General features: G+C 51.3%; 61 protein-coding genes, 1 tRNA gene and 1 pseudogene (2 of these 63 cut by a window edge). 41 read left to right on the top strand and 22 right to left on the bottom strand.

Translation table 11 applies throughout. From position 1 onward, the window contains the following. A protein-coding gene (locus LDB27_RS12530; protein ID WP_000948308.1) for an ATP-binding cassette domain-containing protein crosses the window boundary here: on the top strand, window positions 1-520 show its 3' portion. It extends 278 nt beyond the left edge of the window; only the last 520 of its 798 coding nucleotides appear in the window; its start codon lies off the left edge, out of view; the stop codon is at window positions 518-520. Next, the gene (locus LDB27_RS12525; protein ID WP_000947463.1) at window positions 514-1,104 is read left to right on the top strand and encodes an ATP-binding cassette domain-containing protein; all 591 of its coding nucleotides are present in this window, start codon (window positions 514-516) and stop codon (window positions 1,102-1,104) included. The genes LDB27_RS12530 and LDB27_RS12525 overlap by 7 nt, the downstream gene beginning before the upstream one ends. 81 nt (window positions 1,105-1,185) lie before the next feature. Here LDB27_RS12525 and LDB27_RS12520 read toward each other — a convergent pair whose 3' ends face one another. Then, window positions 1,186-2,319, bottom strand: coding sequence for a mechanosensitive ion channel family protein (locus LDB27_RS12520; RefSeq protein WP_000456062.1), 1,134 nt, complete (start codon window positions 2,317-2,319; stop codon window positions 1,186-1,188). Between the two features lie 193 nt (window positions 2,320-2,512). On the opposite strand from LDB27_RS12520, the gene LDB27_RS12515 reads away from it, so the two are divergent. The 6 genes from LDB27_RS12515 (at window position 2,513) to LDB27_RS12490 (ending at window position 6,235) form a co-directional block, all read left to right on the top strand. After that, window positions 2,513-2,839, top strand: a complete 327-nt coding sequence (locus LDB27_RS12515; RefSeq protein WP_001183767.1) for a four-helix bundle copper-binding protein — start codon at window positions 2,513-2,515, stop codon at window positions 2,837-2,839. Between the two features lie 8 nt (window positions 2,840-2,847). After that, window positions 2,848-2,924: transfer RNA gene (locus LDB27_RS12510), tRNA-Arg, on the top strand. 111 nt (window positions 2,925-3,035) lie between these two features. After that, window positions 3,036-3,683 carry a metal-binding protein ZinT gene (gene zinT, locus LDB27_RS12505; RefSeq protein ID WP_001537483.1) on the top strand — a complete coding sequence of 216 codons (648 nt, stop codon included), beginning with the start codon at window positions 3,036-3,038 and terminating at the stop codon, window positions 3,681-3,683. A gap of 108 nt (window positions 3,684-3,791) precedes the next feature. Beyond that, on the top strand, window positions 3,792-4,580 hold the full coding sequence (gene aadA, locus LDB27_RS12500) for a cryptic aminoglycoside nucleotidyltransferase ANT(3'')/ANT(9) (protein WP_000175805.1): 789 nt from the start codon (window positions 3,792-3,794) through the stop codon (window positions 4,578-4,580). A 144-nt stretch (window positions 4,581-4,724) separates the two neighbouring features. Next, window positions 4,725-5,318 carry a helix-turn-helix domain-containing protein gene (locus LDB27_RS12495; protein WP_001562706.1) on the top strand — a complete coding sequence of 198 codons (594 nt, stop codon included), beginning with the start codon at window positions 4,725-4,727 and terminating at the stop codon, window positions 5,316-5,318. A 68-nt stretch (window positions 5,319-5,386) separates the two neighbouring features. Next, the gene (locus LDB27_RS12490; RefSeq protein WP_000190269.1) at window positions 5,387-6,235 is read left to right on the top strand and encodes a MerR family transcriptional regulator; all 849 of its coding nucleotides are present in this window, start codon (window positions 5,387-5,389) and stop codon (window positions 6,233-6,235) included. Between the two features lie 254 nt (window positions 6,236-6,489). Here the strand turns inward: LDB27_RS12490 and LDB27_RS12485 are convergent, their stop codons facing one another. Together LDB27_RS12485 and LDB27_RS12480 are read right to left on the bottom strand one after the other, a co-directional pair. Continuing rightward, on the bottom strand, window positions 6,490-6,738 hold the full coding sequence (locus LDB27_RS12485) for a biofilm/acid-resistance regulator YmgB/AriR (RefSeq protein WP_000208086.1): 249 nt from the start codon (window positions 6,736-6,738) through the stop codon (window positions 6,490-6,492). A gap of 78 nt (window positions 6,739-6,816) precedes the next feature. Then, window positions 6,817-6,971, bottom strand: a pseudogene (locus tag LDB27_RS12480) (hypothetical protein). An 82-nt stretch (window positions 6,972-7,053) separates the two neighbouring features. Between LDB27_RS12480 and LDB27_RS12475 the strand changes: the two are divergent. From LDB27_RS12475 to LDB27_RS12450, 6 genes are all read left to right on the top strand, one after another. Then, window positions 7,054-7,599, top strand: a complete 546-nt coding sequence (locus LDB27_RS12475; RefSeq protein ID WP_000617984.1) for a chorismate mutase — start codon at window positions 7,054-7,056, stop codon at window positions 7,597-7,599. A 196-nt stretch (window positions 7,600-7,795) separates the two neighbouring features. Then, window positions 7,796-8,434 (top strand): leucine efflux protein LeuE, encoded by a 639-nt coding sequence (leuE, locus tag LDB27_RS12470; protein WP_000457186.1) that lies wholly within the window; start codon window positions 7,796-7,798, stop codon window positions 8,432-8,434. Window positions 8,435-8,606: 172 nt separating this feature from the next. After that, on the top strand, window positions 8,607-8,969 hold the full coding sequence (gene yeaR, locus LDB27_RS12465) for a DUF1971 domain-containing protein YeaR (protein WP_001248993.1): 363 nt from the start codon (window positions 8,607-8,609) through the stop codon (window positions 8,967-8,969). A gap of 2 nt (window positions 8,970-8,971) precedes the next feature. Next, a complete protein-coding gene (locus LDB27_RS12460) occupies window positions 8,972-9,154 on the top strand; it encodes a DUF1869 domain-containing protein (protein ID WP_000513733.1) in 183 nt (60 codons plus the stop codon). A gap of 229 nt (window positions 9,155-9,383) precedes the next feature. Further along, window positions 9,384-10,025 carry a hypothetical protein gene (locus LDB27_RS12455; protein WP_000762774.1) on the top strand — a complete coding sequence of 214 codons (642 nt, stop codon included), beginning with the start codon at window positions 9,384-9,386 and terminating at the stop codon, window positions 10,023-10,025. A gap of 313 nt (window positions 10,026-10,338) precedes the next feature. Beyond that, the gene (locus LDB27_RS12450; RefSeq protein WP_000512149.1) at window positions 10,339-10,587 is read left to right on the top strand and encodes a GlsB/YeaQ/YmgE family stress response membrane protein; all 249 of its coding nucleotides are present in this window, start codon (window positions 10,339-10,341) and stop codon (window positions 10,585-10,587) included. 138 nt (window positions 10,588-10,725) lie between these two features. Here LDB27_RS12450 and LDB27_RS12445 read toward each other — a convergent pair whose 3' ends face one another. After that, window positions 10,726-10,824, bottom strand: a complete 99-nt coding sequence (locus tag LDB27_RS12445; protein WP_001589065.1) for a YoaK family small membrane protein — start codon at window positions 10,822-10,824, stop codon at window positions 10,726-10,728. 195 nt (window positions 10,825-11,019) lie between these two features. On the opposite strand from LDB27_RS12445, the gene LDB27_RS12440 reads away from it, so the two are divergent. Beyond that, entirely contained in the window at window positions 11,020-11,271 is a 252-nt protein-coding gene (locus LDB27_RS12440; protein ID WP_000673492.1) for a DUF333 domain-containing protein, read from the top strand. Window positions 11,272-11,339: 68 nt separating this feature from the next. Then, window positions 11,340-11,651, top strand: a complete 312-nt coding sequence (locus LDB27_RS12435) for a hypothetical protein (RefSeq protein ID WP_000487132.1) — start codon at window positions 11,340-11,342, stop codon at window positions 11,649-11,651. Here the strand turns inward: LDB27_RS12435 and LDB27_RS12430 are convergent. Then, a complete protein-coding gene (locus LDB27_RS12430; protein WP_001222528.1) occupies window positions 11,637-11,984 on the bottom strand; it encodes a DUF488 domain-containing protein in 348 nt (115 codons plus the stop codon). The two genes, LDB27_RS12435 and LDB27_RS12430, sit on opposite strands and share 15 nt — an antisense overlap. A 118-nt stretch (window positions 11,985-12,102) precedes the next feature. After that, window positions 12,103-13,287 (bottom strand): CynX/NimT family MFS transporter, encoded by a 1,185-nt coding sequence (locus LDB27_RS12425; RefSeq protein WP_000205357.1) that lies wholly within the window; start codon window positions 13,285-13,287, stop codon window positions 12,103-12,105. A 100-nt stretch (window positions 13,288-13,387) separates the two neighbouring features. Between LDB27_RS12425 and LDB27_RS12420 the strand changes: the two genes are divergently transcribed. Further along, window positions 13,388-14,182, top strand: coding sequence for an AraC family transcriptional regulator (locus tag LDB27_RS12420; RefSeq protein WP_000579793.1), 795 nt, complete (start codon window positions 13,388-13,390; stop codon window positions 14,180-14,182). On the opposite strand, the gene LDB27_RS12415 is transcribed toward LDB27_RS12420, so the two are convergent. After that, window positions 14,162-14,608, bottom strand: a complete 447-nt coding sequence (locus tag LDB27_RS12415) for a DUF441 domain-containing protein (RefSeq protein ID WP_000460698.1) — start codon at window positions 14,606-14,608, stop codon at window positions 14,162-14,164. The genes LDB27_RS12420 and LDB27_RS12415 overlap by 21 nt on opposite strands. 205 nt (window positions 14,609-14,813) lie before the next feature. On the opposite strand from LDB27_RS12415, the gene yoaI reads away from it, so the two are divergent. Further along, on the top strand, window positions 14,814-14,921 hold the full coding sequence (yoaI, locus tag LDB27_RS12410; RefSeq protein ID WP_000272232.1) for a small membrane protein YoaI: 108 nt from the start codon (window positions 14,814-14,816) through the stop codon (window positions 14,919-14,921). On the opposite strand, the gene LDB27_RS12405 is transcribed toward yoaI, so the two are convergent. Beyond that, window positions 14,918-15,436, bottom strand: a complete 519-nt coding sequence (locus LDB27_RS12405) for a YbaK/prolyl-tRNA synthetase associated domain-containing protein (RefSeq protein ID WP_162149666.1) — start codon at window positions 15,434-15,436, stop codon at window positions 14,918-14,920. The genes yoaI and LDB27_RS12405 overlap by 4 nt on opposite strands. A 49-nt stretch (window positions 15,437-15,485) precedes the next feature. Next, a complete protein-coding gene (dgcJ, locus tag LDB27_RS12400; protein ID WP_001048654.1) occupies window positions 15,486-16,979 on the bottom strand; it encodes a diguanylate cyclase DgcJ in 1,494 nt (497 codons plus the stop codon). Between the two features lie 293 nt (window positions 16,980-17,272). Between dgcJ and LDB27_RS12395 the strand changes: the two genes are divergently transcribed. Further along, window positions 17,273-17,479, top strand: coding sequence for a hypothetical protein (locus tag LDB27_RS12395; RefSeq protein WP_024132288.1), 207 nt, complete (start codon window positions 17,273-17,275; stop codon window positions 17,477-17,479). A 149-nt stretch (window positions 17,480-17,628) separates the two neighbouring features. Here the strand turns inward: LDB27_RS12395 and LDB27_RS12390 are convergent, their stop codons facing one another. Both LDB27_RS12390 and yeaG read right to left on the bottom strand, forming a co-directional pair. After that, window positions 17,629-18,915, bottom strand: coding sequence for a YeaH/YhbH family protein (locus LDB27_RS12390; RefSeq protein ID WP_000219714.1), 1,287 nt, complete (start codon window positions 18,913-18,915; stop codon window positions 17,629-17,631). A gap of 122 nt (window positions 18,916-19,037) precedes the next feature. Next, a complete protein-coding gene (gene yeaG / locus LDB27_RS12385) occupies window positions 19,038-20,972 on the bottom strand; it encodes a protein kinase YeaG (protein ID WP_001518010.1) in 1,935 nt (644 codons plus the stop codon). Between the two features lie 426 nt (window positions 20,973-21,398). Here yeaG and LDB27_RS12380 point away from each other — a divergent pair, with 426 nt between their 5' ends. The 3 genes from LDB27_RS12380 (at window position 21,399) to LDB27_RS12370 (ending at window position 24,585) form a co-directional block, all read left to right on the top strand. Further along, entirely contained in the window at window positions 21,399-22,145 is a 747-nt protein-coding gene (locus LDB27_RS12380) for a MipA/OmpV family protein (RefSeq protein WP_000163762.1), read from the top strand. A 289-nt stretch (window positions 22,146-22,434) separates the two neighbouring features. Further along, window positions 22,435-23,631 (top strand): anaerobic sulfatase maturase, encoded by a 1,197-nt coding sequence (locus tag LDB27_RS12375; protein WP_000029250.1) that lies wholly within the window; start codon window positions 22,435-22,437, stop codon window positions 23,629-23,631. A 96-nt stretch (window positions 23,632-23,727) separates the two neighbouring features. Continuing rightward, a complete protein-coding gene (locus tag LDB27_RS12370) occupies window positions 23,728-24,585 on the top strand; it encodes an aldo/keto reductase (RefSeq protein WP_000843754.1) in 858 nt (285 codons plus the stop codon). Between the two features lie 98 nt (window positions 24,586-24,683). Here the strand turns inward: LDB27_RS12370 and LDB27_RS12365 are convergent, their stop codons facing one another. Beyond that, window positions 24,684-25,568, bottom strand: coding sequence for a D-hexose-6-phosphate mutarotase (locus tag LDB27_RS12365; protein WP_000608663.1), 885 nt, complete (start codon window positions 25,566-25,568; stop codon window positions 24,684-24,686). Between the two features lie 328 nt (window positions 25,569-25,896). After that, window positions 25,897-26,892, bottom strand: coding sequence for a glyceraldehyde-3-phosphate dehydrogenase (gene gapA / locus LDB27_RS12360; RefSeq protein WP_000153505.1), 996 nt, complete (start codon window positions 26,890-26,892; stop codon window positions 25,897-25,899). Between the two features lie 341 nt (window positions 26,893-27,233). Here gapA and msrB point away from each other — a divergent pair, with 341 nt between their 5' ends. Beyond that, entirely contained in the window at window positions 27,234-27,647 is a 414-nt protein-coding gene (gene msrB / locus LDB27_RS12355) for a peptide-methionine (R)-S-oxide reductase MsrB (RefSeq protein ID WP_001519539.1), read from the top strand. A gap of 41 nt (window positions 27,648-27,688) precedes the next feature. Next, window positions 27,689-27,967, top strand: coding sequence for a YeaC family protein (locus tag LDB27_RS12350; RefSeq protein WP_001046864.1), 279 nt, complete (start codon window positions 27,689-27,691; stop codon window positions 27,965-27,967). Between the two features lie 350 nt (window positions 27,968-28,317). Here the strand turns inward: LDB27_RS12350 and pncA are convergent, their stop codons facing one another. The 3 genes from pncA to sppA all read right to left on the bottom strand — a co-directional run bounded on the left by pncA (window position 28,318) and on the right by sppA (window position 31,969). Next, a complete protein-coding gene (gene pncA, locus LDB27_RS12345; RefSeq protein WP_000184705.1) occupies window positions 28,318-28,974 on the bottom strand; it encodes a bifunctional nicotinamidase/pyrazinamidase in 657 nt (218 codons plus the stop codon). A gap of 26 nt (window positions 28,975-29,000) precedes the next feature. After that, window positions 29,001-30,017: an asparaginase gene (gene ansA, locus LDB27_RS12340; protein WP_001170134.1), complete on the bottom strand. Its 1,017-nt coding sequence runs from the start codon at window positions 30,015-30,017 to the stop codon at window positions 29,001-29,003. Between the two features lie 95 nt (window positions 30,018-30,112). Continuing rightward, window positions 30,113-31,969, bottom strand: coding sequence for a signal peptide peptidase SppA (sppA, locus tag LDB27_RS12335; protein WP_046380617.1), 1,857 nt, complete (start codon window positions 31,967-31,969; stop codon window positions 30,113-30,115). Window positions 31,970-32,142: 173 nt separating this feature from the next. Between sppA and LDB27_RS12330 the strand changes: the two genes are divergently transcribed. From LDB27_RS12330 to topB, 3 genes are all read left to right on the top strand, one after another. After that, on the top strand, window positions 32,143-32,694 hold the full coding sequence (locus tag LDB27_RS12330) for an NAD(P)H nitroreductase (protein WP_000339316.1): 552 nt from the start codon (window positions 32,143-32,145) through the stop codon (window positions 32,692-32,694). 117 nt (window positions 32,695-32,811) lie between these two features. Further along, on the top strand, window positions 32,812-33,855 hold the full coding sequence (selD, locus tag LDB27_RS12325) for a selenide, water dikinase SelD (protein ID WP_001294900.1): 1,044 nt from the start codon (window positions 32,812-32,814) through the stop codon (window positions 33,853-33,855). A gap of 4 nt (window positions 33,856-33,859) precedes the next feature. Further along, on the top strand, window positions 33,860-35,809 hold the full coding sequence (topB, locus tag LDB27_RS12320) for a DNA topoisomerase III (protein WP_001235862.1): 1,950 nt from the start codon (window positions 33,860-33,862) through the stop codon (window positions 35,807-35,809). 29 nt (window positions 35,810-35,838) lie between these two features. Here the strand turns inward: topB and gdhA are convergent, their stop codons facing one another. Next, window positions 35,839-37,182: an NADP-specific glutamate dehydrogenase gene (gdhA, locus tag LDB27_RS12315; RefSeq protein ID WP_000372865.1), complete on the bottom strand. Its 1,344-nt coding sequence runs from the start codon at window positions 37,180-37,182 to the stop codon at window positions 35,839-35,841. A gap of 238 nt (window positions 37,183-37,420) precedes the next feature. On the opposite strand from gdhA, the gene LDB27_RS12310 reads away from it, so the two are divergent. After that, window positions 37,421-37,696: a YnjH family protein gene (locus LDB27_RS12310; RefSeq protein WP_000336847.1), complete on the top strand. Its 276-nt coding sequence runs from the start codon at window positions 37,421-37,423 to the stop codon at window positions 37,694-37,696. On the opposite strand, the gene LDB27_RS12305 is transcribed toward LDB27_RS12310, so the two are convergent. Together LDB27_RS12305 and xthA are read right to left on the bottom strand one after the other, a co-directional pair. After that, on the bottom strand, window positions 37,656-38,072 hold the full coding sequence (locus tag LDB27_RS12305; RefSeq protein ID WP_000592137.1) for a pyrimidine (deoxy)nucleoside triphosphate diphosphatase: 417 nt from the start codon (window positions 38,070-38,072) through the stop codon (window positions 37,656-37,658). The genes LDB27_RS12310 and LDB27_RS12305 overlap by 41 nt on opposite strands. A 72-nt stretch (window positions 38,073-38,144) precedes the next feature. Then, window positions 38,145-38,951, bottom strand: coding sequence for an exodeoxyribonuclease III (gene xthA, locus LDB27_RS12300; protein WP_000673954.1), 807 nt, complete (start codon window positions 38,949-38,951; stop codon window positions 38,145-38,147). A 445-nt stretch (window positions 38,952-39,396) separates the two neighbouring features. Between xthA and LDB27_RS12295 the strand changes: the two genes are divergently transcribed. From LDB27_RS12295 to spy, 6 genes are all read left to right on the top strand, one after another. Continuing rightward, a complete protein-coding gene (locus tag LDB27_RS12295) occupies window positions 39,397-40,623 on the top strand; it encodes an aspartate aminotransferase family protein (RefSeq protein ID WP_000059491.1) in 1,227 nt (408 codons plus the stop codon). Next, window positions 40,614-41,648 carry an arginine N-succinyltransferase gene (astA, locus tag LDB27_RS12290; protein ID WP_001263885.1) on the top strand — a complete coding sequence of 345 codons (1,035 nt, stop codon included), beginning with the start codon at window positions 40,614-40,616 and terminating at the stop codon, window positions 41,646-41,648. The genes LDB27_RS12295 and astA overlap by 10 nt, the downstream gene beginning before the upstream one ends. Next, window positions 41,645-43,123, top strand: a complete 1,479-nt coding sequence (gene astD / locus LDB27_RS12285; RefSeq protein WP_000177264.1) for a succinylglutamate-semialdehyde dehydrogenase — start codon at window positions 41,645-41,647, stop codon at window positions 43,121-43,123. Before astA ends, astD begins: the two co-directional genes overlap by 4 nt. Continuing rightward, window positions 43,120-44,463: an N-succinylarginine dihydrolase gene (gene astB, locus LDB27_RS12280; RefSeq protein WP_000123944.1), complete on the top strand. Its 1,344-nt coding sequence runs from the start codon at window positions 43,120-43,122 to the stop codon at window positions 44,461-44,463. Before astD ends, astB begins: the two co-directional genes overlap by 4 nt. Continuing rightward, window positions 44,456-45,424: a succinylglutamate desuccinylase gene (gene astE, locus LDB27_RS12275; protein ID WP_000368453.1), complete on the top strand. Its 969-nt coding sequence runs from the start codon at window positions 44,456-44,458 to the stop codon at window positions 45,422-45,424. Before astB ends, astE begins: the two co-directional genes overlap by 8 nt. A gap of 335 nt (window positions 45,425-45,759) precedes the next feature. Then, window positions 45,760-46,245 carry an ATP-independent periplasmic protein-refolding chaperone Spy gene (gene spy, locus LDB27_RS12270; protein WP_001228998.1) on the top strand — a complete coding sequence of 162 codons (486 nt, stop codon included), beginning with the start codon at window positions 45,760-45,762 and terminating at the stop codon, window positions 46,243-46,245. A gap of 74 nt (window positions 46,246-46,319) precedes the next feature. Here the strand turns inward: spy and cho are convergent, their stop codons facing one another. Both cho and nadE read right to left on the bottom strand, forming a co-directional pair. Beyond that, window positions 46,320-47,201, bottom strand: a complete 882-nt coding sequence (cho, locus tag LDB27_RS12265; protein WP_001518228.1) for an excinuclease Cho — start codon at window positions 47,199-47,201, stop codon at window positions 46,320-46,322. 120 nt (window positions 47,202-47,321) lie between these two features. Further along, on the bottom strand, window positions 47,322-48,149 hold the full coding sequence (gene nadE / locus LDB27_RS12260; RefSeq protein WP_000174980.1) for an ammonia-dependent NAD(+) synthetase: 828 nt from the start codon (window positions 48,147-48,149) through the stop codon (window positions 47,322-47,324). Window positions 48,150-48,367: 218 nt separating this feature from the next. Between nadE and osmE the strand changes: the two genes are divergently transcribed. The 7 genes from osmE to chbG all read left to right on the top strand — a co-directional run bounded on the left by osmE (window position 48,368) and on the right by chbG (window position 54,273). After that, entirely contained in the window at window positions 48,368-48,709 is a 342-nt protein-coding gene (osmE, locus tag LDB27_RS12255) for an osmotically-inducible lipoprotein OsmE (protein WP_001039301.1), read from the top strand. 300 nt (window positions 48,710-49,009) lie between these two features. Then, a complete protein-coding gene (gene chbB / locus LDB27_RS12250; RefSeq protein WP_000412161.1) occupies window positions 49,010-49,330 on the top strand; it encodes a PTS N,N'-diacetylchitobiose transporter subunit IIB in 321 nt (106 codons plus the stop codon). 82 nt (window positions 49,331-49,412) lie between these two features. Further along, a complete protein-coding gene (gene chbC / locus LDB27_RS12245) occupies window positions 49,413-50,771 on the top strand; it encodes a PTS N,N'-diacetylchitobiose transporter subunit IIC (protein WP_000073063.1) in 1,359 nt (452 codons plus the stop codon). Window positions 50,772-50,821: 50 nt separating this feature from the next. Further along, window positions 50,822-51,169 (top strand): PTS N,N'-diacetylchitobiose transporter subunit IIA, encoded by a 348-nt coding sequence (chbA, locus tag LDB27_RS12240; protein ID WP_000459883.1) that lies wholly within the window; start codon window positions 50,822-50,824, stop codon window positions 51,167-51,169. Between the two features lie 10 nt (window positions 51,170-51,179). After that, window positions 51,180-52,022: a transcriptional regulator ChbR gene (gene chbR, locus LDB27_RS12235; protein WP_000983393.1), complete on the top strand. Its 843-nt coding sequence runs from the start codon at window positions 51,180-51,182 to the stop codon at window positions 52,020-52,022. Window positions 52,023-52,146: 124 nt separating this feature from the next. Beyond that, on the top strand, window positions 52,147-53,502 hold the full coding sequence (locus LDB27_RS12230) for a 6-phospho-beta-glucosidase (protein ID WP_000078772.1): 1,356 nt from the start codon (window positions 52,147-52,149) through the stop codon (window positions 53,500-53,502). A 12-nt stretch (window positions 53,503-53,514) separates the two neighbouring features. Further along, the gene (chbG, locus tag LDB27_RS12225; RefSeq protein ID WP_000442743.1) at window positions 53,515-54,273 is read left to right on the top strand and encodes a chitin disaccharide deacetylase; all 759 of its coding nucleotides are present in this window, start codon (window positions 53,515-53,517) and stop codon (window positions 54,271-54,273) included. A gap of 43 nt (window positions 54,274-54,316) precedes the next feature. On the opposite strand, the gene katE is transcribed toward chbG, so the two are convergent. Beyond that, window positions 54,317-55,640, bottom strand: the 3' portion of a protein-coding gene (gene katE / locus LDB27_RS12220) for a catalase HPII (protein ID WP_000019101.1). 929 nt of this gene lie beyond the right edge of the window; only the last 1,324 of its 2,253 coding nucleotides appear in the window; its start codon lies off the right edge, out of view — the gene reads right to left on this strand; its stop codon occupies window positions 54,317-54,319.

Below are 55,640 nucleotides of genomic sequence, written 5' to 3'. Positions count from 1 at the left end.
GCCGCAGGGGGTACAGGCGCTTAATCCCATGCTGAATATCAGAAAACATTTGAACAGAGCATGTCATCTGACCGGACGCGTCTGGGATGAGACGCAGATGGTACAGCTATTGCAGCAAAGCGATCTCGAACCGACAGTCCTGGAACGCTTTCCTCGCCAGCTCTCCGGCGGGATGGCTAAACGAATTCTGGCGTGCCACGCCTCGCTCAGCCAGGCACGTTATATCCTCGCGGATGAGATCACCGCCTGGCTTGATACCGCACTGGCAAACCAGTTGCTTGAGCACTTGCGAGGTCTCTGCGAGCGGGGATGCGGCGTGCTGTGGGTGACTCATGACCTGCTGCTGGCGGCGCGGTATGCCGATCGCATTGTGGCGCTGCATCAGGGTTATATCACGGACAATATTCGCTGTGAACGATTACAGCCGGAAGAGATGAGTGAGCCGTTAAAACGACAATGGCAAGCATTGCCTGAACTAAACCCGTTATTTATGCCGACCAGAGAGGGAATAGAATGCTAAGCTGCCGCGACCTCGTTATTCGTCAGGGTGGGAAAGTCTTATGGCAGAACCTGACGTTTACGATTTCTGCCGGTGAACGGGTAGGAATTCATGCGCCAAGCGGAACGGGGAAAACAACGTTGGGGCGCGTCCTGGCCGGATGGCAAAAACCGACGGCGGGCGACGTTCTGCTGGACGGTAGCCCGTTACCCCTGCATCAGTATTGTCCGGTACAGCTTGTCCCCCAGCATCCTGAACTGACGTTTAATCCCTGGCGAAGCGCCGGAGACGCTGTGCGTGATGCCTGGCAGCCTGACCCGGAAACGATGAGGCGTTTGTATGTGCAGCCCGAGTGGCTGACGCGTCGGCCAATGCAGCTCTCTGGCGGGGAGTTGGCGCGAATTGCGATACTGCGCGCGCTTGACCCGCGAACGCGTTTTCTGATTGCCGACGAAATGACGGCGCAACTCGATCCGTCTATTCAAAAAGCGATATGGGTATACGTGCTTGAGGTGTGTCGCAGCCGTTCATTAGGGATGTTGGTGATTAGTCATCAGTCTGCGCTGCTTGATCAAGTCTGTACCCGCCATTTACAGGTGGAATAGCCGCAAGTCGTTTCTCCGCATTGCCGTGTCGCCGTTAACGCACCGGGAACCCATGGGTTCCCGTTATTGTCGGCAGAGATTTTATTGCATGACGCGTTTATCTGCGTTTTTTGCATCAGCGGTATTACTGTAGTCCCTGGTCTCTTCAACCTGTACAGGAGCTCTGACGACCAGACTTGGCAGCGCCAGTTCGATATCATTCTCAATGAGTTTTTCAATAATACGGATATTTATCTCTTGCTGAATATCCATGTATTTATTGTAATCCGCGGTATTGACGATATGCACTACCTCATAGGTCAGCCGATCCTGACCAAAGGCCAGTAGATGGGCGCGGTCGAATTGTGTTTCGCCGACATCGGTAATAATCTTTTTCACCATATCGCCGATGAAGCGTAACTTTTCCGGCGGTGTCGCAGTGGCGACGCCAAAAGTAAACACGATACGACGCGTTTGCATCCGCTTATAGTTGTGTATGGTTTGCTGCAACAACTGCGCGTTCGCACAAACAATCTGTTCGCCGCTGAGGCTACGGATGCGAGTGGTTTTCAAACCGATATGTTCAATCGTACCGGCTACATCATTAAAGACGACGAAATCGCCGATCTCGAAGGGCTTATCGAAACCAATCGACAGCGAAGCGAAGACATCGCTCAGAACGGTTTGTACCGCCAGGGCAATAGCAATACCGCCCACGCCGAGGCTGGCTACCAGTGCGGTAATATCCACGCCGACGTTCGCCAGGATGGAGAGCAACATCATAGACCAGACGAGCACGCGCAAAATCATACCAAGAATGACTAACGTCACCGGGTTTTTATTGGAGCCTGGGGCATACAGTAAATGACGCATCCATGACTGTACGCCCTGATCAAGCCAAATCGCCATTTGAATCGCAACCACTAAAAACCAGGCGTGAGAGAGGGTAGAGAATAACCGGTCGGGCAGGGCGACAAAGCGCAGACTAAAGAGAAATGCGGCAAAAAAGATGAGCATTTTACTGGTCTTTTTCAGCATCTCGAAAACAATAGGCCGCAGCCGCCCATGAGCATCATCCTTTTTATCCGGGCGTTGTAGCGCTTTATAGACCACATTAAGTAGCCAGTTGATGAGCCAGTAAGTAATGAGGGTGACGAAAAAAACGACCGCCAGATTGATCCAGAACGTCGTTGACATCAGCATCGCAACGATATTTAGTCGTGCTAAATACTCCATTTTACCTCCGATGAAAAGCAGATGAACATTACAGTATAGACGTCACATCACGGAGGCCAATTTCCGGCTTTACTATTGCTGTTTTATTCAGCACTTTTGTTCAAAAAGTATGAAAAAGAGGGGTAGCCGTTTGGCTATCCCGGCGTTTCTGTGCAGACTTATCTACTCCTCTTAATAAAATAAGGAGTCATTTATGCAACAAGAATATCGTGAGTGTATTGAGCAGTGTTATGAATGCGCGGCGGCGTGTGATATCTGCGCCTCTTCTTGTCTGCGTGAAGATAACGTCGAAATGATGAAGCACTGCATCCAGTTAGATATGCAATGTGCGGCCATTTGTCGCCTGGCGGCGCAATTTATGGCGTTGGAAAGCGAGTACTCACAAAAATTATGCCGCCTGTGCGCGGATATCTGCAAAGCCTGCGCCGAAGAGTGTGCAAGGCACGATCACGACCATTGCCAGAATTGTGCGCGGGCATGCAGCCAATGCGCAGACGTCTGCCTTAAAATGGCCGCGTAATTTTTCTTCCGCCATTAGCTCAACCGGATAGAGCATAGAGCTTCTACCTCTAAGGTTCGGGGTTCAATTCCTCGATGGCGGACCAGTTGATATCAAAAAAGGCCACCTGCGCGGTGGCCGCTGAGTTTCTGTTGAAATAAGTGCAATGTTATAATATAACAATCATCTTTCTAAAAAAGATGAGGGTAACGTTTTGGTGATTCATTTAAAAAAACTGACAATGCTTCTGGGAATGCTGTTGGTAAATAGTCCTGCCTTCGCGCATGGTCATCATGCTCATGGCGCGCCGATGACGGAGGTTGAGCAAAAAGCGGCAGCGGGCGTGTTTGATGACGCTAATGTACGCGATCGCGCGCTCACCGACTGGGATGGTATGTGGCAATCCGTCTATCCTTATCTGGTCAGCGGCGAGCTGGACCCTGTCTTCAGACAAAAGGCGAAGAAAGACCCGGAGAAAACGTTTGAGGATATTAAAGCGTATTATCGCAAAGGATACGCGACGAATGTTGAGACTATTGGCATTGAAAATGGCGTTATAGAATTCCATCGCGACAATAACGTTGCATCCTGTAAATACAATTATGCCGGCTATAAAATTCTGACTTACGCATCGGGTAAAAAAGGGGTGCGCTACCTGTTCGAATGTAAAGATGCGAATAGCAAAGCGCCTAAATATGTTCAGTTTAGCGATCATATCATTGCCCCGCGCAAATCGGCGCATTTCCATATCTTTATGGGAAATACCTCGCAGCAGGCATTGTTGCAAGAGATGGAAAACTGGCCTACCTATTATCCTTATCAGTTAAAGGCGAATGAGGTCGTTGACGAAATGCTACATCATTAAGTCTGATTGCAATGTTAAAAGCTCGCTATGAATAGCGAGCTTTTTTTCTGCCGTTATGCCATATTTCTGGCAATCAATATAAAAAATACCTGCGCCCCCGGAGCGATGATGACGCTGTCCATACCGCCCTCGATTCAATGCCAAACGGAAGCGGCATGTCGCCTGATTACTCGTGTCACAGGCGATACGTTGCGTGCTATTCATTTATATGGTTCCGCTGTCGCGGGCGGTCTGAAGCCAAACAGCGACATTGATCTGCTGGTGACAATATGCCAGCCGCTGACGGAGACCCAACGCGCAACGCTGATGCAGGAATTGCTGGCGCTTTCATCGCCGCCGGGGGCGTCGGCAGAAAAACGCGCTCTGGAGGTCACTGTCGTGCTTTATTCGCAGCTGGTTCCCTGGTGTTTTCCACCTTCCAGGGAAATGCAATTTGGCGAGTGGCTAAGAGAGGACATTTGTCAGGGGATTTATGAACCAGCGCAGCAGGACTGGGACATTGTGTTACTGATAACCCAAATTCTGGAAACCAGTATACCGCTAAAGGGCGAACGCGCGGAACGGCTGTTCACGCCAGCCCCTGCGGCGCAGTTGCTGAAGGCCTTGCGTTATCCCCTCGACCTTTGGCAATCCACGGCAGATGTGCAGGGAGATGAGTATCATATCGTTTTAACCCTGGCGCGTATCTGGTACACCCTTTCTACCGGGAGATTTACCTCTAAGGATGCGGCGGCTGACTGGCTGTTACCTCAGTTGCCGGAAGATTATGCTGCCACGTTGCGTGCGGCGCAGCGTGAATATTTAGGTCTGGAGCAGCAGGACTGGCATATTTTGCTGCCTGCGGTCGTACGCTTTGTGGATTTTGCGAAAACGCACATCCCCACGCAGTTCACATAAGATGCCCCAGGACGTCTGTCAGGTTGCGCAAACGGCGTTCCTCAACTACTACTTAATAGGTTCTCATCGCTGAAGTAAGCAGATGATCTTATGCGGGCCATCGAATGGATATTCCCACATGGCTCTCGTTTTGTTGAGGTGGATATGACTGGTTCCGCATCATCTGTTTTAAAGACAGATACAAGACTATTGAGCGAAAACCTGTTTCTTAATTATGGTCTGGAGTCCTTATTTAAGGACGTCGCAATAATAGCTGGTAACGTAAATTATATTATTTTTGATATCGACGATTACTACACCGTACAGCAGTATATTACTTCCACATTTAAAACGGTACTCATTGGAATTGTTACCCATAATGAATATAACTTTATTGATGAACATCATGCTATATATCGAATAAAGGTCGATGCCTCTATTGCTGAGTGGCGTGAGTTACTGATTTTGGCCGCTGCTGGTCAATTTTTCCCCAGGTCAGAGAAAGTCAGATTAACGGCGAATGAAAGAAATGTTTTGGCGATGCTTGTTAAAGGAATGGATATCCGACAAATAAGCTGTGAGCTGAATGTACATTTAAAAACTATTTACTCAGTACGCTACCATGTTCTGACTAAATTAGGTTGTAGAACAGTTCTGGATTATCAAATACTGTCCGTCTCTAAAGCCTTTACGCACTGGCTGACAATAAATAATGTCGATAATGTAATTTCACGTGTAAATAGTAAGGTCATTGCTTAATAATGATTTGCTTCTGATGGCGTTTAGGTTCACTATGCTTTCTTACATCATCATGAGGCCAGACAGGCATGGCTACTTTTAGTATTAGCGCAATGGCGGCGCAGTGTGGTGTCACAACAGCAAATATCAGGTCCTGGGAACGCTATGGCCTGCTTCAACCTACCAAAGATGAAGTTGGCAATCGTTTTTATTGCATAGAAGATGCTATCAGAATACAGCATATTATCGACGCGTTAAGCAAAGGCTTCTCATTAAAAGAGATTAAACCTGCCCTCTATGGTGAAGAAACGCATTGCCGCTCGGGATGGTTATTCTACCAGGAAGAGATTTTAGCGCAGTGTAGAAAATTCGAACCCGCCAAATTGCGAAAATTACTCTGGCGTTATGGTCGGGAAATTCCGCCGTGTATCGTAATTGAGTCAATACTGCGTCCTTTACGGCTGTGGTTGTCCGCAGGCGATGATGATGCACGCCGATTTGAAAAGGCATTACTGGATACTGCGATTATTGAATACGCCACGTTCCAGCTAAGTAGCGTACGAAAGGCGCCAGCAGGCACAATGCTTATTGCTGCGTTTTCGCTGAACGACCCCATTGAGCTATGGCTGGAAACGATTAAATATTGTAGTGAAGGTATGCGAGTTGAAGTCATCCCCTGGCAGGCGCCGATGCCCGATCTTTTATCAACGTCTTTCGAGCATATTGTTCTGTGGCATGATGAGACATTAACTCCCGCCCAGGAAAATCTTATTCAGGCGTTAAAAGAATCGGGTAAATTTAGTCTTCATGTGAAAAATGGCTCAGGCTTAACATTACTGCCAGCCGTATACCGGCAGCATGAGATGCCAGAAAGCATGCAGCATGTTGCACCGCAAATCCATGCAAACGGCTACGAAAAATCAGGCACCGCACGTTGAGGCATCTGCATTATTAACGAACAGGGGAGGAGTAACCCCCTCCCTTGTTTATACCCTTCATACTTCAAGTTGCTTATGTGTTGGCTACGGATTACTCGGCCCATCCATGGGCCTCGCCCTGACGGGCCGTCGCACGCGACGTTCAAATCTGCTCCCGGCAGATTTGTCGTTCACCCCAGTCACATAGTTATCTATGCTCCTGGGGACTCACTCCCTTGCCGCCTTTAAGCAACTCGAATTATTTTGGGTATATATTAGATGTCGTCAGGTGTCTGAAACAAAACGGCTTCTAAGGCATTACGGTAAATATCAAGCTGCACTACGTCTTTTTCTGTTTCCAGTTTTTCAATAAGTTTGGCGATGATATCTTTATTTGAGACATGCTGCTGCGATTGCAATAGTTCGTAAGTAATTTCCTGAATAGCTCGCTGTTCACATAACATATGTGCAGAAAAAGGATTGCCAGTACTATTTTGTTCGTTGACTAGTGTAATGGTAGTCATATTTCACCATATTCGATGTAAATTGAAGCCGATCTCCCTGAGCGGGGGAGAGAAATTAGTGACCTATTAAAATTAGACCTATATCATAAAACCGTAATAAAAAATCATAAAAACGTGATGTGCATCACATTTGTGTGATTTGTTGTATATTTTATGCACTTTAAGTGAAGGTGAAGATTCCGCAGAATCAACGGCCTGTTCTTTTTATCACTCCAGTTTAAACGAATAAGCATTAATACCAATCTGTAATAATTACTTAATGTTATCTTAATAAAGGTAAATTACTGTCAGGCCTCCGTAAAAGGAGGTTGATTAATGATTCGTCATATCGCCATTTTTCTTTGTTCTTTATTGATGTGCAGCACCACTTTTGCCGATTCGGTAACGTCGGTATCGCTTGGCGCACTCTTAACCGCGCTCAATGAACGCATGTTATTAATGAAAGATGTGGCTGCTTATAAAATGAAGCACCATCTGCCGATAGAGGATTTCACGCGTGAACAAAATGTTTTTGCCGAGGCTGAAGAAGAAGCGAAAAATAACGGTCTGGACCCGCATTCGATAACCCCTTTTATTCGTTCGCTAATGGATGCCAGTAAAGCGATACAGTACCGCTATTTAGCGCAGTGGCGAACCGGCCCAGAACCCTCCTTTCCTATACAAACCTTGTCGGTCACCCGGCAACGTATTCGACAACTTGATAATCAAATGTTGATCATTATCAGCCAGCGCCTGATGGTCGGCGCTTTCAGCCATGAGGATATGGTGTGGCTGAGAACGCACTTTAATGCGCCGAATCTGAATGAGAGCGATATCAGTGATGTGTTGGCATCTCTGTCTTTGGTGCGACGCGCGCGTTAATTCCCCATGAGGAAACGTGGGCCAATACCTGGTGATTGCCTGCGGGGGGCGCGATACAAGAACGTTTTTGGGTGATGTGGATATAAGCGTGGCGGAATAGCGGCTGGAGGGACGTGGTTTCGCTTCCCATCTTCCGGTGCATTCGTTAGCATACTGTTTCGCAGCTAAGCGTAAATGTTTTCAGGAAGAGGTTAATGTGTTCGCGGAGTATGGTGTTCTGAATTATTGGACGTACCTGGTTGGGGCGATTTTTATCGTTCTGGTACCGGGGCCGAATACGCTTTTTGTGCTTAAAAACAGCGTGGGACGCGGGGTTAAAGGAGGATATCTTGCCGCATGCGGCGTGTTTATCGGCGATGCGATATTAATGTTTCTGGCGTATGCGGGCGTGGCGACGCTGATCAAAACAACGCCGGTTCTGTTTAACATTGTTCGCTATCTCGGCGCGTTTTATCTGCTCTACCTTGGCGCAAAAATCCTTTACGCCACGCTGACCTCAAAGGGGGGGGCGGCGACGGAAACGGTAGTTCCTTTTGGCGCTATTTTTAAGCGTGCTTTAATTCTTAGCCTGACTAATCCTAAAGCCATACTTTTTTATGTTTCCTTTTTTGTGCAATTTATTGACGTTACTGCGCCGCATACTGGGGTGTCATTTTTTATTTTGGCTACCACCCTTGAAATCGTCAGTTTTTGCTATCTGAGCTTTTTAATTCTTTCTGGCGCTTTTGTAACCCACTATATTGGTACCAAAAAGAAACTGGCAAAAGTGGGCAATTCGTTGATTGGCCTTCTTTTCGTCGGGTTTGCCGCCCGGCTGGCAACGCTCCAGTCTTAACCCCCTGGACCCGTCGACAACGGCGGGTCATTGCACTCCTTTCGGTTTTATTGCGTGGAAAACAGCAAAATAGTAACCAATAAATGGTATTTAAAATGCTGTTTTTGGAGCGTAACCTTTTTACGACAGCGATGAGACTATCGCTGAGTAACCTGCGGGAAGAGGGAAGCAAATGCGGCAAATTCCACAAAATCATATCCATACACGTTCCACGCCATTCTGGAACAAAGAGACGGCGCCTGCCGGAATTTTCGAACGCCACCTTGATAAGGGAACGCGACCCGGCGTTTATCCTCGCCTCTCGGTGATGCAGGGGGCGGTCAAATATCTCGGATACGCTGATGAACATTGCTCTGAGCCGGAGGAAATCATGGTGATCAATGCCGGCGAGTTTGGCGTGTTTCCTCCGGAAAAGTGGCACAATATTGAGGTCATGACGGATGATACCTATTTTAACATCGACTTTTTTGTCGCGCCGGAAGTACTGATGGAAGGGGCGACCTCACGAAAAGTCATTCATGCCGGGAGAGAATAATAATGGGAAAAGCTACTTATACCGTCACGGTCACGAATAATAGCAACGGCGTCTCTGTGGACTATGAAACGGAAGCACCGATGACGTTGCTGGTACCTGAAGTTGCAGCAGAAGTTGTGAAGGATTTGGTCAATACCGTGCGTTCCTACGATACCGAAAACGAACACGACGTTTGCGGTTGGTAAGGATCTTGTAGTATCTATTTGATATGAAGTGATTTTTTAAATGAGAAACCGCATCACGCGTCGCCAGCGTGATGCGGTTTTTGCGTATTGAAAAGCGCTGTTTATTTACATCAGACATGGGTTGAAAAGAAACATTAAGAAAACATTAAGAATAGCGCATTGTTTGCTAATGAGAGCGTATTCATAAAACTTATGATTGGGTATTAAAAACCAGAAGAGTCTTATGATCATGAAACTCGATACCCGATTAACTTCGTCAGCACTTACTCTTGCGCTTGCCGCTGTGGTCATCCCGTTTACGGCGGACTGGCAATTGCCTTTGCTTAACGGCGTGGTGGTCCGATGGATTGAAAACGGACAAGCGTTATGGTTACTGTTTGGGGCGCTATTTACCGCCTGGTATATACGGCCATTTTCCCGTCCCGAAGGGGCAAAGCAGTTTTGGCTATGGGCTGTTGTCTGGTGGCTGGTACTGCTGGGTAGAAGCACCAGTTGGGGGCGTGACTATTTCCCTGACGAGCCGCGTATATTGTTCAGAATGATTTCAGTGCTATTAATTGCTGCGTTAGTCTTGCCAGTCCTGTTTTCTGCCGGGCTACGTAAGGAGATTGTTCGTCGTCTGCGGGACGTTTCTCTGCCATTGTGGCTGTTTGCCGTGACGGCATGTTCATATCTGATTTCCGACACTGTCGAGCATCATCGGTGGTTGTCGCCGATATTCCTGCATAACGCGCGTTACACAGATTTGATTGAAGAGCTTTATGAAGTGCCATTTATGATCGGTTTGTTTATGGTGACCATGGGGTTTATGCAGCAGGACAAGCAGGATGAATGTACGGCGCTGGAGATGACCCCGTATCACGCAAAATAGCGCGGCTGAAAAAGACCATGAATTCGACATGGGATAGATAGCGGTTAGCAAAAAAAGCCCGCGCTCGGTGAGGCGGGCAAATAATACTGGAAGCAATGTGAGCAATGTCGTACCGAACAGGTGGGTTATAAACTCAACCACTCGGTGTTGATAAAGATAATCGTTATCATTAATGATTGCAACCCTGATATTTATGCGCTTTTATCCACGACGCTAAAAGGTGATGGATATCACAAACTTCACTTTCCTGACGATGTGCTATTCTTTTTAACGGCAAATAAACCGCTAACGTTAAGACATAAGTGAGGAAAAAATGGGCATTCTTTCATGGATTATTTTTGGACTTATTGCGGGTATTTTGGCTAAGTGGATCATGCCAGGTAAAGATGGTGGCGGATTCTTTATGACGATCATTCTGGGGATCGTTGGTGCGGTAGTCGGAGGATGGATCAGTACGTTCTTTGGCTTTGGCAAAGTGGATGGTTTCAACTTCGGCAGCTTTGCAGTCGCGGTGATCGGCGCGATTGTCGTGCTGTTAATCTACAGAAAAATCAAAAGCTAAACGCAGAACTTTCAGAGATAATAAAGGCTACGACAGGTAGCCTTTATTATTCAAAATGAATTTACCACCAGCCCAGTTCGGTACCCGCCGCCGCAATTAGCGCGATGCCCATCAACACCATCGTTGTTTTCCTCATGGTTATGCTCCCGGCGCGGCGTAACCGCCAATAAAAAACCATGCCAAAAATAATATTGCCGTAATGAAAATGACGACAGGGAAGAGGATACCCACTCTCATGCTATTACCTTCACTGTTCAGGGGGCGCCAGAATAGCAGGGTTTTCTCAGCGACAAAAGGTCGGTTGCTTTGTGACAGGGCGTGGTTATTACTGACTTAACCCGGGATAAACACCCACTAAAGCGCTGACAGAAAGTATGGAAATAGCGTACCCGCCAGGTTATCCTGGACAAAATATCGCTTTAAGGAGTCGTTATGAAATTTACGTGGATTGCGTTGCCAGGCGTATTGCTGCTGAGCGCTTGTTCATCGTCGCAACCCAACGCCCCCAGGCCGCCGCGCATTGGGATGCCTAATCCGGCAGCCGTCTACTGTGAGCAACAGGGCGGTACGCTGATGCCGGTGCAGACCCCACAAGGCGTGCGTTCCGATTGCAAATTGCCCAATGGCGAAATCATTGATGAGTGGACATTATGGCGCAGAGAGCACCCTGATACGAAAAAGTGACAACCTGCGGTCCGACGGGATATGATTAAGAACAATCTGATAATGAGTTTCATGCGGCGCAAGAAAATATGTTTCAGTTAAAGCCGGGCGCGTTGGCAATAGTTATTGGCGCTAAAACACCCGCCGGACGGCGGAATATTGGTAAGTCGGTTGAGCTATTTTGCCTGTGCCAACCTGGGGATGAATTCATTAACCCGGTAAATGGACACGTCACCTTACTGCCGAAAGAAGCGCCTCGGGCGCTGTGGCTGGTTACGGGCGATGTAGCCTCCGTCGATGGTCAGCACGGTTTTGCCTGGGTGCGGGCAGAACATTTGATGCCGTTGTCCCCGGACAGACAACCAGGCCAGGCGGCGGCACGACAATCACAGCTCTCGTAGCCACTCCGCCAGTACAATGGCATGGTTCTGGCGAGTATCTTTAGCGGCGTATAGCAACGTTAGCGGTTGGTGTCGGGCAATATCCGCCAGCCGTTTGCCTTCTTGATGCTGTTGCGCAAGTTCTGCCCGGTATTGCTGCGCGAAGTGGTTAAAATCAATCACTTCGCTATGAAAGGCTTTGCGCAATTCGGTTGAGGGCGTAATGGCCTTATTCCATTCATCATAGACCAGCGCTGCTTTTTTAATGCCGCGCGGCCATAGCCTGTCAACCAATACCCGATAACCATCGTCTTTTTCCGCCGGGAAATAGACGCGCTTACACTGGATTCGCATTTTTCCCTCCTGTGATGGTGTCGCTTACGGTACTTTTGTCGGATAGCGGTAATGATTTTAATGGATCAGGCCTGATAAACGAAGCGTCATCAGGCATTCAAGTGGGTATCAGGTTTATTTATGACGCTATCTCTCGATCGCGTCCAGCGTAGAGGCCGAAAATCGCCATGATGATAGCCAGAACCGTCACGCCTGACAGCGGCAGATACCAGCTACCGCTGGCATCATGAAGTTTTCCCATGACGGGCGGCCCACATGCCGCCAGTAAATACCCGACCGACTGCGCCATGCCGGAAAGCGCCGCCGCCTGATGCGCCGAACTGGCGCGCAGGCCGATAAACGTCAGGCCGAGGATCATCGTCGCGCCTGAACCGAAGCCGAACAGTAGCGTCCAGATGATCGCCTGGCCCGGCACAAACCAAAGCCCCGCCGCGCCCACTGCGCACAATAGTGAGACCAGCGCGGCAATCCAGCGTTGATCGTTAAAGCGATGCAAAATAAGCGGAATAGCTAACCCAGGCGCCGCGGTCGCCAGTTGCAGCAGGCCATGTAGCGATCCTGCCTGTGCTTCGCTGTAACCGTGGCTGATGAGTATTGTTGGTAACCAGCCGATAATCACATAATAAATCAGTGAGTTAAGCCCCAGAAACAACGTAACTTGCCAGGCTAAAGGCGAACGCCAGATACCGCGTTCATGTAATGCCCGGGAGCTACTCAGGTTAGCTGAGCGGGTAGTGCGCCACTGCGGCAACCAGATAAGAAACGCCAACAGCGGAAACAGCATCAGCATTAACAGCGCGCCGCGCCAGCCAAAACCGTGCAACGCCAGCGGAACCACCAGCGCGGACCCCAACGCGGCGGCGGCGCCCATCGTCAATGAGTACGCGCCCGTCAGCCTGGCGACATGTTGTGAAAAATCGCGCTTAATCAATCCTGGTAGCAGCACATTACCCAGCGCTATCCCGCACCCAATAATGGCAGTTCCGGCAAACAACAATGCAGCGGAGGGCAGGGAGCGGAGAGCAATACCCGCGCTAATCAGCAGCATTGCGGCAAACAGACTGCGTTCCATCCCAAACCGGCGGGCAATACCGGCCGCCAGCGGCGAAACCAGTGCAAACGCCAGAAGCGGCAAGGTTGTTAGCAGGCCCGTCTGGGCGGTGGAAAGACCGTAATCCGAACGGATTGTCTCCAGCAACGGCGCAGCGCCGGTAAATGTTACACGTAGCGTAGTGGCTATCATCAAAATACCGGCAATCAGTAAAGCGCCCTGTTTGCCGCGTGGTGAAAGGGCTGTCGTCATCGTTTTCTCATCTTGTCAGGCGAGGCGATACCTTAACAGTTTTTACTGTTTGGATGAATCAAGCTAAAATGACAATTTATCGCTAAAATCGGACAATATAATGATTGGCCTGAGACTGGACGGTTACGATCCCGACCTTCACCACGATGCCGCTGTGGCCTTTTGTATTCGCGCCAGGGATGATGAACTGTTTAGCCCTCGCCATCAGCATCGCAAGGGACAGTTGATTCTTGCTCTGCACGGCGCGATCACCTGTGAGGTGGAAAATGCGATGTGGATGGTTCCGCCCCAGTATGCCGTCTGGCTCCCCGGCTCGCTGCCGCACAGTAATCATGTGACCGCAGGGGCGGAGCTGTGCTTTTTATTTATTGAACCTGCGGCGGTCGTCATGCCGGAGCGTTGCTGCACGCTGAAAATTTCGCCGTTATGCCGGGAGTTGATTTTGTCGCTGGCGCGCAGAACCGATCCCGAAAGAGCGCAAATGCCAACGCAGCGCCTTATTCAAGTGTTGTTTGATGAACTGCCGCAGCAGCCGCAGGAACAATTGCAATTACCGGTATCGGGGCATCCGAAAATTCGCCAAATGGTTGAGACAATGGCGCAGGAGCCCGCGCGATGGAATACGTTAGGGCAGTGGGCCAGCGTATTCGCGATGAGCGAGCGTAACCTTGCCCGGCTGGTCGTCAAAGAGACGGGGCTAAGCTTTCGTCGCTGGCGTCATCAGTTGCAATTAATTCTGGCGCTACAAGCGCTAATCGCGGGACGTAATGTACAGCAGACGGCGCAAATGCTGGGTTATGATTCCACCACGGCATTCATTACCATGTTTAAAAAAGGCCTGGGGCAGACGCCAGGCCAGTATCTGACGGGCGAGTTACTGCTTCCCCACAATTAAAGAGACCAGCCCCGCCGCAATCAGTGGGCCGACCGGCACGCCGCGAAACAGCGCGACGCCAAGTACCGTACCGACCAGCAGCCCGGCGACGAGCTGCGGTTGGTTTCCCATCAGCGTAATGCCGCGACCGCCCAGCCAGGAGACGAAAACGCCGACGGCAATCGCGACCAGCGATTTCCAGTTCACAAAAGAGTGGATCAATGTGGAGGGCGGTAGGGTTCCGCTGGCGATGGGGGCCATCACGCCGATGGTCAGAATGATAATCCCGACGGTGAGTCCCTGTTTTTCAATCCAGGGAAAAAAGGTATTCAACGGGGTTACGCGGACAATAATCAGCACCAGAATTGAGACGGCGACAGTGGTGTTGTGGCTGATAAATCCCAGAGCTGCCAGTCCGAGCAGGATCAGCAGAGTGACATCAAACATTATGGTTTCCTTGCCAAAAAGTAAGCCTGACTACTTTACGCCCAAACGGCAAAGCGCACAGGCCTTTTTAACGATTGATGCGAATTTCAGGCAACTGCCTGAAAGACAATCTCTACGTGAAAAACGGCGTTGTCATTAAATTGCCATCAACGCCGCGTATTGCTAACAGGTGAACCGTCATTGTTGTCTTCCTGAGGATACAATTATGTACGATCCACCGTTTCTTGAAGCGCTGATGATTACGGCGTCGTTTTTCGCCATTTTTATCATTATCGTTGTGTCTATATTGTTCCTTGAAGAGGGAGGGGACTAAGCCGTTGGCGATGACTGAAAGCGGCGGAAGACTGCCAGTTCTGGTCGGGCGATGCGCAGATAGTCCTGTGTATTCATAATGACTGATTTTTCCAGCAGGCCGGCATTAAAAGCAATTTCATCGAAACGCTCAAACAGGAGCGGATCGGCGACCAGTTTCAGATTGGGGTGAAAACTGAAAGGCGGGATCGCGCCAAAAACGCAGCCGGTCAGCATATCGACTTCCGCCGGGCTGGCAAGGGAAGCGCGTAAGCCGCCCAGATGTGAAGCAAGCTGAGAGAGGTCGGCTTGCTGATCGGCCGCCAGAATAGCAAGAACGTGCTGGTTGACGCCGTTGCCTTTGACTTTACAGACCAGCGCTTTTGCGCCCTGGCCCAGCGCAGTACCGCGTATTTCAGATACCGCTTCGCATTTTCCTACCGCTTCATGGCTAACCACACGATAGCGCGCGTTCTCCTGGGTTAATAAAGCCACTAAACGTTGGTGTGTAGCGGCACCCTTCGCGACTTCAGTCATTTCGGCCATTTCTCACTCCTGGTGCAATATGAACATTTACTGCGAAGCACTATGATGAACGATGTTGTTTTTGTTGTTTGTTCAGATAGAGCTGCGCATCGGAAGCCTGGTAGGCATCATTAATCGTATCATTGGGCTGCATATTATAAATCCCGGCAGAAAAATGCACTGTCTTATCCGGTGCGATAATTTGCAGGTTACGAATAATACGCTCCGGCAGATGGATAGCCAAATCCGCCGCGTAATCAACAAGAATAATACAGAACTCATCGCCGCCGAGGCGAATGGCGTAATCGCTTTTACGAATCGATGTTTTAATCGCTTTCGCCAACAGGGTAATAATTCGGTCGCCTTCCTGGTGCCCCTGGGTATCGTTGATCAGTTTTAACCTATCGCAATCAATAGCGACAAATGTCACCGGCGTCCCGGCATTGACCAGGCGTTGCAGTCGCTGTTCCAGCTCCGGTGTTAATATTTTACGGTTGTAAAGCCCGGTCATGGCATCGCTAATATTTTCGCGTGTGACGTTGCGATAAAGCCGAAAGTGCATCCGTACCATATTAAGCAGGAGCGCCGTTGCCAGTAAGTAAAAGGCCAGCGCCTTCCAGGACGAGACAAGGAAATAGGTAAAATCAAGGGACAACGAAACGCGCAGCCCACCAGGGATATCATGGCTATAATTCACATATTGAAACAGATTATTTTTGCTTTGATTAATAATAATTTCTTTTCCGGAGTCCATATCCTTTAGTGTTACGTTAAGATAACGCCAAACCAGCGGACGGTCCTGGGTATAAAAAATATTTTTTAAATTATCCTGGTTAACATCCACCATCACGATACCTTTTAACGTTCCCGCCAGATAGACTGGCGTTAAAAAGCTCATGACGTTTTCCTGGGTAATATCATCCATGTAAATACTTGAAATAACCGTACGGCCGGTAAAAAGTTTATCTATATCTTTTCTGTTAATACCCATTGTGCCTTTTTGTAAAAAAGTCCAACGATGCATGGCGAAGCGCCGTGAGTTGATTAAATCATAGAAATAGACATAATGTTTATTTAAATCAACGTAATAACGGAATTTAAGCTCCAGTGTGCCCAGCCCGTGACTGTGGTCGTCCTGCGAACGGTTGATGCTTACCGCCTGATCAAACGCAGGCAGTAAAAGGGCGTCATCAAGATTATCGGTACACTGTGTAGCGGCGGTTTGCAGAGTGCCATGTAGCGCCGGATAATTATGCCGGGTCAGGTTGACGCCGTGCGTACCGTTAATAGCCTCAAAGGCGTCGCAAAACGCGCGGCGTTTTTCTGCGGTGACGGGGTCTCCCGGCGCTTCAAAAGTTCGCATCAAATGTGCGGCGATGCTTTGATTCTGGTACTTATCGTACAAAAACGACGAATCGGCTCTCTCCATGATATAACGCATATAGGCATTCATTGCCCTGTCGCTGGCAATAAGTTCGTAAATCAGGAAGGACGATGTCAAAACGATGACGCTTGCCGAGATAAAGTGCCTGAGCGCTTTATGATGCAAATTCATGATGAACTACAGCCCTGAAAGTCGGATGCGTTAGTTTACCATAGCGATGAGAATTCCTCTAATAGACTGTTTAAAAATAAAACGTGTTGATGTTATGGAATAAAAATCATTCTCGATTTAATAAATTCAATAATATATGGTGTTGATATTTTCAGTCGTGACTATTGTCGCAAAAAGTAAATTGTTAATTAACGGCATCGATTTAACACTAACGAAAATAAAATAGCCTTTATTATTACGTGAAAGGAGTGTGACGTGGTAAGGATAATAATGTACTTCCGTTCGGAGGCACTATGAAACGATTTAAAGAAATAGCAGCAATTTTGCTTTTTGCATTGCTGGCCGCGGGGTTCACGTCGTCGGCTATGGCATCGTCGGGCAGTGGTGGTGGCCCGTGGGATTTTGATTTCTATTTTCCTGGTCACTACTTTTTTTGCAAACTACAACCCCCTGATTCTCTGCAATTACCACCACCTCCTGGTGAGTATTGCTGGCATTAATAAATCCATACTATTCCAGTGATAAGTCGGCGCATGTAAGGTAAATCCAGTCAGGAGATATACAGGTTTACGGCTATTGTAGTGGTAGTATGTATAATTGCCTTGTTAGTGATAAATCAGCCCGTGACTCATTACGGGCTGATTTATGGTTATGCACTTTGATTGGCGCTCTGTTTCTGAAACAATTCGCGGAATACCGGATAAATATCCTCCTGATCGCGAATATGCTGCATGGCGAAGTTATCGAACGTCGCCTGCAGATGTTCATACTCGCGCCATAAGGTCTGGTGGGCGCGGCGGGTAATCTCGATATAGCTGTAATAGCGCACTACCGGCAGCAGCTTTTTCGCCAGAATCTCATGACACAGCGGTGAATCGTCGGCCCAGTTATCACCGTCTGACGCTTGCGCCGCATAGATGTTCCACTGACCGGGGTCGTAGCGCTCTTTAACCACTTCATCCATGAGTTTAAGCGCGCTGGAGACAATCGTCCCGCCGGTCTCTTGCGAATAAAAGAACTCATGTTCGTCCACTTCCTTCGCCTGGGTATGGTGGCGGATATAAACCACCTCTACGTTCTTGTACGTTCGGCTCAAAAACAGATAGAGCAGAATGTAAAAACGCTTGGCCATATCTTTGGTTGCCTGGTCCATCGAACCCGAGACGTCCATCAGACAGAACATCACCGCCTGGCTGGAGGGCTCAGGCCGTTTTTCATAATTTTTATAGCGTAAATCAAAGGTGTCGATAAACGGCACTCGCTCGATTTTAGCCCGTAGTTCGGCAATCTCCCGACGTAACCGCTCCTCTTCAAGCAGTTGCGCTGGTTCGCTATGGCTGATGGTCTCCAGTTCCGTTTCCAGCGCGTGCAGTTCGCGGCGTTTTCCTGCCGTCATTGCTGTACGGCGCGCCAGAGAGTTTTGTAGCGAACGTACCACGCTGATATTGGCCGGTACGCCGTTTGAGGTGAAACCGGCGCGGTGAGTTTTATACTCGTTAAGCTGGCGATGCTGGTTTTTTTTCAGATTAGGCAGCGCTAAATCTTCAAAGAGCAGATCCAGATACTCATCTTTTGAAATCTGAAAAACAAACTCATCCTGGCCTTCGCCGTCCTGGCTGGCCTGACCTTGACCGCTGCCGGAACCGCCGCCGCCACCGCCTTGCGGACGCTCAATGCGATCATTCTGGATAAAGTGATCGTTACCCGGATGGACGCGATGGCGCAGACCGCCGCGCCCCTGATGAAACATCGGTTCGCTAATATCATCGGTTGGAATAGAGACGGACTCTCCGCTGTCGACATCGGTCACAGAGCGTTTATTAATCGCTTCGGAAATCGACTGCTTAATTTGTGCTTTATAACGACGCAAAAAGCGCTGGCGATTCACCGTGCTTTTATTTTTGCCGTTAAGACGTCGGTCTATGAACCAGGTCATATGCCCCCCGTACTGCCAACTGAGCGCCTGTTCTGTCAGTGCCGGATAGCGCTAACGCTTAGCCAGTCTACAGAACATTACTTTGTAGGCCCGGTAAGCGCAAGCGCCACCGGGCATTAACATCACGACGATTTACGCACGCGCAGGTACCACTCGCACAACAAACGAACCTGCTTACGGGTATACCCTTTCTCCATCATCCGATCGACAAAGTCGTCATGCTTTTTCTGCTCGTCAGTCGACGTTTTGGCGTTAAAAGAAATGACCGGCAACAGCTCTTCAGTATTAGAGAACATTTTTTTCTCAATCACCGTGCGCAGCTTCTCGTAACTGGTCCAGTTTGGATTACGGCCGCTATTGTTGGCTCTGGCGCGCAGGACAAAGTTTACTATCTCATTACGGAAATCTTTCGGGTTACTGATACCCGCTGGTTTTTCAATTTTTTCCAGTTCGGCGTTCAGCGACTCGCGATCGAACAGTTGACCGGTATCCGGGTCGCGATACTCCTGATCCTGAATCCAGAAATCCGCATAAGTCACGTAACGATCAAAAATGTTCTGCCCGTACTCAGAGTAAGATTCGAGATAGGCCGTCTGGATCTCCTTGCCGATAAATTCGGCGTATTTCGGGATCAGGTAGCCTTTCAGGAACTCCAGATAACGCTCAGCTTGCTCCTGCGGGAACTGTTCACGCTCGATTTGTTGTTCCAGAACGTAGAACAGATGTACCGGGTTTGCCGCCACTTCCGCATGGTCGAAGTTGAATACGCGGGAGAGGATCTTAAAGGCGAATCGGGTGGAGAGACCGTTCATCCCTTCGTCCACGCCCGCATAGTCGCGATACTCCTGGTACGATTTGGCTTTGGGGTCGGTATCTTTCAGGCTTTCACCATCATAAACGCGCATTTTCGAGTAAATACTGGAATTTTCCGGCTCTTTCAGGCGAGAAAGAATTGAGAAACGCGAAAGCGTTTCCAACGTGCCCGGCGCGCAGGGCGCATGAGCCAGCTCGCTATGATTAAGTAGTTTCTCGTAGATTTTGATCTCTTCGGAGATTCGCAGGCAATAAGGCACCTTCACAATATAGACACGGTCAAGGAACGCTTCGTTATTTTTATTGTTACGGAAAGTCACCCATTCAGATTCGTTTGAGTGGGCAAGTATGATGCCATTAAAGGGCAGGGCGGAAATACCTTCCGTACCATTGTAGTTACCTTCCTGGGTTGCGGTCAGCAAGGGGTGCAGCACCTTAATAGGCGCTTTAAACATCTCGACGAACTCCATGATCCCCTGGTTAGCGCGGCACAGCGCGCCAGAGTAACCATACGCATCCGGATCGTTCTGGGCGTGATGTTCGAGTTTACGAATATCCACCTTGCCGACCAGCGCCGAAATATCCTGGTTGTTTTCATCGCCGGGTTCCGTTTTGGCGATGGCAATCTGCTCCAGAATGGAGGGCCAGACTTTCACCACGCGGAATTTAGTAATATCGCCGCCAAACTCATGCAGGCGTTTGGCCGCCCACGGGGACATAATCGTACCGAGATAGCGGCGCGGAATACCGTACTCTTTTTCCAGAATCTGCGCGTCTTCCTGCGGATTAAACAGGCATAACGGATGATCGTTGACCGGACTACGCTCGCCGTTGGCGCTTAAAACATAAATTGGCACGCGCTGCATTAGCGATTTCAGCCGTTCAGCGAGCGATGATTTGCCACCCCCCACAGGTCCCAGCAAATAGAGAATTTGTTTCTTCTCTTCCAGCCCTTGCGCCGCATGTTTCAGATAAGAGACAATCTGTTCAATCGCGTCTTCCATGCCGTAAAACTCTTCAAACGCAGGATAGCGAGCAATAACCCGGTTGGAGAAGAGTCGGGAAAGTCGGGGTTCCTGGGCAGTGTCGACCATATTAGGCTCGCCGATAGCCATTAATAGCCGCTCTGCCGCGTTGGCATAAGCACTGCGATCTTGCCGACAAATGGTAAGAAAATCCTGCAGTGTGAACTCTTCGTCCTTGGCAGCTTCGTAACGCTGGCGATAGTGATCGAATATATTCATGATATGCCATCCTTTCGTTTTTTCGCACATGTTAAGAGCCGTTCATATGAATAGTAGAGGCTCCCGGAAGAGGTAGACTGAACGCCGTCTCTGCTAAGGAAAAAAAAGCAACTCTCATGCCATTTTATTGGCCAGAAGATCAACGTGTCCGGTGATACACCTTCTTAACATTAAGCGTAGATGGCATTTGCAAAACTTGCCTGTACGCGTCAGTGGATTTCGATGACATATCAATAACTCATCAGGTAGAAAAGGCTGGTGGATATCAGAAAAAGCGTTCCCGGTCACATAACGATCATCAGCCGATCATCTGAAAATAATCGGTGGTGGTGATATTAAACGGTTACATTGTGTAAAATAGTTGGGCTTACAGGTATTGGCGGTTACACTTTTGCCGCAGAACATTTGAATAAGGAATTATGGATTGTGACCAAACTTAAACTTCTGGCTCTTGGCGTGTTTATTGCAACATCCGCCAGCGTCGCGCACGCTGAAAGCAACCTGACGTTGGGCGCAGGCGTTGGTGTGGTTGAACACCCTTATAAAGATTACGATAGCGATGTTTATCCGATACCGGTCATCGCTTATGAAAGCGAAAACTTCTGGTTCCGTGGTCTGGGCGGCGGGTACTACTTGTGGAATGACAATGCCGATAAGTTGTCAATCATGGCATACTGGTCCCCGATGTACTTCAAACCGGGCGACAGCGATGACCATCAGTTGCGTCGTCTGGACAGGCGTAAAAGTACTATGATGGCGGGCGTTTCTTACGCGCATCACACCCAGTATGGATTCCTGCGTACCTCACTGGCAGGGGATACGTTGGATAACAGTAACGGTATTGTCTGGGATCTGGCCTGGCTTTATCGGTATACCAATGGCGGGCTGACCTTAACGCCAGGTATCGGGGTTGAATGGAATAGCGAGAACCAGAACGATTACTATTACGGCGTATCACGTAAAGAATCTTCGCGTAGCGGCCTGCGCGGCTATAACCCGAACGATAGCTGGAACCCGTATCTTGAACTGAGCGCTAACTATAATTTCGCCGGTAACTGGAGCGTATATGGTACTGCGCGCTACACCCGTCTGTCGGATGAAATTACCGATAGCCCGATGGTGGATAAATCCTGGACCGGTATCCTTTCTACTGGCGTGACCTATAGATTCTGATTGATTGAATTTGCCAGAAAAACCATGACAAAGCCTGCGTTATGCAGGCTTTGTGCTGTCTGAAACGCGAACATGGCGGCTTGCATAAATGCGCTGTTGACCGGGTATGGCGCAGCCTTATGTGATTTATACTTTGTTACATCAATTTAAAAAACTAGCCTTTTATATGAAAAATCCAGGTGATTACAACTGCGCTAACAATTAGCGTAATAATTGTTGCAATGCTGGCTGATATCGCCCTGTCACGTCCCGCTTATGCTATACCCATTCTTCACAGCGAGTAAGACGAATGAGCATAGTATTCAATACCGTAGCCAAGCCCAGCGGCAGTCTGTGTAACTTATCCTGCAAGTACTGTTTCTATCTTGATAAACCCCGGGGCCAGCGCGTCATGTCTGACGATGTGCTGGAGACGTATATCCGCCGGGTAATTGATGATACGCCATCCTCAGAGGTCTCGTTTTGTTGGCAGGGGGGAGAGCCGACGCTATGCGGTCTTTCTTTTTACCAAAAAGTGGTGCGCTTGCAGCAACGCTATGCCAACGGCAAAACTATTTACAACAGTCTGCAAACCAATGGCGTATTAATCAATGAAGAATGGGCGGCTTTCTTTGCGCAGCACCAGTTCCTGATTGGTATATCGATTGATGGGCCGCAAGTCGTTCATGATAATTACCGGAAAACGCCGTCAGGGCGGGCGTCTTTTTCCCGTGTCGTTAATGCTATCCGCCTTCTGCAGGCAAATGATGTCGAGTTCAACACGCTCACTGTCGTGAATGATGTGTCATGCCGTCATGGCAACGCTATTTATCATTTTTTGACGCAGGAATTGGAAAGTAAACACCTGCAATTTATTCCCATTGTTGAGCCGCTCGCGCAAAAAACGCAGCGTTCTTTGACGTTATCTGACAATGAGGATTCGCCTTCGCTGATGCCCTTTTCCGTCACGCCTGAAGGGTGGGGCGCCTTTATGTGCGATGTTTTTGATCAATGGATACGTCACGATGTCGGACGCATATTCGTACAGCTTTTTGACAACTTACTTGGCGTCTGGATGGGGGAGCCCGCCACGCTTTGTACGATGCAGTCGACCTGCGGGCAAAGTTTGCTGGTGGAGCAGAATGGCGACGTGTTTAGCTGTGACCATTTTGTTTTTCCCGCCTATAAACTGGGCAATCTGCAGCAACACTCTTTAGAAGAAATGGCGGCTTCTTCTTTTCAGCAGCAGTTTGGCGCGGCTAAAGCAAACCTTTCCTCACGCTGCCAGAACTGTACGTGGCGCTTTGCCTGTCACGGCGGTTGTCCGAAACATCGAATTTGCATGGACGGCGGCGAACGGCAAAATTATCTCTGTAAAGGATATCTGGAGTTCTTTCAACATGTGACGCCCTATATGAATGTGATGCGTCAATTATTACTGAATCAGCGACCCGCCGCGCATATTACCCGCATCGTCGACATGATTGCGGATGACGTTCGTCAGTGACAAGAAAATCGCCCCCTTGCGCGGTATGATGCCGGACATTACCGTAGGGTCTAAGAGTCCTGTATTGTTTTACCGTCGAGTGACATTGAAAAGGAAATGAAATCAGTGAAAAACGTAACGTTTTGCGGGCAGGTGACGCTTCCTGCCATCGGACAGGGAACATGGTATATGGGCGAGCGCGCGGATCAACGTCAGCGCGAGGTTTCGGCGCTGCGCGTGGGGCTGGATTTGGGGTTACGCCTTATTGATACGGCGGAAATGTATGCCGACGGCGGGGCGGAAAAGGTCGTGGGCGAGGCGCTGGCAGGGCGACGCGATGAGGCATTTCTGGTGTCAAAAGTGTACCCGTGGAACGCTGGCGGCCAGAAGATAGTTGCCGCCTGTGAGGAAAGCCTGCGTCGTCTGAAAACAGATTATCTCGATCTCTATCTATTGCACTGGGCCGGAAACTTTTCATTCGAAGAGACCGTTGAAGGTATGGAGCGGCTAATCGCGCAGGGAAAAATTCGCCGTTGGGGAGTCTCTAATCTTGCTTATGACGATATGCAGGCGCTGTGGCGCATCCCTGGGGGACAGCAATGCGCGACAAATCAGGTGCTCTATCATCTGGCGTCACGCGGTATTGAGTATGATTTATTGCCGTGGTGTCAACAACAGCGAATGCCAGTGATGGCCTATAGCCCGCTGGCGCAGGCTGGCCGATTACGTAGCGGTTTACTGAATCATCCGGTGGTGAATGAAATTGCGCAAGCGCATAACGCTACGGCGGCGCAAATCTTACTGACGTGGGTGATTGCGCATCCGAGCGTGATGGCGATCCCGAAAGCCGGAAGTACAGAACACGTGAAGCAAAATGCGGCGGCGCTTGAGATCGCCTTGTCAGCAAACGAACTTGCCTTACTGGACAACGCCTGGCCTGCGCCAAAAGGGAAAACCGCGTTGGATATGGTGTGACGCCGGATAAAATGCGTAAGCGCCGCCATCCGGCAGGTCATGCCTGATGGCGGCTGACGCCTTCCAGAGCCTATAGCAACGCCGTTATCCATTCACTTTTAGCGTTTTGCGACGCAGATAGTCTGCGCCAGACGAGAGGGTTTTTCTTCTGTGGCTTGTTGCGGCGCAGTAGCATAAGCCGTTTCAACGCAGACAAACGTTTTATAGCCGTCATCCGGCATGTCGCCCATGCTGACGGACAACGCCGGGCCAGGGTTCCAGCCTACGACGTTAAGATGATGGTGGTGGACCACATCAATCGTGCGGTTTAATGTCGCATCGTGGATCACGCTACATGCTTCAGGATTGAGGTAAACGCGATCGGTACGGTCCGGAAAGGTTTGCATACCGTCGGTCAGGACACCTTCTTTAGCGTCGTTAACTTTATCAATAAACCGATCGCCGAGTCCGCTGACCTTAACGTTGGCGATGTCGCCAACGTTAAAATAGCTGTGGAGCGCGGATGTGGTTGCAAACTCGCCATGCGCTTCCAGTTCAATTTCACAGGTTTTGCCCACTTTAAAACGTGCCAGCAGCGTGAAATCGTGCGGCCAGTATTTCCGGGTGGCCTCACTGCTTTGCAGCTCAAATGTCAGCATTACGCCATTATCATCTTCATTATGCGCTTTTAGCGCCCACGGTAGATTACGCGCAAAGCCGTGTGACGGCAGACCCTGTTGAGCCGCAGGTCCAAACCAGGGCCAGCAGATCGGTACGCCGCCGCGTAGCGCCACGCCGGTTTTGAAAGGCGTATTATTACTGAGCCACAATACCTCTTCCTCGCCAACGGGTTTCCAGGAGAGAAGGTGCGCGCCCTGTAATGCAAAAGAGGCTTTAACCTGCGGATGGTCAACGACGATCAGATCCAGGTCATCAAGCTGACGACGGGAAAGGACAGGGGTAAGCTGTTCGATAACCGGGAGGGCAAAAATTTTATTAATCATTACGCAATCCTCTTAACCCTAAATAATTCGAGTTGCATGACAAGGCGCTTGTGCCTTGACCAGTGCTTGCGCTGGCCCGTAGAGGCGGGGCCGCAGGCCGAGTAACGCGGCAAGTGAACGACAAATTCATCGGGAACGAATTTGAACAACCGTAGGTAACCTCCGGCCAGGGACATCCCTGATTCATCCCGATAAGTTCGACTTCCGTCAGTGATTCGGGTGAGAAAGCATAGCCAACACACCTGCAACTTGAAGTATGACGGGTATATCTTTAAGCAAAAAAAAGAGCGACCTGAGTCGCTCTTACCAATGACTGTGTCATCTCAACTTATTTGGAGATGTGAGCAATCAGGTCCAGTACTTTGTTGGAGTAACCGGTTTCGTTATCGTACCAGGAGACCAGTTTCACGAAGTTGTCGTTCAGCGCGATGCCTGCTTTAGCATCGAACACGGAAGTGCATACTTCGCCGTTGAAATCGGTAGATACAACGTCGTCTTCGGTGTAACCCAGAACGCCTTTCATTTCGCCTTCGGCAGCAGCTTTAACAGCAGCTTTGATCTGCTCGTAGGTAGCCGCTTTTTCCAGACGAACGGTCAGGTCAACAACGGATACGTTCGGAGTCGGAACGCGGAACGCCATACCAGTCAGTTTGCCATTCAGTTCAGGCAGTACCTTACCTACCGCTTTAGCAGCGCCAGTAGAGGACGGGATGATGTTCTGAGATGCGCCGCGGCCGCCGCGCCAGTCTTTGTGAGACGGGCCGTCAACGGTTTTCTGGGTTGCGGTAGTCGCGTGAACAGTGGTCATCAGACCTTCGATGATGCCGAAGTTGTCGTTGATAACTTTAGCCAGCGGTGCCAGGCAGTTGGTGGTGCAGGAAGCGTTGGAAACGATGTCCTGGCCTTCGTATTTGTCAAAGTTAGCGCCTTTAACAAACATTGGGGTGTTGTCTTTAGACGGACCCGTCAGAACCACTTTTTTCGCGCCGGCGGTGATGTGTTTACGCGCGGTTTCGTCAGTCAGGAAGATACCGGTAGCTTCAGCCACTACGTCAACACCAACTTCGTCCCATTTCAGGTTAGCCGGATCGCGTTCAGCGGTAACACGGATTTTTTTACCGTTAACGATCAGATGACCGTCTTTCACTTCAACAGTACCGTCGAAACGGCCGTGAGTGGAGTCATATTTCAGCATGTATGCCATGTACTCTGCGTCTAACAGGTCGTTGATTGCAACGATCTCGATGTCAGAACGTTTCTGAGCAGCACGGAAAACAATGCGACCGATACGGCCAAAACCGTTGATACCTACTTTGATAGTCATATATTCCACCAGCTATTTGTTAGTGAATAAAAGGTTGCCTGTAAAATTACAAAAACCTTACGCAGCGTCAAGCGGAATCGTGTCAATCATTGCGACAAATCAATCCTCTGCACAACCTTTGCGCGGCTGATTCGCCTCACTCTTCCTTTCGGCTTGAAACCACATGGGGGCGCCGCCCCGAATTTTAAAGGGCAACCGAGATAATAATGTGACATCAGTCACGATTCGTGAGCCGCCATTTCGCAATGATCAAGTTTAGAACAAAAGTTGGTACTGAGGTGTTAATGTTTTGTTAGAATCGGTCAGGCAATGTGAGCACGTTTAAAGTGAGATGTGAGCAAATGGCTAACCAACCTTCAGCAGAAGAACTCAAGAAAAAATTGTCCGAAATGCAATTCTACGTGACGCAGGATCGTGGCACAGAACCGCCATTTACCGGACGCCTGCTACATAATAAACGCGATGGGGTTTATCACTGCCTGGTCTGTGATACGCCGCTTTTTCACTCCCACACCAAATACGATTCAGGCTGCGGCTGGCCTAGCTTTTACCAGCCTGTCAGCGAAGAGGCGATTCGTTACATAGACGATTTTTCTCATGGAATGCAGCGTGTCGAAATTCGTTGCGGTAACTGCGATGCGCATCTCGGACACGTTTTCCCGGATGGTCCGCAGCCAACCGGTGAGCGCTATTGCGTTAACTCGGCCTCGCTGGCCTTTTCTGACGAGAAAAACGGCGATCAACTGAAAGGCTGAAAAAACGATTCAGCAAATTATTCCACAGGAGCGGACACATCATGAATCTTGATGAGATCATTAACAGCATGACGCCGGAAGTGTATCAACGTTTATCCACCGCCGTTGAGCTGGGTAAATGGCCGGATGGCGTGGCGTTGACGCCGGAACAGAAAGAAAACAGCCTACAGCTGGTGATGCTATGGCAGGCGCGGCACAATACCGAAGCGCAACATATGACGATCGATACTCACGGTCAGATGGTGATGAAAAGCAAGCAGCAGCTCAAAGCGGATTTCGGTATTACGTCAAAGCCGATTGCGACATTGAAAATGCAGTAACGGCAGCCGGATAAGAGGTAGTCGCCATCCGGTGGTTTAATTGCCAATGCGTTGTGCTTACCGGGCCTGCTCATTGCTGCCAGATACAGGCCCGCCATATTTTTACGAATAACGCTTAATGTCCAGCGAGTCCGCCAACTGTGTTGCTAACTGGTTATTGTCATCGGTGCCTTATTCCCAGAACATTGCGCCGGCCAGCCCGCGCTTTGTAATCTGTTTCGTTAGAAGCGCTCTCCAGCCTGCGTTGAGCTTTGCCTGGTAGCGACGCTGACGTGACGTATCCGGCCCAAAGATCTATGCAATGGTCTCACCGCTGCGTGATGTATTGACCGGATACGATACCTGCTCCGCTACCTGGCGACAGCCTGGCCCTGCGTCTCTTCCCAGTCTGCCAGCGTATACAGCGTCGCGCCTGCCGCCGCCATCTCCATAAACGCGTGTGCGCTATCCTGCGGGTGAATATTCACGCCGCGACAGCCATCGGTGATAACGTTAACGGCATAGCCCAACTCTAGCGCATCCAGCACCGTAAATTTTACGCAGTAATCGGTCGCCAACCCCATCACGATAAGCTCGGTAACGTCATGCTCGCGAAGCCAGGTATCAAGGGTAGTTTTCTGCCGATGTTCGTTGTCAAAAAACGCGCTGTAGCTATCAATCAGCGGGTTTTCACCCTTAAAGATGCAGGCGTCAATCGCATGTTGGTTAAGCAGGGGATGTAACGCCGCGCCGTCGGTATGTTGAACGCAGTGATCCGGCCAGAGCGTTTGCGGCAGCCCGTCCAGCTTTCCCTGACTATAGGGTTCCGCCTGATGCTGGCTGGCGAAGCTGCCATGCTGCGCGGGATGCCAGTCCTGGCTGGCCAGCACCGGAATCTGCCGGGGCTGGCACCAGTCAATAAGAGCGTTGGCGATGTCGATGGTGCTGTCGCCTTCCGCTACAGCCAGCGCGCCGCCGGCGCAAAAGTCATTTTGCAAGTCGACCAGTAATAAGGCCCGGTTTGTCATTATCTTCTCCTTGTCGTCGGGATTTTTTAATCATCCGGCGTCAATTCACCACGCAAGTTTTGCGCCATCGCGCTACGAATCGCCTGAGTGTCCAGACCCTGGCTTAACAAATAATGCAGTTTGGTTAAGGTAGCTTCGACAGTCATATCGGCACCGCCAATCACGCCAGCGTGCGCCAGCGCATTACCGGTAGCGTACCCGCCCATATTGACTCGCCCTGACATGCATTGCGTCAGGTTAACCACCACGATGCCGCGCGAACTGGCCTCTTTCAGCTCCTGTAAAAACGCTTTATTTTGCGGCGCGTTGCCTACGCCATAAGAGCGCAGAATCAGCGCTTTTACCGGCTGACGCAGAAAGTTACGTACTACCTCGGCGGAAATCCCCGGATAAATCGTCACTACGCCTATCGGCTGCGGCGTAATAGGGTGAACGATTAATTCACCAGAACCGTAGGGCGCGGGAGGCGTATTTAAACGGCGAATGTGAATTCCTGCTTCCAGCAAGGGCGGCAGATTAGGAGAGGCAAAAGCGTCAAAACCATCCGCATGGGCTTTGGTCGTGCGATTGCCGCGGAACAGACGATTATTAAAAAACAGCGTTACTTCATTAATAGGGTAGTTGGCGGCGACATAAAGCGCATTCAGCAAATTAATTTGCCCGTCGGAGCGCAGCTCAGCCAGCGGAATTTGTGACCCTGTCACAATAACCGGTTTACCCAGATTTTCCAGCATGAAAGAGAGCGCCGATGCGGTAAACGCCATCGTGTCGGTGCCGTGCAGAATAACAAAACCGTCATACTCATCGTAGTGCGCTTTGATATCTGCAGCGATATGCTGCCAGTCTTCCGGCGTCATATCTGATGAATCCATCAGCGGGGCATATTCATGGATGGTAAAATCCGGCATCTCCGGGCGGTGGAATTCCGGCATCAGCGCCAGCTGGCGCTGAAGGTGCCCGGACACCGGGATATACCCTTTATCTGAGCGCTGCATACCGATAGTACCGCCGGTATAGGCAACGTAAATTGATTTCTTTTGCATGATAATGTTCAGTCGTGTCGCGAAGGACGTATTAATGATTATCGGATGGCGGCTATGAGCAGACGCCGCCATCCGGTATGGCTATTGATGAAGCATTAGCGAACGTTCGCGCAAGTCAAACAGAACGCATAACGGTTTTGCGGATCGTTAAATGCCGCCAGTTTATCCCCCTCGGCCTTCACCGTGTTGGCGGCGGAAACGAGCGGCGCCGGGAGCATCGCCTGAATGGCCTCCGGCAGCATGGCGCGTACTGATCCGGTCATACTGTCCATGACCATATCAAGGACCGTCGGTTCGTCCTGATAGTAATCAAGATGCCACTGTTTCAGTTTCGCCAGCTCCGCCGCTTTGGCGACGGCGTCGTCAAAGTCGCCGAGACTGTCCACCAGACCATTGGCTTTCGCGTCTTCTCCGGTCCAGACATGGCCTTGTGCGATTTTATCAATCTGCTCCGGCGTACGCTTACGCGCGTCTGCCACCAGCGTGATAAAGCGTTTGTAGCCGTACTCAATACTGAGTTGCATCATCTGCTGCACTTCCGGTGACAGCGCTTTGGTCATCGAAATATCCGCCAGCGGCGAGGTGGAAACGCCGTCGCTGTGTACGCCAATCGACGACAGGCTGTTTTCTACCGTATTGATGACGCCGAAGATGCCAATTGAACCCGTCAGCGTGCTGGGGCTGGCCACGATATAGTTTGCCGGCGTAGAGATCCAGTAACCGCCGGAGGCCGCCATGCCGCCCATTGAGACCACCACCGGTTTGCCGGCCGCTTTTGCCGCCGCCAGTTCGGCGCGGATAACTTCGGAGGCGTTGACGCTCCCGCCTGGGCTATTGACGCGCAGCACAATCGCTTTCACTTTAGGATCAAGGCGTGCGTCGCGGATCTGCGATGCCGTAGTGTCGCCGCCGACATTCCCTGGCGTTTCTTCGCCATCCATAATCGCGCCATTGGCGAAAATAACCGCAATAGTACCGCCGGTATCCGCAGGCGTTTTCAGCGAATAATCGTAATAGCTGATCGCGCGATAGTTATTTTCAGTTTTGCTCCAGCCAAACTGCTTCGTCAGCGCTTTTTCAACATCTGCGCTGGAGGCGAGGGCGTCCACCAGTTTATGGTCGAGCGCATATTTGGCGGTGTCGCCGCCCACGCTGGTTAACCCGTCGATAATAGCCTGCGCGCCGGGGAAGAGTTGTTGCGGCGAAATCTGGCGATTGGCGGAAACGGTATGCAGGTAGTTCTGCCACAGTTCGCCTATCCAGTGGCTGTCGGCCTCGCGGGCGGCGGGCGACATATCGTCGCGGATAAACGGCTCGACGGCGGATTTATAGGTGCCGACCCGGAAAACGTGGGTAGAGACTTTCAGCTTATCCAGCAGCGTTTTGTAGTACAGGCCATTCGTAGCGAAGCCGTGAAGATCTACCTGACCCTGTGGGGAAAGCCAAATTTTATTGGCGAAACTGGCGAGGTAATACTGACCCTGGCTGTAGTTTTCACCCACGGCAAAAATCGGTTTGCCGCTGTCGCGGAATTCGCGCAGCGCTTTACCGATATAGCGCATTGACGGCTGATCGGCGCCGGTGAAGTTTTTCAGATCCAGAACGATACCAGTGATGTTACGGTCATCTTTCGCCTGACGAATAGCGTTGACGATGTCAAACAGGGAGTTTTCCTGCAGACGGTCGGAGCTGGCGCCAAATAACTGGCGACCCAGCGCGCCCAGACGGTGATTGGTGGACGGTTTATCCACAATGACGCCGGAAATATCCAGCAGCAGAGCGCCGCGCGCGGTTTGCTCACTGTTGCTGCCGTTACCGATCTGCATCCAGATCCCAACGCCCACCAGGACCAGAAAAATAAAGAACAGGTTGAGTACCATTTCACGGACGAAGTTCAACACTCGCCACGTCCATTTAAAAAATCCGGCAATAAATCGCCACAGGGTTCGCATGTATTCTCCCTATCTGAGTAACAACGCTTATACCTTGGTGAGGATAAAGCATTAAGATGTGGCTATCGTAATGACCCATCAGGCAGTTGTCAGCAGGAATCACTGCCTGCGCTGTAACAAAATCCGCTCTCGTGTTAATTTTGTGAATAAATATCATTGCTGGAGTTAATCAAATGGATGCACTAGAACTGCTGGTCAACCGTCGTAGCGCCTCTCGTCTCGCAGAACCGGCGCCTGTCGGAGAGCAATTACAGAACATTCTGCGGGCGGGAATGCGTGTTCCCGATCATAAATCTCTACAGCCGTGGCGTTTTTTTGTGATTGAAGGAGAGGGGCGCGACCGCTTCAGCGCCGTGCTTGAACAAGGCGCTGTCGCTGCCGGGGGCGATGAGAACGCGATCGAAAAAGCGCGTAATGCGCCGTTTCGCGCGCCGCTGATCATTACCGTGGTGGCAAAATGCGAAGAAAACCATAAGGTTCCGGTGTGGGAACAGGAGATGTCTGCCGGATGTGCGGTAATGGCGATGCAAATGGCGGCGATTGCGCAAGGGTTTAATGGTATCTGGCGTAGCGGTGCATTAACGGAGAGCGCTATCGTGCGGGAAGCCTTTGAGTGCCGCCCTCAGGATAAAATTGTTGGTTTTCTCTATCTCGGCACGCCGCAGCTCAAAGCGTCAACGACGATCAGTACCCCCGACCCCACGCCGTTTGTGCGTTATTTCTGACGCTGAGGGATAAAACTGTCTGGATTCTGAGCAAAGGCGCGGTAATTCAGACAGTGATACTTACCACATCAGGGAATGAGCGCTACCATAGCGCGAATGCAATGACAGGAGATGTCCATGAGCGAGCAAGCCATTCGTTTAACGCAATACAGCCACGGCGCTGGTTGCGGTTGTAAAATTTCCCCTAAAGTGCTGGAGACTATCCTGCATAGCGAGCAGGCGAAGTTCGTCGACCCGAATCTGCTGGTGGGTAATGAAACCCGCGATGATGCGGCGGTTTACGATCTGGGTAATGGCACCAGTATTATCAGCACCACCGACTTCTTTATGCCGATAGTCGACAACCCGTTCGATTTTGGCCGCATTGCGGCAACAAACGCCATCAGCGATATTTTTGCGATGGGCGGCAAACCGATTATGGCGATCGCGATCCTTGGCTGGCCGATTAATACCCTGTCGCCCGATATTGCGCGTGAAGTGACCGAGGGGGGGCGCTTTGCCTGCCGTCAGGCCGGTATCGCGCTGGCGGGCGGACACTCTATTGACGCCCCGGAGCCGATCTTTGGTCTCGCGGTCACAGGCGTAGTGCCGACCGAACGGGTGAAGAAAAACAGTACCGCGCAGGCGGGATGCAAACTCTTTCTGACCAAACCGTTGGGGATTGGCGTGTTGACCACCGCCGAGAAAAAATCGCTGCTTAAACCTGAACATCAGGGGCTGGCGACGGAAGTCATGTGTCGGATGAACGTTGCTGGCGCGGCGTTTGCCAATATCGATGGCGTAAAAGCCATGACTGACGTTACCGGTTTTGGCCTGCTGGGGCACCTGAGCGAGATGTGCCAGGGCGCAGGCGTGCAGGCGCTGCTTTGCTATCAGGACATCCCTAAACTGCCGGGTGTGGAAGAGTATATTGCCCTGGGCGCCGTACCGGGCGGCACAGAGCGCAACTTCGCCAGCTATGGTCATCTGATGGGCGACATGTCGCGTGAAGTTCGTAGCCTGCTGTGCGATCCGCAAACGTCAGGCGGTCTGTTGTTGGCGGTAACGCCGGACGCCGAAGACGATGTTAAAGCCACCGCGGCGGAATTTGGTATCGATCTGACCGCGATTGGCGAACTGGTCGAGGCCCGCGGCGGTCGCGCTATGGTTGAGATTCGTTAACCTGATGCGGTTGTTTATTGCCGAAAAACCGAGTCTGGGGCGCGCCATTGCGGATGTGCTGCCAAAACCGCACCGTAAAGGCGATGGTTTTATTGAGTGCGGAAACGGGCAGGTCGTCACCTGGTGTATTGGTCATTTGCTGGAACAGGCGCAGCCGGATGCGTATGACAGCCGTTATGCGCGCTGGAATCTGGCTGACCTGCCTATCGTGCCGGAAAAATGGCAGCTTCAGCCTCGTCCTTCCGTCACCAAACAGCTCAATGTGATTAAGCGCTTTTTGCATCAAGCCGGTGAAATTATTCACGCCGGCGACCCGGATCGCGAAGGGCAGCTTCTGGTTGATGAAGTGCTGGATTATCTCCAGCTTCCTGCCGAAAAGCGCCAACAGGTGCGGCGTTGTCTGATAAACGACCTTAACCCGCAGGCGGTCGAGCGTGCTATCGACAGGCTGCGGGCGAACAGCGACTTCGTGCCGCTGTGCGTCTCCGCGCTGGCGCGAGCGCGAGCGGACTGGCTGTATGGCATTAATATGACCCGCGCTTACACGATCCTGGGCCGTAATGCCGGCTATCAGGGCGTGTTATCCGTGGGACGCGTACAGACGCCGGTACTGGGGCTGGTGGTGCGGCGAGACGAAGAGATTGAGAACTTCGTCGCCAAAGACTTCTTTGAAGTGAAGGCGCACATCGTTACGCCTGCCGACGAGCGTTTTACCGCTATCTGGCAGCCGAGCGAGGCGTGCGAACCTTATCAGGATGAAGAGGGGCGCTTGCTTCATCGTCCGCTGGCGGAGCATGTAGTGAACCGAATCAACGGTCAGCCCGCGCTGGTAACCAGTTATAATGATAAACGGGAATCAGAATCCGCGCCGCTGCCGTTTTCGCTCTCGACGCTACAGATTGAAGCCGCTAAACGCTTTGGCCTGAGCGCGCAAAACGTGCTTGATATTTGTCAGAAGCTATATGAAACCCACAAACTGATTACCTATCCGCGTTCCGACTGCCGTTATCTGCCGGAAGAACACTTTGCCGGACGGCAGGCGGTCATGAACGCGATTAGCGTCCACGCCCCGGATTTACTGCCGCAGCCTGTGGTTAATCCTGATACGCGCAATCGCTGCTGGGATGACAAAAAAGTGGATGCGCACCACGCGATTATCCCGACGGCGCGCAGTTCTTCTGTCCATCTGACGGAAAACGAAGCGAAAGTGTACACCCTGATTGCGCGTCAGTATCTGATGCAGTTCTGCCCGGACGCGGTGTTTCGTAAATGCGTTATTGAACTGGAAATCGCCAAAGGAAAATTTGTCGCCAAAGCGCGTTTTCTGGCGGAGGCCGGTTGGCGGACGTTACTGGGCAGTAAAGAGCGCGACGAGGAAAACGACGGTACGCCGCTGCCGGTTGTCGCCAAAGGTGATGAGTTGCTGTGTGAAAAGGGGGAAGTGGTCGAGCGCCAAACCCAGCCGCCGCGTCATTTCACCGATGCGACATTGCTTTCCGCGATGACCGGAATTGCCCGCTTCGTGCAGGATAAAGATCTGAAAAAGATCCTGCGCGCGACCGATGGGCTGGGGACGGAAGCCACGCGCGCCGGGATTATCGAGCTGCTGTTCAAACGTAGCTTTCTGACCAAAAAAGGGCGCTACATTCATTCTACCGATGCTGGCAAAGCGTTAATACATTCGCTGCCGGAAATGGCGGCCCGTCCAGATATGACCGCGCACTGGGAATCTGTTTTGACGCAAATCAGCGAAAAGCAGTGCCGTTACCAGGATTTTATGCAACCGCTGGTCGGCACGTTATATCAGCTGATCGATCAGGCTAAGCGCACGCCGGTGAAGCGCTTCAGAGGGATAGTCGCGCCAGGCGGTGGAGACAAGAAAAAGAGCGCGCCGCGTAAGCGAGCGGGCAAAAAAAGCCCGCCTGCTGAGGAGACAGGCCGTCAGACCGAATAAGCGTAAAGCCATCTGGCCTGACGACGGGATTAAATGACGCCCTGCGCCAGCATGGCGTCGGCGACTTTCACGAAACCGGCGATGTTGGCGCCCTGAACGTAGTTGGTATGCTTATTATCGCCGCCGTACTCGACACAGGCGTGGTGGATATCCAGCATAATGTGATGCAGACGGGCATCCACTTTCTCGGCTTTCCAGCTCAACCGCGCGGCGTTCTGCGCCATTTCCAGCCCTGATGTCGCCACGCCGCCCGCGTTGGCGGCTTTACCCGGCGCAAACAGTACGCCCGCTTCAAGGAAGAGATCGGTCGCTTCAATCGTGGTTGGCATATTTGCCCCTTCCGCCACGGCTTTTACGCCATTGGCAATCAGTACGCGCGCGGCGTCAACGTCCAGTTCGTTCTGCGTCGCGCATGGCAGGGCGATATCCACCGGTACGCTCCAGGGCTGCTGGCCTTCCAGATAGGTTAAGCCAAACTCACGGGCGTAGTCAGCGACGCGACCGTCACGGCTGGCTTTAATTTCACACAGACGCGCCAGCTTCTCTGGCGTGAAGCCACTTTCATCGACCACCGTCCCGCTCGAATCCGACGCGGTAACCACGCGCGCGCCAAAGGCCATCGCTTTCTCAATGGCGTATTGCGCTACGTTGCCGGAGCCGGACACGGCGACGCGCATCCCTTCGAAACCGAGACCATGACGTTTAAGCATTGCTTCGGTAAAGTAGACCAGGCCATAGCCCGTCGCCTCCGGGCGAATCAGGCTGCCGCCGAAGGAAAGCCCTTTGCCGGTGAAGACGCAGGCGCTGTTATTGGAAAGCTTGCGCATCATTCCCGCCATAAAGCCCACTTCGCGCCCGCCCACGCCGATATCCCCGGCAGGCACGTCGGTATCCGGCCCTAAATGGCGATACAGTTCAGTCATTAGCGCCTGGCAGAAACGCATCACTTCGCCTTCGCTTTTCCCTTTCGGATCGAAATCGCTGCCGCCTTTACCGCCGCCCATCGGCAACGTGGTGAGGGCATTTTTAAAGGTTTGCTCAAAGCCGAGGAACTTAAGGATGGAAAGGTTTACCGAAGGATGGAAGCGCATACCGCCTTTATAGGGACCGATAGCAGAGTTGAACTGCACGCGCCAGGCGCGATTTACCTGCACCTGGTTTTTGTCGTCCAGCCACACTACGCGAAACTGAATTACGCGCTCTGGTTCAACCAAACGTTCCAGTAAAGACATGTGGCGGTAACGGGGGTTTTGTTCAAGAAACGGCCACAGGGTGGTCATGACTTCACGGACGGCTTGCGCGAACTCGGTTTGATGCGGGTCGCGCTTTTGTACATGGTTGAGGAACGATTCCAGAGAACATGTCTGATCCATAGATATAAAAACCTCTTATATATTAATGTGGTTGTATTTGCGTTTTATCAGAATATGTATTTGCAGTTTTCGACTATACCATCAGCAATGTGACGGTAAGCAAGAAAAAAATGACGCTGCTAAGTAAATTCATAACGGGGCGAGGGTCATAACTAAAAGCGATGACAAAAGAGGATTAAAGTTTTCACGGCGGCTTACCGTTATACTGAGAATATATTTAGAAAAATAAGGAACTCCTATGTGCCGAAGCCTCGTGGTCGCCGTGATGGCTATAATGCCAATGGTCGGGCTGGCAAACCAGAACAGTCGTCCTGATATTCAGGTGAATGTCCCGCCGGAAGTTTTCAGCACGCGCGGTCAGTCGTCCCAGCCCTGCATTCAGTGCTGCGTTTACCAGGATCAGAATTACTCCGAAGGCGCGGTAATAAAAGTGGAAGGCGTCTTGCTCCAGTGCCAGCGTGACGAAAAAACCATCAGCACGAATCCGTTAGTCTGGCGTCGCGTAAAGCCATAAACGCCTGCAATAGCGGAATATCCGCCGGGGCGAGGGGGTACTCCAGCGCCTCTTCCGGCGTACACCAGGCTAATGCCTGATGTTCCAGCGCACGTATCAGACCGTTAAACGCAGGCACATGCCAGGCGTGCAAATGAATTCGTCGGCCAGACACGTCGCGTTGATGGCTGGCGATATAGACGCCGGGCGTGGCGTCAATCCCTAACTCTTCGCGTAGCTCGCGGACAAGCGCCTGCGGCTGGGTTTCGCCGGGTTCGACTTTACCGCCGGCAAACTCCCATAAACCGGCTTGATCCGCATGAGCTGGGCGCTGGGCCAGCAGAATTTTGCCGTCGCGTTCAATGATGGCGGCAACAACATCGAGTTTTTTTATCATTGTCGTTAAGGTCGTTATTCCTGCCGGGAAGCGTCGCGCTATCCCGGCCTTACGGTTAATCAGAAAGCGGAATCAAACACGAAACGTCGCCCAGACCGGCGCATGGTCGGAGGGTTTTTCCATACTGCGAATGTCATAGTCTATACCGGTTTCTGCGCAACGTTCCGCCAGCGGAGCGCTTGCCAGCAAGAGGTCGATACGCAGCCCGCGATTATCCACGAAACCTTTTGAGCGGTAATCAAACCACGAAAATTTATCCATCGTTTGCGGATTCGCCTGACGGAACGTGTCCACTAATCCCCACTTCAGTAACCGTGACATCCATTCACGCTCCTCCGGCAGGAAGGAGCATTTACCGGTACGCAGCCAGCGTTTGCGGTTCTCTTCGCCGATGCCAATATCCAGATCGGTCGGGCTGATATTCATGTCGCCCATAATTAATACCGGATTATCGCACTTGAGTTCCGTTTCAAGATAGTTTTGCAAGTTCTGATAAAACTGCGCTTTCGCGGGGAACTTCAACGGATGATCCCGGCTTTCCCCCTGCGGGAAATAGCCGTTAATGACGGTAATATTACCCAGCGGCGAGGGGATTTCCGCCATGATAATGCGGCGTTGCGCCTCTTCGCCATCATCCGGGAAACCGCGTCTGACGGAAATGGGCGTGGCTTTTGTTAGCAGCGCGACGCCGTAATGGCCTTTTTGTCCATGATAGAAAACGTTATAGCCCAGCTTCGCGACCTCTTCGAGCGGGAACATTTCGTCGTGGACTTTTGTCTCCTGTAGGCCGATCACATCGGGCTGGTGTTTTTCGACAATCGCTTCAAGCTGATGGGGACGGGCGCGCAGGCCGTTGATATTAAAAGAGACAAATTTCATAGTCACTGCCACTTTGCAAGGTGAATCGTGTTGGGATGGTAACAGAAATTTTACCGGGTGACTGCCACTCATCGTCAGATTCGGCCAATGGAAGCGTATGGTGTTTTCTATAGCGCGAAAATGGCACGGTTTGCGTGCAGATGCGCCAGAACGGGGCGGTAATTTCCAGTAAATTTCGTATAAGATCACAATTCCAGAATTATATTTGGCAACTGAATAATATTTCGCTTTTTCCTCTTTTTAGCCACCGATTATGCGGAAATATTCACTTTTCATGCAGTAAAAGTGAATATCGCTACGCTGTAACCCATTGATTTACCGTCTATCACTTCTGTTTATGCAATTTTAACGCTGGCTGGCACGAATGCTGCAATCTACATTTACAGCGCAAACACTCATATTAATTAACATATAAATAACTTTATTTTTACCAAAAGAGGTCGCTATGTCTCTGTCAGTTACGCGCGAAAACTTTGATGAATGGATGGTGCCGGTATATGTTCCCGCGCCTTTTATTCCTGTACGCGGAGAAGGCTCACGCCTGTGGGATCAGCAGGAGAAAGAGTACATTGATTTTGCTGGCGGGATCGCGGTCAACGCATTGGGACATGCGCATCCGGCGCTGCGCGAGGCGTTAAATGAACAGGCGAATCGCTTCTGGCATACCGGGAACGGTTACACCAATGAGCCGGCGCTGCGACTGGCGAAAAAACTGATCGACGCGACCTTCGCCGAACGCGTTTTCTTTTGTAATTCAGGCGCTGAAGCAAATGAAGCAGCATTAAAACTGGCGCGCAAATATGCCCACGATCGTGCCGGCAACCATAAAAGCGGCATTGTGGCCTTTAAAAACGCGTTCCATGGTCGCACGCTCTTTACCGTCAGCGCTGGCGGTCAACCCTCCTATTCACAGGACTTTGCGCCGCTGCCGCCGGATATTCGTCATGCAGCCTATAACGATCTGAACTCCGCCAGCGCGCTAATTGATGACAATACCTGCGCCGTGATCGTAGAGCCTGTGCAGGGCGAGGGCGGCGTGATCCCCGCCACGAAAGCTTTTTTGCAGGGGCTGCGTGAATTGTGCGACCGGCATCAGGCGTTACTGATTTTTGATGAGGTGCAGACGGGCGTCGGACGTACCGGCGAACTGTATGCATATATGCATTATGGCGTTACGCCCGATATCCTGACGACCGCTAAAGCGTTGGGTGGCGGCTTCCCGATCGGCGCGATGCTGACCACGCAAGACTATGCCAGCGTTATGACGCCAGGCACGCATGGCACCACCTACGGCGGTAATCCGCTGGCGACGGCAGTTGCCGGAAAAGTACTGGATATCATCAATACGCCGGAGATGCAAAACGGCGTCAGACAGCGCCACGATGCGTTTATTGAACGTCTAAATACCATTAATGTACGTTTTGGCATGTTCAGTGAAATTCGCGGGCTGGGGCTACTGCTTGGCTGTGTGCTACAGACGGAGTTTGCCGGAAAAGCCAAACTCATCGCCCAGGAAGCGGCAAAAGCAGGTGTGATGGTGCTCATCGCCGGCGGCGACGTGGTGCGTTTTGCGCCAGCGTTAAATGTGAGCGACGAGGAGATAGCCACCGGGCTTGATCGTTTTGCCCTGGCGTGCGAACGCCTTCAGACGGGAGGCGCACCATGCGGGTGATTCGTCCTGTCGAACATGCGGATATCGCCGCGCTGATGCAGCTTGCAGGCAAAACGGGCGGCGGCTTAACCTCGCTACCGGCAAATGAAGCGACGCTGGCGGCCCGCATTGAACGCGCGCTAAAAACCTGGTCCGACGAGCTGCCAAAAGGCGAACAAGGGTATGTATTCGTTCTCGAGGACAGTGAAACGGGTGAGGTCGGCGGGATCTGCGCCATTGAGGTCGCGGTCGGTCTTAACGACCCCTGGTATAACTATCGTGTCGGTACGCTGGTTCATGCCTCCAAAGAGCTGAATGTATATAACGCGTTGCCAACATTATTCCTGAGTAATGATCATACCGGCAGCAGTGAGCTTTGCACGCTGTTTCTCGATCCCGAATGGCGTAAAGAGGGTAACGGCTACCTGTTGTCAAAATCGCGCTTTATGTTTATGGCCGCGTTTCGCGATAAATTCAATGAGAAAGTGGTGGCGGAAATGCGCGGCGTCATTGACGAGCACGGTTATTCTCCCTTCTGGCAAAGTCTCGGCAAACGCTTTTTTTCTATGGATTTCAGCCGGGCGGATTTTTTATGCGGTACCGGGCAAAAAGCGTTTATCGCCGAGCTGATGCCCAAACATCCTATTTATACCCACTTCTTATCTGAAGAGGCACAGGCCGTAATTGGCGAAGTCCACCCGCAAACGGCGCCAGCCCGCGCGGTGCTGGAAAAGGAAGGCTTTCGCTATCGCCACTATATCGACATCTTCGACGGCGGGCCGACGCTGGAGTGTGATATTGATCGCGTGCGGGCTATTCGTAAAAGCCGACTGGTGGAAGTCGCGGAAGGGCAACCCGCGCCTGGCGACTATCCGGCATGTCTGGTCGCCAATGAAAACTATCACCACTTTCGGGCCGCGCTGGTGCGCGCCGATCCGCAGACTTCACGACTTGTACTGACCGCCGCGCAGTTGGATGCGCTGAAATGTCGCGCGGGCGACCACGTTCGGCTGGTACGCCTTTGCGCTGAGGAGAAAACCGTATGACGCTATGGATAAACGGCGACTGGATAACCGGTCAGGGCGAACGCCGCCGCAAAACGAACCCGGTGAGCGCGGAGATACTTTGGCAGGGGAATGACGCTAATGCGGCACAGGTCGCCGAGGCCTGTCAGGCGGCGCGCGCGGCGTTTCCTCGTTGGGCCAGAGAGCCTTTTGCCGCACGACAGGCTATCGTAGAGAAATTTGCCGCCCTGCTGGAGGCGCATAAAGCCGAGCTCACGGAGGTCATCGCACGTGAAACCGGTAAACCGCGCTGGGAGGCGGCGACGGAAGTGACGGCGATGATCAATAAGATTGCCATCTCGATTAAGGCTTACCACGCCAGAACCGGCGAACAAAAAAGCGAACTTGTCGATGGCGCCGCGACGTTGCGCCATCGTCCTCACGGTGTGCTGGCGGTATTCGGCCCTTATAACTTTCCCGGCCATTTACCGAATGGCCATATTGTGCCCGCGTTGCTGGCAGGCAATACGCTGATCTTCAAACCTAGCGAGCTAACGCCATGGACCGGGGAAACGGTAATAAAACTCTGGGAACGGGCGGGGCTACCGGCAGGCGTTCTTAATCTGGTGCAGGGCGGCCGGGAGACCGGACAAGCGCTGAGTTCGCTCGACGATCTCGACGGGCTGCTGTTTACCGGCAGCGCCAGTACCGGATATCAGCTTCATCGCCAGCTATCCGGCCAGCCGGAAAAAATCCTGGCCCTGGAAATGGGCGGAAACAACCCGCTCATTATTGAGGATGCGGCAAATATGGATGCGGCGGTACATCTGACGCTGCAATCGGCGTTTATTACCGCCGGACAGCGCTGTACCTGCGCGCGACGCCTTCTGGTAAAACAGGGTGCGCAGGGAGATGCATTTCTGGCGCGGCTGGTTGACGTCGCCGGACGTCTGCAGCCCGGCAGATGGGACGACGATCCGCAGCCGTTTATCGGCGGACTGATTTCAGCGCAGGCGGCACAGCATGTGATGGAAGCCTGGCGTCAACGAGAGGCATTAGGCGGGCGCACGCTACTGGTGCCGCGGAAGGTCAAAGAGGGAACCTCTCTGCTGACGCCTGGCATCATTGAGCTGACGGGCGTCACGGATGTGCCGGATGAAGAGGTGTTTGGTCCGCTGCTGAACGTCTGGCGTTATGCGCATTTCGATGAGGCGATTCGTCTGGCGAATAATACCCGTTTTGGTCTGTCGTGTGGGCTGGTGTCGACGGATCGCGCGCAGTTCGAACAGCTCTTGCTGGAGGCGCGGGCAGGGATCGTTAACTGGAATAAACCGCTCACCGGGGCAGCGAGTACTGCGCCGTTTGGTGGTGTCGGCGCGTCTGGCAACCATCGGCCCAGCGCCTGGTATGCCGCCGATTATTGCGCCTGGCCGATGGCCAGTCTGGAATCTCCCGAACTGACGTTGCCTGCGACATTAAGCCCCGGCCTCGACTTTTCTCGCAGGGAGGCGGTATGACGGCGCATGAAGTTAATTTTGACGGGCTGGTGGGGCTTACGCACCATTATGCCGGGCTATCCTTCGGCAATGAGGCATCGACCCGCCACCGTTTTCAGGTGTCGAATCCTCGTCTGGCGGTAAAGCAGGGGCTGCTAAAGATGAAGGCTTTGGCGGATGCCGGCTTTCCCCAGGCGGTGATCCCGCCGCATGAGCGGCCTTTTATTCCGGCGTTGCGTCAGCTCGGCTTCACGGGTAGCGATGAGCAGATTCTGGATAAGGTTGCGCGTCAGGCGCCACGCTGGCTTTCCAGCGTGAGTTCCGCGTCGCCAATGTGGGTTGCGAATGCGGCGACGGTTTGCCCATCGGCAGACGCGCTGGACGGGAAAGTTCACCTGACGGTGGCGAATTTAAACAATAAATTTCATCGCGCTCTGGAGGCGCCTGTTACCGAAGCGCTGCTACGCGCCATATTTCGCGATGAAAGTCAGTTTTCAGTGCATAGCGCGTTACCGCAGGTCGCATTATTGGGAGATGAAGGCGCGGCGAATCATAACCGTCTTGGCGGCGAGTATGGTTCGGCAGGCGTGCAGCTTTTTGTCTATGGGCGCGAAGAGGAGAATGAAATACGACCCGCTCGTTATCCGGCGCGCCAGAGCCGCGAAGCCAGCGAGGCCGTGGCTCGTCTTAATCAGGTGAATCCGCAACAGGTTATCTTCGCTCAGCAAAACCCGGAGGTCATCGATCAAGGCGTATTCCATAATGATGTCATTGCCGTCTCGAATCGACAGGTATTGTTTTGTCACGAAGCGGCGTTTGCCCGGCAGAAAGTGCTCATTAATCAGTTGCGTACGTGCGTTGACGGTTTTATGGCGATAGAGGTGCCCGCCGGTGAGGTTTCTGTATCAGATGCTGTGGCGACCTACCTGTTTAATAGTCAATTGTTAAGCCGTGACGACGGCTCAATGCTGTTAGTGTTGCCGCGGGAATGTCAGGACCATGTCGGCGTCTGGCGCTATCTGAATAAGCTGGTGGCGGAGGATAACCCCATCAGCGCGATGCAGGTATTTGATTTGCGAGAAAGTATGGCCAACGGCGGCGGTCCGGCCTGTCTGCGATTACGCGTGGTGTTAACAGAAGAAGAACGACGGGCGGTGAATCCAGCGGTAATGATGAATGACGCTCTGTTTACGGCCCTTAACTCGTGGGCGGATCGTTATTATCGCGATCGCCTGACCGCCGCCGATCTGGCCGATCCGTTATTATTGCGAGAAGGCCGGGAGGCGCTGGATATGTTAACGCATCTGCTGGATTTGGGGTCGGTTTATCCTTTCCAGCAAACGGGGGCGGCTGATGGATAACTTTCTGGCGTTGACGCTAAGCGGCACGACACCACGGGTGACGCAGGGGAAGGGCGCGGGTTTTCGCTGGCGCTGGTTAGGCCATGGTCTGCTTGAACTCACGCCCGATGCGCCGGTCGACCGCGCGTTAATTCTTTCTGCGGGGATACACGGCAATGAAACCGCGCCGGTAGAGATGCTGGATAAGCTGCTGTCGGCGCTGTATTCAGGCAGCTTGACGTTAACGTGGCGAGTGCTGGTGGTACTCGGCAATCCGCAGGCGCTGGCGGCGGGAATACGCTATTGTCACAGCGATATGAACCGTATGTTTGGCGGGCGTTGGCAGTCCTTTGCCGAAAGCGATGAAACGCGGCGGGCGCGTGAGCTGGAGCTAAGTCTGGAGACCTTCTTTTCATCTGGCCAGGCGCGGGTACGCTGGCATCTGGATCTGCATACCGCCATTCGTGGCTCGCATCATTTGCGTTTTGGCGTATTGCCGCAGCGCGACCGCCCGTGGGAGACAGATTTTCTGGCGTGGCTGGGCGCGGCAGGACTGGAGGCGTTGGTATTTCATCAGGCGCCCGGCGGTACGTTTACGCACTTTAGTTCTGAACATTTCGGCGCGCTTTCCTGTACGCTGGAGTTGGGAAAGGCGTTGCCGTTTGGGCAAAACGATCTGACGCAGTTCAGTATAACCTCGCAGGCGTTGTCGGCGCTGTTGAGCGGTGTCGAAATGTCAACCTCGTCTTCGCCGCCGCTACGCTATCGGGTGGTGTCGCAAATCACGCGTCACAGCGACAAGTTCACGCTTTATATGGATGCGCAAACGCTGAATTTTACTGCCTTTGCGAAGGGAACGTTGCTGGCCGAGGAGGGGGATAAGCGTGTGACGGTGACGCATGACGTTGAATATGTTCTCTTTCCTAATCCCTCTGTCGCCTGCGGATTGCGGGCTGGATTAATGCTGGAAAGACTGCCCTGATAAATGTCCCTGTAAGCTCACGTTAGGATTACAGGGATGATTTGGGACACAGTTTCATGCTATTACGGATTATTCCTGGAGAATTGCTTTATTAATAAGCGTTGCTGCGTTATAGTTCTGCATAATTTCTGCTATATCATGCTGTTGTATATTTATCTTTCAACTCTGCGCAATTTATTCTTTTTTTCTTCACAATTGGCGAAAAAGTGTTTTTTATACTTTCATTGTTTTACCGTTGTTCTGACTAATTGACGCTAAGACGGTTAAAGTTAATCACGACAACACGGCGCTGTTTTAAATATGCCGTAAAAATAACTGAAAGGAAGGATGGAAATATGCGTAAACTGACTGCTCTATTTGTTGCCTCTACCCTGGCGATGGGTGCTGCGAATCTGGCTCATGCCGCTGAGACTACCACCGCCGCGCCAGCGGATGCGAAGCCAATGATGCAGCATAAAGGTAAATTTGGCCCACATCACGATATGATGTTTAAAAACCTGAACCTGACAGACGCACAGAAGCAACAAATTCGCGACATTATGAAAGCGCAGCGCGAGCAAATGAAACGTCCGCTGCTGGAAGAGCGTCGCGCCATGCATGATATTATTGCCAGCGATACCTTCGATAAAGCCAAAGCCGAAGCGCAAATTACGAAAATGGAAGCGCAGCGCAAGGCCAATATGCTGGCGCATATGGAAACCCAGAATAAAATTTATAACGTTCTGACGCCGGAGCAGAAAAAGCAATATAACGCTAATTTTGAGAAGCGTCTGACAGAACGCCCGGCGCAAGAAGGTAAAATGCCTGCTGCGGCAGAATAACTTTCCGCATAATTTAAGACCGCCGGTCTTGTCGACAACACAATCGTTGAGGTGGACAGGATCGGCGGTTTTCTTTATGACTGGCGACAGTCGGTGTGCAGTTCAATGATCTCATATTGACCTGACATTAGTGGCTTACAGAGAATTTTATAGCCATCCTGATCAAAGCCCGCAGGGGTGCGCACCAGGGTGGCGGCCTCATCCAGCGAGGGGACCGCCCCCAGCCATAACCAGTTGTTGATAATGTGGAACTGGGTCATTTGTGGGCGGCTCTCTTTTAACGCGATAGCGCCTTTCCAGGGCCAGCAAACCACACGTAACCGTTCCAGCGAGGCCTGCAGACGAAGAAAATGCGCCTGCGGGGTTTCTTGCCCACAGCACGCGCCAGCGCAGCGCTTCAGAGCGAAACGAAAACAGGCGCGCCCACGGCTTACCGGTTCAAGCCCCAGCAGGCCATAACACAATTTTTGTTCATCGGCGAGGTTCTGTAAGCTTTGCAGCGCCGCCCGACGGTTGGCGAAGAGCCCAAACAGGTTCGGCTCATGGGAAAAATCGACGCTGCGGGCGGAAACGACCTCAATCTTTTGTTCGCTCAACTGTAGAGAGCAAAGCTGGCGATTACGCCGTAACCGCTTGTTAAACAGCGGCTGTTGTTCTTTGATCAGCCGCGCCTCCAGCAGCAACGCGCCCATTTCCCCAGCGGTGCAGATCCAGCTTATCCGCCGCGCCTGTCGCAGCATAGCGGCCTCGTCAGGCGTTCGCAGATGTGAGAGCACCCGGCTGCGAATATTTACGCTTTTACCGATATAAAGCGGCAGCGTATCGCTTTCGCTATGAAATATATAGACGCCCGGTAAGGCTGGCGCTTCGCTGAGGAAAGGACGTAAATGTTCTGGATATTCGTAAATGGCCGCCGCTTCAAACTCAAGGCGGGGGGCTGATTGACGCCGTACCACAGTGATCTCCGTTAACTGGTTATTCATCCAGTATAACAGCGGATGGGTGATTAAAAAAGAGGCTGGGAAGAGAGGAGGCCGGATAGACGAGCGATATCCGGCGCAACAGTAGAAGTACGCTTACTTTTTCCAAAAGTCGTCGAATACCGTAATCGGTAAACGGCGCTTATGTTCAGTTTTTACATACCAGCCTTCGATAGTTTTAGCGATGGCGGGGTCCAGCGTTTTGCCTTCCAGGTAATCGTCAATATTGTCATACGTTACGCCCAGCGCGGCTTCATCAGGTAGTGAAGGGCGGTCGTCTTCCAAATCGGCGGTGGGGACTTTTTTATACAGATGCTCAGGACAGCCCAGCGCTGCGAGAAGCTGTTTGCCCTGGCGTTTGTTAAGGCGATGAAGCGGGTTAATGTCGGTACCGCCATCGCCATATTTGGTGAAGAACCCGGTTATCGCTTCCGCCGCATGGTCGGTGCCCACCACGACTCCGTGAGTCATACCGGCGATGCTATATTGCGCTTTCATTCGCTCACGCGCTTTTTCATTGCCGCGAACAAAATCGCTCAGCTCAATTCCCGCTTCGCGCAGCGCCTGTTCGCTGGCGAGGACGGCGCCTTTAATATTGACGGTGAGTACTCTGTCCGGCTGAATAAAAGCAATGGCGTCCTGGCAATCCTGTTCATCGGCCTGCACGCCATAAGGCAGACGAACGGCGATAAACTGCAGCGCATTATCACCGGTCTCTTCCCGCAATTCGGCGATAGCCATCTGGCTAAGTTTCCCGGCCAGCGTCGAATCCTGCCCGCCGCTGATGCCTAACACCAGCGATTTCAAAAAGGGATAGGTTTTCAGGTACGCTTTAAGAAAATCCACGCTGCGGCGAATTTCTTCTTCAGGGTTGATATGTGGTTTCGCGCCAAGCGCCTGGATTATCTCTTGCTGCAGAGTCATTTAACCCCCTTCGACATTAAAAAAATGAATCTTTACCCTGTTAAAGCTAACCCTTCGCCGCTGAAACGACAAGGTTTGGCGGGCTAAGCGGTGTTTAAAACAACATATCGCCGCGTTAGAGAATTTTCCGAAAGGCTTTTTGTGGCGAGGCGCGGCTTGAAAAATGTTCTGATGTATTCCAGGCTTACATAACACGCTGATAAACAAGAGGACGGAAAATGAACAAGAACGTAGCAGGAATTTTAAGCGCAGCGGCGGTAATGACTATGCTGGCAGGCTGTACGGCGTATGATCGTACAAAAGACCAATTTGTTGAGCCTGTCGTTAAAGATGTTAAAAAAGGAATGAGCAGGGCACAGGTTGCGCAGATTGCGGGCAAACCGTCATCTGAAGTGAGCATGATTCATGCGCGCGGTACCTGTCAGACCTACATCCTGGGTCAACGTGATGGTAAAGCGGAAACCTACTTTGTTGCGCTGGATGATACCGGGCACGTGATTAACTCCGGCTACCAGACCTGTGCGGAGTACGACACTGACCCACAGGCGCCGAAGCAGTAACAACTGTACATTGCCTGAACATTCAAGGAAACCGGCCTGCGAGCCGGTTTTTTTGTGCCTGCAATAACCTTATTTATTATCGCGAATTATTTGCCCGAAATGTGAGGGGGGTCATAACGCCAGGTCAATGAGAGACAATTTAGTGGGTCAAGGAAATACCATCCGGCGGTCCGATCCCGTATACTCATTTCAGCCACCTAAAAAAGTAAATCCGGTTACGCAAGTCGCCCAGAGTATGGATGCAGGTTGAGGCTTGCGGCGTATCTGGTTGACAGATAATCGCACATGAGGAAGGTTTTTATGGAAAAGAAACACATTTATCTGTTTTGTTCTGCGGGCATGTCAACATCGTTACTGGTATCAAAAATGCGCGCTCAGGCTGAAAAATATGAAGTACCGGTTATTATTGAAGCATTCCCTGAAACCCTGGCCGGTGAAAAAGGCCCGGCAGCGGACGTCGTGTTATTAGGCCCGCAAATTGCTTATATGCTCCCCGAAATTCAGCGTTTATTACCCGGTAAACCGGTAGAAGTCATTGATTCAATGTTGTACGGCAAGGTAGATGGTTTAGGCGTGCTTAAAGCTGCGGTAGCGGCAATTAAAAAAGCCGCCGCGAATTAATTATTTTTTAATTTTTCCCGTCAAAGAGTTATTTCATACACTAACCGCAATATTTTATTGCGGTATTTAAGGGTATTTTTCTATGAGTAACGTCATTGCTTCACTTGAAAAGGTACTCCTTCCTTTTGCTGTAAAAATAGGAAAGCAGCCACACGTTAATGCAATCAAGAACGGCTTTATTCGTTTAATGCCATTAACCCTTGCGGGGGCGATGTTTGTATTAATTAATAACGTTTTCCTGAGCTTTGGGGAGGGGTCGTTTTTTTATTCCATGGGCATTCGGCTTGATGCCTCAACCATTGAAACACTTAATGGATTGAAAGGCATCGGCGGGAACGTCTATAACGGCACATTGGGCATTATGTCGCTCATGGCGCCATTTTTTATCGGCATGGCGTTGGCGGAAGAGCGCAAGGTTGATGCGCTGGCCGCCGGACTGCTCTCCGTGGCGGCATTTATGACCGTAACGCCGTATAGTGTCGGCGAGGCCTATGCCGTAGGCGCAAACTGGCTGGGCGGCGCGAATATTATCTCCGGTATTATTATTGGCCTGGTGGTCGCGGAGATGTTTACATTTATTGTCCGGCGCAACTGGGTGATTAAACTACCGGACAGCGTACCGGCTTCGGTGTCTCGTTCATTCTCAGCATTAATTCCCGGCTTTATTATTCTCTCTATTATGGGGATTATTGCCTGGGCGCTGTCTAATTACGGTTCTAACTTCCATCAGATTATTATGGACACTATCTCTACGCCGCTGGCATCGCTGGGTAGCGTGGTAGGGTGGGCATATGTCATTTTTGTACCGCTGCTGTGGTTCTTTGGTATTCATGGTTCGCTGGCGCTGACCGCGCTGGACAGCGGCATCATGACGCCCTGGGCGCTGGAAAACATCTCTATTTACCAGCAGTATGGCTCCGTCGATGCGGCGCTGGAAGCCGGTAAAACGTTCCATATCTGGGCGAAACCGATGCTGGATTCTTATATCTTCCTCGGTGGTAGCGGCGCAACGCTGGGTCTGATCATCGCTATCTTCCTCGCATCTCGTCGCGCGGACTATCGCCAGGTGGCAAAACTGGCGCTGCCGTCAGGTATCTTCCAGATTAACGAACCCATCCTGTTTGGTCTGCCGATTATTATGAACCCGGTGATGTTTATCCCCTTTATTCTGGTACAACCGATTCTGGCGGCGATTACGCTGGTGGCTTACTATTTGGGTATTATTCCGCCGATTACCAATATTGCGCCGTGGACCATGCCAACCGGGTTGGGGGCGTTCTTTAACACCAACGGCAGTGTCGCCGCGTTGCTGGTTGCGCTATTTAACCTGGCGGTCGCTACCCTGATTTATCTCCCCTTCGTGGTGGTGGCTAACAAAGCGCAGAACGCCATCGAGCAGGAAGAAAGCGAAGAAGATATCGCTAACGCACTGAAATTCTAAACTCCGCGCCGGCATGGGATGCCATGCCGGGCTGAATCAGAGGAAAGACTATGTTTGATCTTGAAAATGTTGTAGATAACCAGACAGCGGCTGAGGAACTCGAAGAAGTCGTTATGGGGCTTATCATCAATTCTGGTCAGGCGCGCAGCCTGGCATATGGCGCGCTCAGAAAAGCGAAAGAAGGCGATTTTGAGGCGGCGAAAGCGATGATGGACCAGTCGCGCATAGCGCTCAATGAAGCGCATCTTGTGCAGACAAAACTCATCGAAGGCGATCAGGGCGAAGGCAAAATGAAAGTCAGTCTGGTCCTGGTTCACGCTCAGGATCATTTGATGACCTCAATGCTGGCTCGTGAACTGATCGCTGAGTTGATTGAGCTCCATGAGAAACTGAAATAACAGGGGGCGGATGATGCAGCTACAGGTTAACGCAACGGAAATCAAAACGGTTTATGAGCAGCAGCTCTTCAATGGCAAAAATTTCCATGTGTTTATCTATAACAAGACGGAAAGCGTCACCGGGCTGCATCAGCACGACTACTATGAATTTACCCTGGTATTAACCGGACGTTATTACCAGGAGATCAACGGGAAGCGTGTGCTGCTGGAACGTGGAGATTTTGTTTTTATCCCGGTGGGGTCGAATCACCAAAGTTTCTATGAGTTTGGCGCAACGCGTATTCTGAACGTAGGAATTAGTAAACGTTTTTTTGAACAGCATTATCTTCCGTTACTGCCGTTTTGTTTTGTGGCATCGCAGGTATACAGGGCGAATAGCACCTTCCTTACCTATATTGAAACGGTGATTGCGTCGTTGAATTTTCGCGGCAATGGGCTCGACGAATTTATCGAAGTGGTGACATTTTATATTATAAACCGCTTACGTCATTACCGCGAAGAGCAGGTTTATGATGATATTCCACAATGGCTGAAAGCAACCGTGGAGATAATGCATGATAAAACGCAGTTTGGCGAACATGCGCTGGAAAATATGGTGCGCCTGTCGGCAAAATCCCAGGAGTATCTGACGCGCGCCACCCGACGTTATTACAGCAAAACGCCGATGCAAATCATTAATGAGATTCGCATTAATTTTGCCAAGAAACAGTTGGAAATGACCAACTATTCGGTTACGGATATTGCTTATGAAGCCGGGTATAGCAGTCCAAGTCTGTTTATTAAAACGTTTAAGAAGATGACCTCATTCACACCGAATAGTTATCGGAAGCGATTGACGGAAATTAATGAGTAACGGTTTACATTGCTCGATTAGTTACATTTCACGCTTGCCCCAATAGCGCGGGGAACGTCACGCTATTTCTTACGAGCGGGCATAGCGTAATACATATCAGTGTCATACACTGAAGGGAGATATTATGAGCCAGAAATTAAAAGTCGTCACTATTGGTGGCGGGAGCAGCTACACCCCTGAATTACTTGAAGGCTTTATTAAGCGCTACCATGAATTACCTGTCACCGAATTATGGCTGGTTGATGTTGAAGACGGGAAAGAGAAGCTGGACATTATTTATGATCTCTGCCAGCGAATGATTGATAAAGCAGGCGTTCCGCTAAAATTGTATAAAACGCTGGATCGTCGGGAAGCGCTGAAAGACGCTAATTTTGTTACTACCCAGCTGCGCGTTGGTCAACTCAAAGCCCGTGAACTGGACGAGCGTATCCCGCTTAGCCACGGCTATCTGGGGCAAGAAACCAACGGCGCTGGCGGTTTATTTAAAGGGTTGCGCACCATTCCGGTTATTTTTGACATCATTAAGGATGTTGAGGAATTATGTCCGAATGCGTGGGTCATTAACTTTACTAATCCGGCGGGGATGGTGACGGAAGCGGTTTATCGCCATACCAACTTTAAAAAATTCATCGGCGTATGTAATATTCCTGTCGGCATGAAAATGTTTATTCATGACGTGCTGGCGCTGAATGAGAATGACGATCTTTCCATTGACCTGTTTGGTCTAAACCATATGGTCTTTATTAAAGATGTGCTGGTGAATGGCACCTCACGGTTCGCAGAATTACTGGATGGCGTGGCGTCCGGTCAGTTGAAAGCGTCAACCGTAAAAAATATCTTTGATCTGCCGTTTAGTGAAGGATTGATTCGCTCGCTGAACATGCTGCCGTGCTCTTATTTGTTGTATTACTTCAAGCAAAAAGAGATGCTGGCGATTGAAATGGGCGAATATTACAAAGGCGGCGCGCGCGCTCAGGTCGTACAAAAAGTGGAGAAACAACTCTTCGACTTGTACAAAAATCCTGAGCTAAACGTGAAGCCGAAAGAGCTTGAACAACGCGGCGGCGCTTATTATTCCGATGCCGCTTGTGAAGTCATTAACGCTATTTATAATGACAAGCAGACTGAGCATTACGTTAATATTCCACATCATGGGCATGTCGAGAATATCCCGGCGGACTGGGCGGTGGAAATGACCTGCATTCTGGGACGCAATGGCGCGACGCCGCACCCGCGTATCACCCGTTTTGACGAAAAAGTGCTGGGGCTTATCCACACTATTAAAGGATTTGAGGTCGCGGCCAGCAATGCGGCGCTGAGCGGAAACTTTAATGATGTGCTGCTGGCGCTTAACCTGAGTCCGCTGGTGCATTCCGACCGCGACGCAGAAGTCCTGGCGCGTGAGCTCATTCTGGCGCATGAAAAATGGCTGCCTAATTTTGCCGCTTGCATCGAAGCGCTTAAAGGTAAGCACCACTGACAGAGGTAGGCTATGGAACGCGTGTTGATTGTGAATGCCGATGATTTTGGCCTGAGTAAAGGGCAAAATTACGGCATTGTTGAAGCATATCGCAACGGCGTTGTGACCTCCACGACGGCGCTGGTCAATGGCGAGGCTATTGGCCATGCGGCGCAGCTTAGCCGCGAGCTGCCTGCGCTTGGGGTGGGAATGCATTTTGTTTTGACGTTAGGCAAACCGGTGTCAGAGATGCCGGGCCTGACGCGAGACGGCCTGTTGGGGAAATGGATCTGGCAAATGGCGGAGGAGGATACGCTTCCGCTGGATGAAATTGCGCATGAACTGGCGTGTCAGTATCAGCGTTTCATCGACGTATTTGGCCGCGAGCCAACGCATCTCGACAGCCACCATCATGTGCATATGTTCCCGCAAATTTTCCCCATCGTCGCCCGCTTTGCGGCGCAGCGCGGGATTGCGTTACGTATTGACCGCCAGACGGTGTTGAACGCCGACGATCTGCCGTCGGATTTGCGCAGCACTCAAGGATTTAGTAGTGAATTTTACGGCGAGGAGATCACCGAAGCGTGCTTTTTACGCATTCTGGATGCCTCGGCGCATCGAGGAGAAGCCTCTCTGGAGGTGATGTGTCATCCGGCATTTGTGGACAACATTATTCGCCAGAGCGCCTATTGTTACCCCCGCTTAACTGAACTGGAGGTGTTGACGTCTGCGTCACTCAAGGCAGCGATTGCGGAACGTGGATATCGTCCTGGCAGTTTTCTTGATATTTAGCTCCTGAGTTTGCGGCGCAAGAATGCGCCGCATTTTTTGCCGTTTATGCAGGAATCGCGTTAATTTTCCCCGCACGCGACCAGACACGGTGTGCCGCCATCAACGTCAGCAGAGTGTCCATAAAGTGGTGGTCAACGTTATCTGCCTCAACAAGTCCTTCTTCCCCCTGGCTATCAATGTTTAAAAGCGCCTTAAACCGTCGGGCGTCGCCTGCCAGTGCGATGGGCTTCAGATGTTTGTAGGCTTCCAGAAGGTAGTAACGAGCATCGCCGCAACTCTCGATATCGGCAATATTGCCGCACGGTACTATTACCGCATCGACCGTTAGCGACGGCGCGCCGGCAAAGGTTGCCGCAATAGTTAATGTTGAACCGTCATCAGCCGTTACTTCACCCATCCGTGAATAGAGCAGTTTTGCGTGGACGCCTTTAGCTTTTAAAGCCTGCAAAATGGTCAGCAGATCGGCGGCGTTAACCTTGTCGTTCAGCAGGATAGCGACCACGCGGCCTTTAACATCGCCGTCCGGCACCGCATACAGGCTGAGCGCCGGATCTTTTTTCAGACCGTTGACATCAGGAGGCGGGGCAATTTGCGTTTGCTCATGGGTGAGTGCAAAACCGAGATTATGCGCGACGCCCTCAGCCAGCGTGACATCAATATGCGCTAACTGATCGACCACCCGCTCCCGAATATACGCGCGGGCGACTTTACCCAGTTCAAAGCTGAACGCGTCAATAATATGCTGCTGTTCTATCGGCGTCTGACTGAGCCAGAACAGGCGAGGATGCGAGTAATATTCACCGAAAGAGGGGCTGCGTTCGCGGATTTTATTGCCATCCACGCGTTCCTGGTATGATTCGAAGCCGCCGCGTTTTGGCGCTGGCGGCGTTTCGCGCGGCCAGTTGTCATTAATGGAGTTTGGTTCATAGTTCGCCGGATTGGTGTCGATATCCATCCGGTGCATACCGTCACGCTGGAAGTTATGGTAGGGGCAGGTAGGGCGGTTAATCGGAATTTCGTGGAAGTTTGGCCCGCCCAGACGACTGATTTGCGTGTCGGTATAAGAGAACAGACGCCCCTGTAACAGCGGATCGTTGGTAAAATCAATGCCGGGAACAATATGCCCTGGATGAAATGCCGCCTGTTCGTTTTCAGCGAAAAAGTTATCCGGATTACGGTTTAACACCATTTTGCCGACGCGTTGTACTGGCACCAGCTCTTCCGGAATCAGTTTGGTCGGATCGAGCAGATCAAAATCGAATTTAAATTCATCCTCTTCGGCAATGAGTTGTAGGCCCAGCTCGTATTCCGGGAAATCGCCCGCTTCGATGGCCTCCCACAGATCCCTGCGGTGAAAATCCGGATCG

Origin of the sequence: Salmonella sp. JXY0409-18, from assembly GCF_020268625.1 — a bacterium.
GTDB lineage: Bacteria > Pseudomonadota > Gammaproteobacteria > Enterobacterales > Enterobacteriaceae > Salmonella > Salmonella enterica.
This window is presented reverse-complemented; position numbering and strand designations above follow the sequence as displayed.

Bases quoted from the DNA above. Each gene is read 5' to 3' on its own strand.
- LDB27_RS12485 (WP_000208086.1), bottom strand. From the start codon at position 6,738: ATGACTACCATTACACTAGTCAACGAACAAAATAGTACTGGCAATCCT.
- LDB27_RS12230 (WP_000078772.1), top strand. From the start codon at position 52,147: ATGAGCCAGAAATTAAAAGTCGTCACTATTGGTGGCGGGAGCAGCTAC.
- yeaR (WP_001248993.1), top strand. From the start codon at position 8,607: ATGCGGCAAATTCCACAAAATCATATCCATACACGTTCCACGCCATTC.
- LDB27_RS12430 (WP_001222528.1), bottom strand. From the start codon at position 11,984: ATGCGAATCCAGTGTAAGCGCGTCTATTTCCCGGCGGAAAAAGACGAT.
- osmE (WP_001039301.1), top strand. From the start codon at position 48,368: ATGAACAAGAACGTAGCAGGAATTTTAAGCGCAGCGGCGGTAATGACT.
- LDB27_RS12415 (WP_000460698.1), bottom strand. From the start codon at position 14,608: ATGTTTGATGTCACTCTGCTGATCCTGCTCGGACTGGCAGCTCTGGGA.
- LDB27_RS12445 (WP_001589065.1), bottom strand. From the start codon at position 10,824: ATGAGAGTGGGTATCCTCTTCCCTGTCGTCATTTTCATTACGGCAATA.
- pncA (WP_000184705.1), bottom strand. From the start codon at position 28,974: ATGACAAACCGGGCCTTATTACTGGTCGACTTGCAAAATGACTTTTGC.
- LDB27_RS12490 (WP_000190269.1), top strand. From the start codon at position 5,387: ATGGCTACTTTTAGTATTAGCGCAATGGCGGCGCAGTGTGGTGTCACA.
- selD (WP_001294900.1), top strand. From the start codon at position 32,812: ATGAGCGAGCAAGCCATTCGTTTAACGCAATACAGCCACGGCGCTGGT.
- xthA (WP_000673954.1), bottom strand. From the start codon at position 38,951: ATGAAATTTGTCTCTTTTAATATCAACGGCCTGCGCGCCCGTCCCCAT.
- LDB27_RS12520 (WP_000456062.1), bottom strand. From the start codon at position 2,319: ATGGAGTATTTAGCACGACTAAATATCGTTGCGATGCTGATGTCAACG.
- LDB27_RS12435 (WP_000487132.1), top strand. From the start codon at position 11,340: ATGTTTCAGTTAAAGCCGGGCGCGTTGGCAATAGTTATTGGCGCTAAA.
- ansA (WP_001170134.1), bottom strand. From the start codon at position 30,017: ATGCAAAAGAAATCAATTTACGTTGCCTATACCGGCGGTACTATCGGT.
- LDB27_RS12295 (WP_000059491.1), top strand. From the start codon at position 39,397: ATGTCTCTGTCAGTTACGCGCGAAAACTTTGATGAATGGATGGTGCCG.
- msrB (WP_001519539.1), top strand. From the start codon at position 27,234: ATGGCTAACCAACCTTCAGCAGAAGAACTCAAGAAAAAATTGTCCGAA.
- chbG (WP_000442743.1), top strand. From the start codon at position 53,515: ATGGAACGCGTGTTGATTGTGAATGCCGATGATTTTGGCCTGAGTAAA.
- LDB27_RS12395 (WP_024132288.1), top strand. From the start codon at position 17,273: ATGAAACGATTTAAAGAAATAGCAGCAATTTTGCTTTTTGCATTGCTG.
- spy (WP_001228998.1), top strand. From the start codon at position 45,760: ATGCGTAAACTGACTGCTCTATTTGTTGCCTCTACCCTGGCGATGGGT.
- astB (WP_000123944.1), top strand. From the start codon at position 43,120: ATGACGGCGCATGAAGTTAATTTTGACGGGCTGGTGGGGCTTACGCAC.
- LDB27_RS12310 (WP_000336847.1), top strand. From the start codon at position 37,421: ATGTGCCGAAGCCTCGTGGTCGCCGTGATGGCTATAATGCCAATGGTC.
- chbB (WP_000412161.1), top strand. From the start codon at position 49,010: ATGGAAAAGAAACACATTTATCTGTTTTGTTCTGCGGGCATGTCAACA.
- LDB27_RS12425 (WP_000205357.1), bottom strand. From the start codon at position 13,287: ATGACGACAGCCCTTTCACCACGCGGCAAACAGGGCGCTTTACTGATT.
- aadA (WP_000175805.1), top strand. From the start codon at position 3,792: ATGACGCTGTCCATACCGCCCTCGATTCAATGCCAAACGGAAGCGGCA.
- dgcJ (WP_001048654.1), bottom strand. From the start codon at position 16,979: ATGAATTTGCATCATAAAGCGCTCAGGCACTTTATCTCGGCAAGCGTC.
- LDB27_RS12475 (WP_000617984.1), top strand. From the start codon at position 7,054: ATGATTCGTCATATCGCCATTTTTCTTTGTTCTTTATTGATGTGCAGC.
- topB (WP_001235862.1), top strand. From the start codon at position 33,860: ATGCGGTTGTTTATTGCCGAAAAACCGAGTCTGGGGCGCGCCATTGCG.
- gdhA (WP_000372865.1), bottom strand. From the start codon at position 37,182: ATGGATCAGACATGTTCTCTGGAATCGTTCCTCAACCATGTACAAAAG.
- LDB27_RS12515 (WP_001183767.1), top strand. From the start codon at position 2,513: ATGCAACAAGAATATCGTGAGTGTATTGAGCAGTGTTATGAATGCGCG.
- chbC (WP_000073063.1), top strand. From the start codon at position 49,413: ATGAGTAACGTCATTGCTTCACTTGAAAAGGTACTCCTTCCTTTTGCT.
- LDB27_RS12460 (WP_000513733.1), top strand. From the start codon at position 8,972: ATGGGAAAAGCTACTTATACCGTCACGGTCACGAATAATAGCAACGGC.
- nadE (WP_000174980.1), bottom strand. From the start codon at position 48,149: ATGACTCTGCAGCAAGAGATAATCCAGGCGCTTGGCGCGAAACCACAT.
- astD (WP_000177264.1), top strand. From the start codon at position 41,645: ATGACGCTATGGATAAACGGCGACTGGATAACCGGTCAGGGCGAACGC.
- LDB27_RS12525 (WP_000947463.1), top strand. From the start codon at position 514: ATGCTAAGCTGCCGCGACCTCGTTATTCGTCAGGGTGGGAAAGTCTTA.
- LDB27_RS12330 (WP_000339316.1), top strand. From the start codon at position 32,143: ATGGATGCACTAGAACTGCTGGTCAACCGTCGTAGCGCCTCTCGTCTC.
- astA (WP_001263885.1), top strand. From the start codon at position 40,614: ATGCGGGTGATTCGTCCTGTCGAACATGCGGATATCGCCGCGCTGATG.
- LDB27_RS12405 (WP_162149666.1), bottom strand. From the start codon at position 15,436: ATGACTGAAGTCGCGAAGGGTGCCGCTACACACCAACGTTTAGTGGCT.
- chbR (WP_000983393.1), top strand. From the start codon at position 51,180: ATGATGCAGCTACAGGTTAACGCAACGGAAATCAAAACGGTTTATGAG.
- LDB27_RS12305 (WP_000592137.1), bottom strand. From the start codon at position 38,072: ATGATAAAAAAACTCGATGTTGTTGCCGCCATCATTGAACGCGACGGC.
- LDB27_RS12370 (WP_000843754.1), top strand. From the start codon at position 23,728: ATGAAATCAGTGAAAAACGTAACGTTTTGCGGGCAGGTGACGCTTCCT.
- LDB27_RS12450 (WP_000512149.1), top strand. From the start codon at position 10,339: ATGGGCATTCTTTCATGGATTATTTTTGGACTTATTGCGGGTATTTTG.
- LDB27_RS12440 (WP_000673492.1), top strand. From the start codon at position 11,020: ATGAAATTTACGTGGATTGCGTTGCCAGGCGTATTGCTGCTGAGCGCT.
- yeaG (WP_001518010.1), bottom strand. From the start codon at position 20,972: ATGAATATATTCGATCACTATCGCCAGCGTTACGAAGCTGCCAAGGAC.
- LDB27_RS12420 (WP_000579793.1), top strand. From the start codon at position 13,388: ATGATTGGCCTGAGACTGGACGGTTACGATCCCGACCTTCACCACGAT.
- LDB27_RS12390 (WP_000219714.1), bottom strand. From the start codon at position 18,915: ATGACCTGGTTCATAGACCGACGTCTTAACGGCAAAAATAAAAGCACG.
- chbA (WP_000459883.1), top strand. From the start codon at position 50,822: ATGTTTGATCTTGAAAATGTTGTAGATAACCAGACAGCGGCTGAGGAA.
- yoaI (WP_000272232.1), top strand. From the start codon at position 14,814: ATGTACGATCCACCGTTTCTTGAAGCGCTGATGATTACGGCGTCGTTT.
- LDB27_RS12375 (WP_000029250.1), top strand. From the start codon at position 22,435: ATGAGCATAGTATTCAATACCGTAGCCAAGCCCAGCGGCAGTCTGTGT.
- LDB27_RS12495 (WP_001562706.1), top strand. From the start codon at position 4,725: ATGACTGGTTCCGCATCATCTGTTTTAAAGACAGATACAAGACTATTG.
- sppA (WP_046380617.1), bottom strand. From the start codon at position 31,969: ATGCGAACCCTGTGGCGATTTATTGCCGGATTTTTTAAATGGACGTGG.
- gapA (WP_000153505.1), bottom strand. From the start codon at position 26,892: ATGACTATCAAAGTAGGTATCAACGGTTTTGGCCGTATCGGTCGCATT.
- LDB27_RS12455 (WP_000762774.1), top strand. From the start codon at position 9,384: ATGAAACTCGATACCCGATTAACTTCGTCAGCACTTACTCTTGCGCTT.
- LDB27_RS12350 (WP_001046864.1), top strand. From the start codon at position 27,689: ATGAATCTTGATGAGATCATTAACAGCATGACGCCGGAAGTGTATCAA.
- LDB27_RS12365 (WP_000608663.1), bottom strand. From the start codon at position 25,568: ATGATTAATAAAATTTTTGCCCTCCCGGTTATCGAACAGCTTACCCCT.
- astE (WP_000368453.1), top strand. From the start codon at position 44,456: ATGGATAACTTTCTGGCGTTGACGCTAAGCGGCACGACACCACGGGTG.